Here is a 57,671-nt window from a genome sequence, read left to right on the forward strand (position 1 = left end):
ACTTCCCAACCTGTCCCTAAATTCAAAGCTCTATTAAAAATATCGTTTTCCGTCATCCCAGATATCTCCCTTCGGGGTTCTATTACAAGGATTGACGGCTTATTGTCATGCTAAACTGGGAAGAACCTACTTTTTTCTATTCTAAAATGTATTTATTTTTTCAATGTCCTTGTTAATCAGGCTCTGTGTTAGGAGGCGAATGCATAGTCAAGTGACTCGGTAGGAACTCGGCACTTCGCTATTCAACAGGCTGAGGATGTCATACAAATGACATTTCACCACAGGTTAGTTGGAATTGATATCGTCCAGATTTCATTAAAACAGGGTAAGTTAGAGACATTCTTAAATTGTGAATTGATGCGGTAAAGTAAGGGATTAACACTTCTTAATATGAATTTGAAGTAACTCTATGGTTGTTCCCAGTAAACTTTACTTCTGACTAAAAGAAAAGGGAGATATAAAATTGAACTACAAATTGACTAATATTGCTTTGATCATGAGTTTTTTTACAGTATTATGTTTTGGAAATGTTAGTGTTCTCGCAAATTCTACTGGAACTTATAATACTTTTGAAGAATTAGGTAATGTAGATTTAGTTAGTAATAGTATTTCAAACCAAGTATACTCAATCCAACAGACTGACGCTAATAAAGTTAATACTCCTGCTGTAATCAATAATGTTTATGGTGATTTTGGTTACAATTCACATAAAAAAGACTTCAAAGATTTATCTGAAGATGAAATGCACAATATTGAAATGTATCATACTTTAAATGATTTAAAAAACAAGGCAAAAAAGCTTGGGAATCAAGAGCTTTATAATAAGATTACACGGAGACTTCAATCAATTCAAAATAAAAATGAGTTGCAATATAAATTACCTTTAGAACAAGTAAAACAGATTAAGTCTCAAAAAGGTAATACGATACCATCATTTATACATAATTATTTTTCAGGTAGAGAAAAAGCAATGAATCAAGGAATCTCTGATGAGTATAGCCATGCGATAACAGAATTCACAGATCAACTCGAGCGAGCAAAGCAATCCAATATAGTATCTATTTCCTCATCCAGTAGCATTTTAGATTTGGATAGTACATATTCAATAGACTTACCGGCAAAGACACATGGTTGGTATGCATTCACTCCTACTATATCAGGTTCTTATTCATTTGTTACAGGAATAGAATATGGACTTGGGCATGCATATGATACGGTATTATCCATTCGAGATGAGAGAAATACAGTTCTTGGATATAACGATGATGCTTATCCTGGTACAGTAAATTCGGAAGTCACAATAGACTTACTGGCAGGTCATGATTATTCCATTGAAATATACGGCATTAATAATTCGGAAATTCATTCGAATTTATCTGTTTTTCATGGAATAACTCGTACGTCTCCACAAAATATAACGCTAAATAATAAACCCAATTTTGCTGAATATCAAATCGCGTTTGATAGAGCGGGGGATTACACTTTCTCTTGGATGGATAATACAGGAACTAGCAGTATAAAGATCGGAACTGAGCCGGATGCCTCAAACAGTCTTTTCAATACCCTAGATGAAGGTTTTTTTCCTGGGGATGTTTTTACTCTAAATATTAATGCAGGTACGATTTTGTATCTCATGGTATGGGATGATGGCGGAGATAAGTTTACTTTACTTAATACATCCATAAATATTACACCTCCTCTGGAAACTGATACCACTCCACCATCTTTAATGCTTACCGCTTCGACCACAGCACCAACAAATCAAGCTGTGACCATTACCGTCAATGCAACAGATAATGTTGGAATAGTACAAACGAATTGGGCAAGCGGAAATCAGTCCGTAAAATACTTTGAAACGGGTGGTGGAACCTCGCTTACTGGCAGTACCTTTGCGGTAACGGCAAACGGAACGTATACAGTATGGACAAGGGATGCGGCGGGGAACCAGGTGGTGCAGACGATCAGCATTAATAACATCGACACCACTTCACCGACAGCACCATCCAAATTACTGGTAACAAGTAAGACATCCAACTCTTTAAATCTATCTTGGACAGCCTCAACAGATAATGTAGGAGTTACAGCATATAAAGTATATAACGGAAATACACTTGTAGATTCAGCAACCACTACTAGTTATGTAGTTAAGAACATAACAATTAACACTCTTTACGCCCTGAAAGTAACGGCGTTAGATGCAGCTGGGAATGAATCAAAAGCAAGTAATGCAATCTATATTTATACAGGAAACTATCAATATCGTTATGATGCTTCTGGAAGAGTCGATTACATTCAACTCTCGTCAGGACAAAAATTAAAATATACTTACGATGCAAATGGAAATTTACTTAATATCCAACTTCAATAATCAGAATCAGTCAAACTCACTTTCATACATTGGAGGTCAATTTAAATGAAAAAACAAAGAAAACTCATTGCTATCTCGTTATGCTGCGGTTTACTTTTCTCAAGTTTTGCTTCGATTTCTACGGGATTTGCTGCTGATTTGATAAATAAAGTTTCGGGAGGAGCAGCGCAAGATCAAAGTGTAAGTCATGAAAAACAAATCGCCCCTCCTGAAGAGAAAGTCGTAACCACACAAAATGCCTCGGGGGAACTGCCTGCAACAGTTCCATCCACAGACGCGGAGAAATTTCATAAACCAGACAAGTACAATTTTTCTAATGAAGATGTTCAAAAATTGCTGAATGAAGGATATTCTGCCGACGATATTGTAAAAGCAGATGATTTAGGAAATCAATTGGATGTTGATCCCAAAACTATTTTGGAGGACATCAAAAAGAACCCTAGACCATGGAAGCAGTTAGAAAATGAAATGAAGTCTGTGAAGTTTGCACCCTTGATTGAAAAGTTGGAGAAGAAACATCCAGAAGAGGCAAAAAAACTTAAAAGCCAATTTTTTACCGCTGAAGAAAAAGTTTCATTACTGAGCTTGGTCGATCAGCATCAAGTTCCTTCCATGGATGACATCGTTCAAAAATATAAAAAGGATGGCAAACGAGCGATTGATCAGGCCGTAGAAGAAAATAAATTCTATGGTAAGGTATCTAAGGAAAAAATGGAGAAATATCAACTCACAGATGAGGATGTACAGTCCCTTCGCCTAACAGATGAACAATTGGAACAAATTGAAGGTTCAGATAAGCGGGGAAAAAGCAATGTAGAAACATTTTTGAAAAATAAAAAGCAAGCGCACGTACAGCCTGTAGGAGGTAAAACGTCGAAATGATCAGATGGATACTCCCTAAAATCAGAATACTTAGCGCCGTATTATTTGGATTATTATTCTCACAGTCGGCTTTTGCGAGTACTTCACTTGGTCCTATCCAAACTCAGCTTAATGGAATTGATACCCCAAAAGCCATTAATGAAAGCAACAAGCCTTTTTTATCCGATCGGCAAAACCTAAGCGAATCTATTGATCCCCAAAGTGGATCTTTAACCCTGAGTCAGACAGATTTTCAATTGCCGGGTAAAGATGGACTAGATTTGTCGCTAACGCGAATTTACAACTCTTCTCAAGCGCAACTTGGAGCCATGCAATCTAGTTTTGATTTGACAACCAATGCGACAGAAAATTACTTGATACAGCATTATTTTGATTATTACTATTCTGGCTTTACTTCGGAAGGTCGTTGGACGGAGAATCAAGCAGGCGGATTTAAAACACAAGCTCTTGCGATGGCAGCTTGTGAAGCATATAGCAAAGCGCGTCCTGTTTATCAAAATTATCAGTGCCATACGCACATTGAAAATGGAGGTTCATATAGTAGTGATTATATATCCGGGGAAATATTCCAGCTGCCCAATGCAACCTACACGGATTACTTCAATTGGAACAGTGTAGCTTCGTCTACCAGCTATGTAAGATCTAGATATGATTTGGGAGCAGGGTGGTCTTTCGGATTTCCATCTGTAGAAATTGTGAACTCTCAATTTGGGATTACAGGAGAAGAGCACTATTATAACACTATTAATTATTATTATCATGATGGCACAGGGGCAAGTTACCAGGCATTTGCTCCGAAAATGACTGGGTCAACCAACTTAGCCAATTACCCTCAAGATAATGTGAAGTTTGATCGGAATGCGGGAACGTATAGCAATGGACAACTAAGTTCAGCTTATGTGTTCGTCGATGCGACCCAGCGTAAACAGTACTTTTCATCCGACGGTCGTGTTCTCGGCATCGTCGACCGATTCGGTAACGAAATCAAATTTACATATGTTGATCGAACCGTAAACGGAGCGAGTTATCCATATATCTCGCAAATTGTGGATAGTATCGGGCGAAAGCTCACATTTAATTACGATAACGCCATCAATAACGCTACGTTTGCTGGAGATAACATTACGGTGACTGTCTCAGACCCCGATAATACCAAAACGGAGAAAATCGTATATACCAAGTATCGTGATGTTGTGAATGGTCGCTATGAACCGAAATTATGGAGAGTTACGTTAGCCGCTGATACTCCTGACGCCACTAGTATGTACTACGACTACGAGCTCAAGACACAACGTTTTCGGTATGATGTCAAAGATTTATCATCACCAGCCAGTGTTCCACTAGAAGCCCTGACGAAGGCTACCTATCCAAATTCCGCAACTCATTATCAATATGAATCCGTATCGCGCAACTTGGGCAGCAGCGGTTTATTGGATGGGTTTCGCATCACGGCGAGATATGATTCTGAATTACGCTATACTACAAGTACGAGTAACTGGGCAGAGAACGGCGATTTCAACCATGTGAATTATACGTATACTAACGATGAAACCGGTTATCCGTCCTATAGTTCAGAAAGCTCGTTGCCGTCAAGTTATCAATTTAGCTCAACAGCTACGGTAGCAGACAGCGGTTTAAAAACGATCAGCACGTTCAATGGACTAAAGCAAACGATCAAAACAGAAACGGACGCAAGCAACGGGGAAAAGAAAATTACAAGCAACCTGACGTTTCATCCTACATTTACGTTCAACCCAACAAGGACAGAGTATGATGAGTATGCGACGAATGGCACGTCATACAATGCCTTGTACGTGGACAAGTCGTATACCGCTTGGGGAGGACTTGAATCCATCACGCAGCCGATGACGCTTACGGATATCAACACGACTGCAACCAAACAGTTGTATACGACAAGTTATACGTATACGGACACGAATTTTAAATACTTTTTGAGCGGGAAAAGCTGGTATCAAAATGCAGCGACGAAACTAACGGAAAGTAAGACCTATACGTCAACAGGCAGAATTTCAACGGAAACGAATGCTAATAATGAAGTTGCTAATTATGCCTACAGTACGCTTTCGAATGGCAGCTTCCAAGTTGATGTAACAAAAACGCTGGAAAATGGGAAAACGGCAAAAACGACGACCATATATGACCCGACTGCAAAAATGGCGTACCCGACAAAAATTGCAAGCTTCTATACGGATGATACGGGTGCAGTAAAGGAAACGAATATTACTCGCACGTATGATTTATTGTTTGGGCTCATAAAGACAGAGACAGATGCCAACAACCAGATCAAGACCTACAAGTACGATCATTTGGGAAGAAATATATCCACGCAGCTGCCAAACTTCAAAGGGCAGGATGGAATCAGTTATGCGACAGAGCAAAAGACGGAATATGCGTTCAACCAATATGATCCTGCTTTTGATGCGACGAATCAGAACTTAAGTACGGCGAAAGTAAAAACATATACCAATATTACTAACTTTGACGCGGCTCAAAATATGAATGTCACGAGAACCTACAGCCAAGCGATTGTCTTCTATGATGGCTTTGGGAATGCCATTTTACAACAGCAGTATGATGACAGCAAGAATCGATGGATTCCTGGGGCGCAATATCACTATGATAATTTAAAACGCCCCAACTATGTAATTGATGCTATGAACAACGTCAATACAGCAGCTTATGATGCATGGGGCAACTTGGCGGAAAGTACAGATGCATTCGGTAATCTCTACCATGTAGACAGGGATATGTATAACCGCAAACAGACAAGTTTCTTCGTCGCTCAAGGTAATATTGCAGCATATCGTGCGAATCCAGGCAGTGATAGCGTGAAAGAAAATGTGCTGAATGTAAGCTACGATCAGTATGGTAGAACATCCACCCGTTCGGCTTATCCGAATTTCCCAGATCGAACCACCAATCTGGTTTCGGAAACGTATGGATACGACATTTCAGGCAACATGACGAGCTACAAAGACCCGAAAGGCAACCCTACGACCTATGTTTTTGACAAGCTGAATCGCTTGTATCAAGTAAAAGATGCGCTGCAGCAAACGATCACGTACAATTATAATTTATTGGGAAGTCTGAAGAACTTCCAACAAACCGATGGCACGCAAACATGGACGACATCGAAGGATTATGATGAAATGGGACGGTTAACGAAGAAAACCGATCCAGCAGGAGTAGCAGAATCGTATAAATTTAACCAGCTCGGACAAGTCACCCAACATACGGATGCGAACCAAGGGACGTTTGGTTATTCCTACAATGAATTAGGTCGCCAAACGACAGTTAGTGGCGGAAGCTCCAACTTTAAGACCTATTTTGGAAGCAATCCGTTTGGCGCGGCGAAGGTGGAAGAGTACACGGGAAGCGCTTTGCTTCGTACAGCATCTTTTGGTTACACATCAATGGGACAACTGCAAACTAAATCGATCAGTAACGAAGGCTTCTCGAATACATTGACGAACCAGTATGACGCGACAGGCCGCACGGTGAGCGTCCAAGATCCGTTCAGCTACATGACGCAATATACGTATAACAAAACGAGACTGGATAAAGTGCAAACGAACGGAAGCACCGCCGCGTATACGTCGGATGCACAGTATGCGCAGTATAGCTATAATCCAAATGGTTCCTTAAGCTCCATCACCTATCCGAAATTAAGTGACGGCACTTATTTAAAAACGAGTTATACTTACGATAAGATCAATCGTTTACTGAGTGTAACGAATACAAAAGGGACAACGGTTTTGTCTTCATTTAGTTACATGTATGATCCGAACGGTAATATCCAAACGGTGACCGATAGCAGCGGAACGACAACGTATGTTTATGATGAACTCAACAGGTTAAAAGCGATAAATAGACCCGGCGGGAATAAAGTAAATTATACGTATGATGCTCGCGGAAATCGCCAGACTTTGCAGGATAGTACATTTACTGTAGACATGAGTGAGGTCAATTACTCGTACAATGTATGGAATCAATTGACTCAGGCGACAACGGGTTCAGGAACAACCAGCTTCCAGTATGGTCAAGATGGATTACGAATCAAGAAAACATCACCGGCTGATACGACCCGTTATACATATAACTTGACAGGAAAGGTCATTGCGGAATCGGATGCAACCAATGTGGCCAAAGCGAACTACGTATGGGGAACAGATCGTTTGCTTGTGAAAAATGACCGTACAACAAATGCTCAATATTACTATTTATATAACGGACATGGCGACGTTGTGCAAATGGTGGATGCGAGTGGTAATATCCAGAACAGCTATTCGTATGACGAGTGGGGGAACATTCTTAACCAGACAGAAAATGTAAAGAACTCGTTTAAATATGCGGGTGAACAGTATGATGCTGAGACAGGGCTTTACTATCTACGCGCGAGATATTATGATCCAAGTGTAGGACGGTTTATAAATAAAGATACGTATGAGGGGGATATTACGAATCCGCTTAGTTTAAATCTTTATACGTATGTGGAAAATAATCCGTTGAAATATCTTGACCCGACAGGTCATAGAAAAGATTCTGATAGCGATTATGTAGCTGGTTTAGTACAAAGTTATACGGATGAGTACAATAGATTAAATGAGAGGGAATCTATCTTAAAATCTTGTACGGTTGATACTATCTGTAAAGCAAACCAATCCGCCATTGAGGAGATAGAACTGTTAAAGGGTGGATTGGAACAAATGGCAGATGCTGTAAGAGTAGCATACTATAGGCTTCATGGAACGGCTCTTCCGAGTGATATTAAATACAAAGACTTTGCTATCCCAACTCCTAATTTTACTGATAAAATTAATAATATTATGACAACATATGAAAATAAGTATAAGGATTATGCAGGAAGTCATAATGCAACAGATACACTTAGTACATTTATAAATATAGTTCAATCAGGAGGAGAGTTGGATTTAAAACGTCAGCCAGACTTCAAATCAACTTCCTACTTCGTTTATTCAGATGAAATGTACAGAAAAGATGATGCAGGGAATATGGTTTTTGGTTATTTTGGAAAGGTTTTTGGTTACTCCGATAATTTTCTTCGTGGTGGGGCTGGGGCTTATCAAATTTATACTAAGACATCAAATATTAGCTGGTATTCAAGCAATTTTGATGACCCGAGAGACCAATTTATGATTAATGTGGGCATATCAATCTATAATAGTAGGCATTAATTTTCGGGAGGGTTTATGAATTATATTTATAGATTACAGACAATTCCCATCATTCAGCTATTACTAAGCATAATTCTTATCGAATTAATGCTCAATTACTCTGAAGCTTATACTGCAATAGGGATAATTGTAGAAAGTATTTGTTTCACCGCCCTGAATTGTATTCTAAGCTATTTTTTTTCAAATGGTTTGTGGCGTTCGTTTCTCATCGTGTTACTCTGTTTTGTTCTGTATATTGTAATTTATGCTGTGATTCTCATCAGTATTGGTTCTCCTGGGGAACATGAGGATCCAAACTTGGGCGGTGGATTACTGATAATAGTAGCTATTCTTATTAGTTCAGGAAGTCTAGTAATCGGGAATATAATTGGGATTATACTAAACAAGTTATATAAAAAGTCTTAATTCAAAAACACCCCCTTTTTTCAACCACAATGCGAACAAACTTTGCGTTGTGGTTTTTTTCTGCCGCGGCAACACTAAACACAGCAAATAACCGCTCAGAGAGTATGAGCAGCAACAATACTCATAAAAGTAAAATATATAATCTCCATCTCATATCCACAAAAAAGAACCGAGAGCGCATCGCCCAATGTCATTAAGTTAGCTTAATGGCAAGACCGGGAATAAAAAATGGAATGCGAAACGGCATGGGAAAAGCCCCTGTGCCGTTGTGAGTTAGAGCATTTAACAGATCTCTATAATAACACCTCAGACTCTGCTGCAAGAACATCAATTCATCTGGCGGCTGACTACTTACGATTAATAGGGGATAATAACCGAAATTATACAGTTATTAGGATTAATGTGTTTATACCAGTTGCAACAGTCACTTCACCAGACTGCTTTTGCAGACAAGCTGTAGGAGATAATAGAGGTTATGATGAAAATGCAACTTCATCAAGACTATCTCAAGTAATTATTGTGAATACCGATTCAGGCTCCTCAATGACTGCGAACTATGTGGGGACTAGTTATATGACTAGCAATGTATTTGGGGGATCAGCGACTTCGGGTACAGCATCAAATGCTGGAATGAGTGCAAGAGCAGGTAAGGATGGAAGCTCAACTGTCGTAAATGCCGCAGCCAACGTAGCAGATCCCATAACTTATGGATATGCAAAATGGGCTACCCCAAAAATTGACTATAATGCTACAATTACTATTAATGATTCAAGTATGAGTATATCAGGAAGTCATAACAAATTTCCTGCGTATGAAGCGTATGGATCAATAAACGGCGGAAATTTTACCGCATTATCCCAGTATATGCCATCAACCTGGACTATTCCGGGAACAAATGTTAATCCGGGAATTTTAGATTTATACGATGTTTCAGGTATGGTGGGATGGTAAAGAGGGGAATTTTCCCCTCTTCATTTACTAAACGATAGAAAGGGTGTTGAACCTCTTGTATTTGAAAAGGAAATTAGCGGGGGCATCTGCTACTGCTACTATATTTGTGATAGTTGCGGGGATTTATCTCTACTTCAACACTTTTTCATTAATGAATTCTTTTGCAGCTATGGTTACGTTTTTTATTGCTTCTTCTCTCATTATTTATTCTTATGGTATTATTTCATCCCTATTAATTGATTGGATCTTAAATTTATTTAAGTCAAACAATAAGATAGTTTCTGGAGCGCTACATATTATAGTAGGAGTTCTGTTCCCCCCATTCCCCAACTATATTGGTGGTGTTGTAGCAGTAATTTATTTTTTCAGCATGATAAAATTACAAGAGAGATGGCTCGGCAAAATTGCTTTAATCCCGCCATTAATTATTGCAGGAATGTTATGCATATTGATAGTCATTATCTGGATGCATCATTGATAGATAAGTTTAATACAATCCATACTATTCCTTCCTCACCTCAAGCGAGCAAACAACTCTCTTGGGGCTTCTTTTTGTCTGCCGCGGCATGACATTTTGCAAATTCAATAATGCATGGTATTATAAAAATAAAATATGTTAAAAGAGTTGATATTCATGGCAAATGTTATCTATGAAGATCGAATGTTCAATGAAGAAATAAAACGAAAATTCATGATCCAGTATAACGAGGGTAGTCAGAAAGTCATACATCGTTTGTTTAAGGTAGCAGCTTCAATCGAATATACACTCAATCAGGATTTATACTCGTTCAATGAGAAGCAACTTATCCATTATTTCTCTCTGCTTATGCCAAGTACCGAGCATTCGTCTAAGAACAATGTCCGATGGATTGATTTGTATATACGGTGGTCAATTGCCATGGGGTACTGGAAAGAAAACAATCCGCTTGATGGAGTTTCCACAGAATGGAAAGAACAATTTATTCGTCGACGTAACAAAACGCTGTGGACTGAGGATGAAATTGTTTCAATTATGAATCGATGTGTCAATGCACAGGATGCGGTCGTTGTCTCTCTGATTTTCAACGGTGTATACGGGAAACAATACAGCGAAATATTAAATCTTACCAAGGACGATATCGATACGGAGAATAGTCAGTTACATGTAGTAGACGACGCTGGAAACGAGTCTAGAATCGTGACGGTTTCTGAAAGTTGTATCCGCTTATGTGACAAGGCGCTTCATGAAACTTATTACGTAAAGAAAAACGGTAAAGCTGTCAATAGTAAGGCTCCTACAGCGCAATTAACCGAAAGTAATTATGTTATAAGACCCGCGATTACGCAAACTAAAAATATGGATCGAGCGGATAAGCACACGGTTCATCGGAGAATTGCCATGCTTGCGGAAGACATTGGTGAGATGGATCTCATTCCACGAAATGTTGCTTATTCGGGCATGCTGGCTATGCTGCACAAGTTTTATTTACAGGAAGGCGCGATTACGAAAAAAGCCTATCCTCGTATTTTGAAGCAATTCGGCATTGCTGGAAAAGCTGGAGAAAATCAAACTCTGTTCCGACTCCGGCATGAATTTTTGAATGAAGAGAAGATGAAGGAGATGTACCCCAAGTCTTGATTCTTCTCCGAAACAATAAAATAAAAAAAGTTAAAAAAATATCTTGACTTGAACATGCACAATTTGTTAGGATAAACTTACCAGCAAGGGGAAAGTAAGAGAGGATGATAGGGAGATTTTGCCGAAGGTTACTCTTAATATTAAACGTAAAATATGTTAAATTAAAAAAAGTTAATTAAATTGAGGCGATCTTCGATCATGTTTATTTCCTCCTAAAAAGTTCAGAACTATTATTCAGACTAATCGGTCTGAAAAGATGAAAAAATAAACGCCTAAGCGTTCATTTCGCAAGTCCAACCAGAGAACCGTGATCATGTGATGCCATTAATCCATAATTTTTAATGTCGTACGCACTAGCTCTTGCAGCACTTCCGCGCTGGCACCGCTCTTAGCCGTGAAGGTCAGTGACAGGCGAGAATAATTCAGAAAACGGGCCAAGCCGGGTAATTCCTCTTCGGCATGCCGAAATTCACCATTATTGCGTCCGCGTACGAGCACTTCGTGAAAAGCGTCCTCCATTTGCTTGGTGCTGGCCTTTATAAATGCTGCAATTTCATGATTTTGTGGTGCCTGCTCGATTGCGCTATTGATAATAAAGCATTCATTGCGGCGTTCCTCGTCTGTTAGTACCTGAACGGCTTCTCCGAAAAGTTGTTCCAAGCCCTGCCGCACACTGGTGCATTCATTCAACAGTTTGATGCCAGCCTCTGTTTTCTGTTGAACATAAAATTTCAGCGCTGAGACGAATAAATCATGTTTGGTTCCATAGGTATCATATAAACTTTGCCGCGCTATATTTAGCTCGTTTAACAGTAAGGTTAATGAGGTGCCTTCATAACCGTAGGACCCGAATACAGCTGTTGCTTTTCGGAGAACACTTTCGGGATCAAACTCCTTGGCTCTTCCCAATTTCAGACCTAGCCTCCTTTCGTATGATATACATCATACACATTCTAGACTGATCAGTCAATAAAACGGTGCGTTGATTTTTGGCTAATTCTCATCTATGTCACGCTCACAACTTAGCAGGATATGGAAATGGCATTGGCGAATATAGAGTGGTGAAATCATTCAACTAACCCGGAGGTTAGCATGAAGGCTTGTCCAACTTGTAACAGTGACAAAATAAAACAAACAGATTCTATTTTAACCAGAATATTATTATCTATTTACATATTTTTAACCTTCCTATTTTTTATCGGAGGGATTAATTATGAAGCATTATTTGCTTTGATTCCTTTAGTTTTTCCCTATGTGAGCACCTGCCTCAATTGTAACAATACTTTTCTTAGAATATTACCTGAATGGAATAAAACAAGTAGTGTAGATATGTACCTATTAGCAATCTTACCTTCAATACTTATGATTACATTATTAATCGCGTATTTTCCTAACACTGGTCTTGGTAGAATTATTTACTTACCGTTTATATTTCTTTTAAACAGCACAGTATTAGTTATTAGTTTTATAAAAACAAGATATTTGAATCGCGCTGCTTTTGTTTCTGGGGCAATACTGTTAACATTACTTTTTACAATAATATTTTATCCTCAAGAGAGCAGTCCACATGTTTTAAAGCAAATTTGGGATGCTATCTTTGGCTAGTTCCTGCTAGGGCTAATGAGGAAAATGCGCGGCAGGTTTTGCTGGAACAATTTGACGATGATCTATTGGAAAAGTGATGGTGAAATTGAATGAACGAATTTCAAACAAGACTACGTAAAACAACAGATCGTTCGGCTGCTAGTCAATCTAATGTTGATTCTCTTCGTAGTTTAATTTCAAATACCCACCTCTTACATAAGACAATTGGCAATCAAGCTGTACAGCGAATGGTTAAAAATGTTGTCTCTGGTGCTGGTAGTGAAGTTTATGTTCAACGCTTGATGACGAATGTAGAGTTTGATGATGTTACAGATCCTTTGAATCCTACTATTAGCAAAGTAAGTATTGAAAGAGGTGAAGGAACAACAGGAGGTGCTCATAGTACGGCATTTGTCGTTTTTGAAGATGCTGCGATTCATGCTGTGCACGGGAAAAGTTTTCAGACAGCGATCATTGCACTTCTTGATCTTTGTGATGCGATTAAAGAGCTTCCAAATTATACAAAGGCAGGTGCAATAGAACAAGGACAACTAGACGCGGCAATTGCTAACATAAATAACAACAACGATTATTCAAACCCTGCTACTGTTTCCGACCTTCGTAAAGGATCGGTTGTTCAAAATCTAATTAAGGAGTATATATTGCTTAGAAATAGCTTGCCAAATACACTGATTCCCAAGATTAGCGGCACGAAAGCGAAAGGTTCTTCAAAAAACGAAAAAACCGGTGCAAACGATATGAGTTCAGCAAATGATTCATTTGGGCGGGCAGAAAAAAACACTGGTGGAAAATTCACAAAACAATTTCAATCAGGTTTATGGCAGACTTTCGATGAGAGGATCTTGCCTGAATATGATACTAAGTCGACAAAAGGTGAATATCTAAATAAAGTAGCTCAACAATTAGCCAATCATCTTATGTCTTGTATTCAAGCCTATCCTGAAATACCTGATGATGTTCGTGAAAAATCATCGCAGTTCCTGGCTACTAAGGCTATTTTGCATTTAAGTAGGATTTATAGTAAGTTCTCTTTGAGCACCCATGCGGAGAAAGCATTATTTGATAAGATTCAAGCTTACTTTAAGTGATGCTTTTTGTGGATGTACGAATATCATGATAGGGTCAAGAAAGCTATAGCATGGGCTAAGAAAGGTGAAAATTCATATGATAATCATGATTAGGTTCAAGCATGAATAATCAACAGATCTCTATCCAAGCAATGAAATACGGAAATCGTCTGCATTATAAATGGAATACTCGACTTCTAGAGAAGACAAGCACGTATATGGTTGTACTTGGCGAGCAAGGAAGGCAATTGCACCATTTTACTAAGCAAAAAATTTTTACTATGGAAAACTGGACCATAGAGTTCTTTTCGTCGGAATTGTGGTTTACGGTTAGTGCTGATGTTGTAGATGGGGAAATTAATCAGTACTACTGCAATATCAATCAGCCTGCCCAAATCAACGGAAATGTTGTGTCTTTTGTGGATTTAGACCTTGATCTAGTCCAGAGAAACGGAGAGTGGAAGGTTGTTGACGAAGATGAATTTGAAAGTAATGCAATAAAATTTTCATACCCGGATGAATTGATTCAGAGGGCAAAACAAGAATTGGCTCATTTAAAGGAACGCATCCAAAATAGGGACTTTCCATTCGACGGTACCATTGAACGCTTTATTGAACGAATACCCAAATAAACGAAGTTCCGCCGCTGCGATGTATAATCGGTATTGATGTCGGAATTTTAATATCAATAAGTCGGGATATTACAAGGATTTTATTATAATATAAAATGTAAGCGCTTCAAAGGATATACCATCATAAAATCGGGAGGTGTAGAAACATGTTAAATGAATGGAGCAAAAATTACAAAGCTGCAATAACAAGTATTTTAGCAATTTGTATGGCGTTTTCATTTGGCATGAATGCGATGGCTAAGCAACAGACACAATCAAACTCTTATCGGACTGTTACGGAAATCGAAGATTGGGGCCCGGCAATTACGAAGTTGATTATTGATGTAGGCAAACCGATACCCAAGGGTTCGGTAACACCGGATACTTTCAAAGTGCATGTAGTAAGAAGCGACAGCAGGTTGACAAATCCTTTTATCGAGGAAGGCGACCGGGTAGTCACTAAAGCTTACGTTGCTGATAAAAAGGGAAATCCTGCATTCAAAATGGGGAGCTATGTCGTTCTGGAAATGCAGATTGGTCCGAGTATAACTTTAGGTTCAGGTATTAACTATGATTTGGCCGGAACAAGATTTAATGCATGGATTACGAACGAGTATACGATTACTCAACAGAAAGACATTCATACACTATCGGGAAAAATTTCAGGGTTAGTTGTCAATACGTTTGCAGGTGGAACCAGGAAACTTGTAGATGAGTTTACAACCGGTAAAGCAACCAACGATAATATCACTTTGACGTATGCAAGCTATGTGCCGGCAAAAGACAACAAAAAAAATCCGTTAATCATTTGGTTGCATGGCGCCGGAGAAGGAGGAACGGATCCAACCATTGCTATTGCCGGAAACAAGGCGGTCAATTTCGCCTCAAAAGAGATGCAATCCTATTTTAATGGAGCTTATGTGCTAGCGCCTCAGACACCGACTTTTTGGATGGACGGTTTAACGGGGTTTGGGGATGGCACCTCAAAATATGAGAAATCGCTGATGGCTTTGATTCAAAATTATGTTGCCGAACATAAAGATATTGATACTGATCGCATGTATATCGGCGGCGACTCCAACGGCGGGTATATGACCATGCTGATGATTCGCGATTATCCCAACTACTTTGCGGCTGCGTTCCCAACCTGTGAAGCATTAAAAGATACACTCATCAGTGATGCGGATATTCAGACAATGAAAAACCTTCCGATCTGGTTTGCGGCTGCAAAAACAGATTCGATCGTGCCTCCGGCTAACTTCGTCATTCCAACGTATGACCGGTTAATCCAAGCGGGAGCCAAAAATGTTCAAATTTCCTTGTTTGAGAATGTACATGATACTACGGGCTTGTACAAGAAAGCGGATGGCACGCCATACGAATACAATGGTCATTGGTCTTGGATTTATGTGTATAACAACGAATGCATAGCTGCAATAAACGGGAAAAAGACAACGATTATGGAATGGCTGGCTGCTCAATCATTAAAAAAATAGCGAAAGACTTTGACCCTTCTGCGATTTATGCAGATGGTATTATAGGAAAGCATCAAAAGGAGCTGTCTCGGCGCAGCTCCTTTTGTTTTGTTTTTACATGGGGAGCCACAATTGTCATACAAAAAACATGTATTATTTTTACTTCTTGTGTTATTCTAGATTAATATAATTTTTGAGGTGAAGACTATGCAATCAACAGATGTCTCAAAGGGCCCTGCAACATTTTCAAGGACAAATCCGTTTCAAGCGAAAGTTCTCAAAAATGTAAATTTAAATGGAGCCGGTTCGAGTAAAGAAACTCGACATATCGAGTTGTCGTTAAAAGGATCTGACCTTTCCTATATCCCAGGCTATGCTCTTGGTATTATCCCTCAAAACGATCCGGAATTAGTGGCTTCCCTTCTTGAGGAAATGAAGTGGGATGAAGAAACGCCAGTTATAATTAATAAGGAAGGCGATACACTTCCGCTGAAGGAAGCGTTAACCGCTCATTTTGAAATTACGCTGTTGACGAAAAAGATTTTGCAGCAGGCTGTGGAATTCACAGAAAACGAAGAGCTGCGAAAGCTTTTGTTAGCTGAAAATGCCGACCAACTGAAAGAATATACCAACGGGCGTGATTTGCTCGATATGTTGCGCGATTTCGGCCCATGGAAAGCTTCGGCCGGGGAAATGGTCGCTCTTTTAAGAAAAATGACACCGCGGCTCTATTCGATTGCAAGCAGCATTGCCGCTCATCCTGAGGAAGTGCATCTAACGATCGGCGCTGTCCGCTATATGGCTCACGGACGCGAACGAAAAGGGGTTTGTTCTGTATTAGTTGCAGAACGCATTCAAGAAGGCGATACGCTTCCGGTATTCGTTCAGCCCAATAAACACTTTCATCTGCCGGAGTCTTCGGATAAAGATATTATTATGGTTGGTCCTGGGACAGGCATTGCGCCATTCCGTTCCTTTATCGAGGAACGTGCGGTGAATAAAGGAACAGGCAGATCGTGGCTATTTTTTGGAGACCAGCGTTCAGCGACGGATTTCCTTTACCAGGACGAGTTGGAAGAGTATCAAAAAGACGGGGTATTGACAAGAATAGAGGCTGCGTTCTCCCGCGATGCCGCGCAAAAAGTATATGTACAACATAAAATGCTTGAGAACAGCAAAGAATTATTTGAATGGCTGGAAAAAGGAGCATACTTCTACGTTTGCGGAGATAAGCAAAACATGGCGAAAGATGTCCACAACGCGCTTATTGATGTAATTGAAAAAGAAGGTATGATGAACCGTGAAGCAGCCGAAGCGTATCTAAATGATATGCAAGAGCAAAAACGTTACCAACGTGACGTGTATTAAAATCTAAAGCTGTTAGCGGCGCTGCCGCATAATGTCAAAAAGAGTGACTTTATACCGCAATTAGCGGTCATTTGAAGTCACTCTTTTTTTGTATCCAAATAACTTTACAAAGGAAATCGAAGGATTGTCATATGTCATTAAAAATGAAAGCGTTTTATATTTGGAATTGAAATAAAAATAATCAAGAAAGGAGCGAAGGCGGCAGTTTTGATTTTATGAATAAAGCATCCAATAATTCAAGTGAAGGGAAGGTTATCATGAAAAGAAGCATGAAATGGGTCTCCGTTATTCAAAGCTATCTTCTTATCATGCTCGCTTCAGTTTTGATCGGAGCGGCAACCGTCAGTGCATCCAGTCAAACCTTAAACAACGATGAATTCTGGAAGGACACCTCGAACAATCCGATATACTCCCAGGGAGGCAACGTCCTTAAAGTTGGCAGTACGTATTATTGGTATGGGGTGAAATACAACGGCGCGGTCACTTATTACAGTAATCCGACGAAAAAGAACAGCGATACGAAGTTCAGCGCGGTGACTTGTTATTCCTCTACGGATTTGGTTCATTGGACCTTCTGTGGAAACGTCATCACGGGCGCGACGGACGGCTCGACTTGGGATGCCAGCTGGTTAGGCAGACTTGGCGTCGTGTACAACACGAATACGCAAAAATACGTCCTCATTACGCAATATGTAGGTCCGGCCGGAAGCGGAATCGCCTTTGCTACAAGCGACACGCCTACGGGTACATTTACTTTCGATCATGTTCAGACTTCTATCGGCAATGTCGTCAATAATATGTCGGGGGATCAGTCGACGTTTGTCGATGACGATGGCAAGGCTTATCTGATTTTCAGCAACACAAACGGCAGAACCCATCTTTATGTCTCTGAGCTGCGGGCTTCCGATTATTTGAACGTCGAGCCGGCAACGAATGTGTTCAACAGCTCTTCAGGCGGACGCGAAGGAAATGCTATGTTCAAATATAACGGAGTCTATTATTTGTGCTCTTCAGACCTGCATGGCTGGAACGCTTCCCATACCTATTACATTACAGCCACGAATATAAAGGGGCCGTATTCGAGTGAATCCGTCATGAACGGCACCGATGCCGATTTCTCCCATGTTTCGCAAACCTCCATGTTCATCAAGGTTCAAGGGACATCCGGCACGACTGTGCTGTTCGGCGGAGACCGCTGGAGCGATTTCGCGGGCAACGGAATCGGATACAACGAGTGGCTGCCGCTTTCCTTCAACGGTACGACGCCAACCCTCAACTCGTTGAGTCAGGTTAACCTGGATGCGGCGGCCGGTACATGGAGTGTTGGAAGCGGTAACAACTACGTCATGAATCCAAGTTACGAGGCGGATCGCGTCTCGCAGAATGCATTGGCCGGTTGGCTGACCTGGAGTAATGTGTCGACGGACCCGAATTCCAATGTTTCCGGCGGACATACCGGAAACTGGGCCGCGACACAGTCGGCATCGAGTGCCTACAGCGCAAGCCGCTATCAAAATCTTTCCAATCTGCCCAATGGCACGTATACCTTGAAAGTATGGGTTAGAAGCAGCGGCGGTCAGTCAACAGCCCAGATTTTTGTGAAAAATTACGGGGGCGCCGAAATTGATTATCCGATCAATTCTGCAATCAGTTCCTGGACGCAGGTGACCATACCGAACGTTGCGGTTACAAACGGATCGGCGCAAATCGGCGTTTTCTCGGTAGCGGGCGCCAACAACTGGGTGAGGGTGGATGATTGGTCCTTCGTCAAGAATTGATTGATTGAGGCTTGAGAGATTCGAAGCACAGACTATTGAAGAACGACAAAGTCCCAAAAGACGCCTCCAAAACCACTATACAAGTGGGATTGGAAGCGTCTTTTTGCATGCATATTCATGCCAGAGCAGGGGCACTCGGAGAGGGTGCTGAAGAATAAAAAGAAAATCCAAAGTTTATCCTCTTTGATCATCCGGTGTCATCAACTATTATTATATTGATACCCTGTTAGTCCTTTGCCGGAATGAAGCATAAAGGAGATAACCATCATGAAATTGTTGATTGTAGACGATGAGAACCGTACGCGGGACCTGCTGCAGCATTATATACCTTGGGAGGAGATCGGAATTTCCGAAGTGGAGACCGCCAAAAACGGTCAAGTCGCGATCGATGTGGCCAAGGTGCAGCGGCCGGATGTTATTCTGTGCGACGTGCGCATGCCCAAAATGAACGGCATTGATTTCGCCGCAGCTTATCGGCAAGAAGATCCGGCCTGCAAAATTATTTTCCTAAGCGGTTTTTCCGACAAGGAATATCTCAAATCGGCGATTCATTTGAAAGCGTTGTCATATTTGGAGAAGCCGATCAATCTGGAAGAGGTGCGCCGAACTGTGGAGGAGGCGGTGCAGCTGCGCCGCGAGGAGATCAAGAAGGCCGAGACATACGGATTGCTGCAGGCGGATTTGGACCGCAGCCTGCCGATTTTGCGGCAAGAGATGGTCAGAAGGCTGGTTTCCAGTCCCTCGGCCGGGCATACGCTGCAGGCTTTGCAAAATCGGGAAACCTTTCTCCTTCCCCTCAGCGGCCCCTACACGGTGGCTGTTGCCACGCTATTCTGGAGCCCAACGGATCATCCCGAGAACCCGGTTATGGTGCAAGAGCGCATACTGGTCACGATTGGCCGGCATCCGTCGTTTCGGTCGCATCAGGTATTGACCGGCTTTGACGCCTCTCATGCCCTTGTCCTCATATTGCCCGGATGTTATGGAAGTTCCTATCAGGCCGGGCGGGAGTGGATCGAAGACATGCAGGCTGAGCTCAAAAGGATGGCAGGTCCGATGATCGAACTGCGGCTGGGGGTAGGGGGAGCAGCCGCGGAGCTTATGGACATCCCGCATGCGTACCGCCAGGCTGTTCATGCTGTCAGTTTTCAATTTTATACGAACGGCCAGGCCCCCGTGTTTGCCGACAAGCTGAGTCCGAGCGTTCCGCTTCATACGGATTGGGACGAAATACGCCGTCTGCGCAGCGAACTTCGCAAAGGCGACATCGATCTGGTGAAGGAGACGATCCGCCGCTGGACAGCCCGCGTCAAAGATGTGCAGGATCTTGATATCCCTCGGGTCAAGGATACCTATTTCCAAATGCTGCTCGCGATCATGGAGACCGCGGCTCAGCTTGGCGTAACCGAGCGTTCCGATAATGCCGAGCGGCGGTATATCTGGAAAGAAATCGACCGCCTCCCCAGCCTGGATTTGCTGGCAGCTTACCTGCTGTCCTCTGTCGAGTCTTTTGACATGAGCGCGGATGACGGCGCTGCGGGCACGGGAAAGCTGAGGGAGATTATCCGTTTTACACTTGCCCACTTTCATGAGAAAGGCTTTGGCATTCATGCGATTTCACAGCATGTCAAGCTTAGCGAGACGTATCTATGCTCTTATTTTAAGAAGCAGCGCGGTCAGACCATTAAGGAATTCATAACCGAAACACGCCTGGATAAGGCGAAGGAGCTGCTTCGCGATCCAGACATGAAGCTCCTGGAGGTGGCTTCCCGGTTAGGCTTTGCAGACGCGAACTATTTCACGACCTTCTTCAAACGATATGCGGGCGTGACGCCAAGCGAATACAGGGAGAAGCTGTCGAAAATGACAGGGAAAGTGTGACTCATGAAGAGACGGCTATCTTTCAGAAATCTGGGCATTCGTTACAAGTTGTTCTCCTCCTATGTGCTGGTCATCATGGTTCCTTTTTTGATACTCCTGTTTATCAATATCCAAACAAACCGGCAGGAAAGCAAGGATAATGCGCTGTATTTGGCGCGCAAGATGCTGGATGAAACCAATTCCTACCTTCAATACAAAAGCCAGGCCATTACGGAAGTGCTCAACTTTGTCGCTTTCAACAACCTGGTGCAGGAAAATGTGATCGCGGATTCCACGCCTTATCTCGACGTGAATTTGTGGCATATGAATGCGCTCCAATTGTCCCGGTTGGTGAATCAGTTTCGATACAATGAGGATATCGAAACGATTCAGCTCTATATGAAACAAGGACTGGCCGGAGCGACGGAAAATCCTGACTTTCTCAGTATCAAGAAGTTGGAGAATGAGCCATGGTTCCAACATTTTGCAAACGAGAATGCCGTGATTACCTGGCTGCCTTCTTCCGTGTTGGATGGCGACGCCGATCCCCAGGAGCTAAGCGTGATCCGCAAAATCCCTAATTCGCATAACCTTCAGCAATTCGACGGTTTGGTTCGTGCGCGCGTCACGAAAAGCGGCATTCAGAATGTTTTGGATCATGCTGTGCTAACCCAAAATACCTTCTCTCTGTTGTTTAACAAGCGCGGGGAAGTGCTCAGCGCCTCCAAGCATTTTCCCCTTACGTCCGGACAATCGGATGCGATCATTAATAAGTATAAGAGCTCCCCGAACGCGAACGATTGGAACGACCGCTATTCAATTGGCGGTCAGCGCTATTTGCTCGGTGTGCAGGAAATTCCCCGCACGGATATGGTGGTGGCGATGATTGTTCCCTATTCGGATATTTTGGCCTCCAGCAATAAGGCCCGGAATCGGACGATATGGATTTTTCTTCTCATTGTGCCTTTAATGCTGCCGTTGTCCTATTTGGTTACCAACCGGGCGACCAAGCGCATTCTCCGGCTGATCGCGCATATCCGCATGGTGAAGAACGGAAGATTCCCTCTGGCGCATCTGCCGGTCAGTGAGGATGAAATCGGCGAGTTGACCCGCAATTTCAATGAAATGGCCAATAATATATCCAATCTTATGGATGAAACGTTTTTGCTCGGGAGGGAAGTCAAGAACAAGGAGCTGCAGGCGCTGCAAGCTCAGATCAATCCGCATTTTCTATATAATACGCTGGATTTGATTAATGTCATGGCGATTGAATCGGGCGCCTCCGATATTTCGCGGGTTGTGGACGAGCTCGCGGTCTTTTACAAACTGAGTCTTTCCAGCGGAAAGGAATACGTCACACTGGGGAATGAGCTCAAGCATATGGAGGCGTACGTCCGCATTCAAAATATGCGCTTTGGCGGCGGTATTCGCCTGCAGATGGAAGTATCCAGAAATTTGTATGATTACCGGGTTCCGAAAATACTGCTGCAACCGCTTGCGGAAAATGCCATTCTCCACGGCATTATGGAGAAGGAGCCTGAGGAGGGAGCCATATGCATCTCCTCCTGGCTGGAGGACGGCGATCTTCTCATTGAAGTCGCGGATGACGGCGTCGGGATGGATGCCGAGCAGATGAACCATATCTTTAAAGAGAGAAGCAGCGGGAGCAAAGGAGGCGGCTATGGCGTCCGCAATATCCAGGAGCGGCTGCGGATCGCATACGGTGCGGTGTACGGTTTGAAATTTCAAAGCGAACCCGGCAAAGGGACCCGAGTCCTGATTCGGCTGCCCGCTCAGATCGAAGCTTAGAAATTCAAAGGTTTTCATAGGTTTAACCGCTACTTGCGAAGCTGCCGTCCCTTTACAATAAAGACATAGATAAAAGTTGTTTTGAGAAAAGGGATGGAGGGTGATGGACTTGGGCGTAATCCGCGAGCTTCGGGTGAGATGGCCGTTATATTTGATGTTTCTCCCGATCGCCATTTATTTTATCGTCTTTGCCTATGTGCCGATGGCCGGCATTGTGATGGCTTTCAAGGAGTTTAACTACAAAGACGGGATTTTTCTGAGTCCCTGGAACGGACTGGAGAACTTTCATTACTTTTTTTCTTCAGGCAAAGCGTGGCTCGTGACGAAAAATACGATTGTTTACAATGCCGTGTTTCTTGGCGTCTATACCGTATTCTCGATTTTGTCCGCTGTGCTTATTTCCGAAATTTACACGAATTGGTTTAAAAGAATAGCGCAAACTTTTATGTTTCTCCCCTACTTCATTTCCTGGGTCACGGTTTCCGCGTTCGTCTACAACTTTCTGAATTACGAATACGGCATTGTCAACCGGATACTTGGTTTTTTCCACATGGAGCCGATCGACATTTACTCCACGAGCTCGTACTGGTATTTGCTCCTGCCGATCCTGTATGTCTGGAAATGGGTTGGATTCGGCAGTGTGCTGTACCTGGCGGCGATCGTCGGTATCGATCAGGAGATTTATGAAGCGGCGACGATCGATGGCGCAACGCGGTTCCAGAAAATTTTCAAAATCACGCTGCCTCTTCTCAAGCCGACCATGATTATTCTGCTTCTGCTCGGACTGGGGCGGATTATGCGCGGCGAGTTCGATATGTTCTTCCAGTTGATCGGCAACAACGGGTCGCTGATGGACGCAACCGATATTATTGACACGCTGGTGTTCCGCTCGCTGGTAGGATCTCTGGACTTCGGCATGGCATCTTCCGTGGGCTTCTATCAATCGGTGCTGACCTTGATCATCATCCTGACCGCCAATTATCTGGTCAAGCGTTATGAGCCTGAGCAAGCCCTGTTCTAGGAGTCTGTCCGATGAAGTCCGTGGAAGGTATGCACAAAAGCAGCTCCGTCGGACAGACTCCTAGGCCTATCCTGCAGAAAGCGAGTGAACGTACATGGAAGCCAATGTTAAGTCCTATGAAGCGGCGGTTCCTGCCGCGAACCGGCCAACCTTGAAAAAGGGCGGGCCGCAGCAGGACCGGTTGTTTCAATCGATTTCCTACACGCTGGTCAGTCTGATTGCTCTATTTTGCTTGATTCCTTTTATCGTCATGCTGGCGGGCTCCTTTTCCTCCGAGGCTTCGGTGCTGAAGGACGGATACTGGTTCTGGCCCCGCTCTTTCTCCGTTGAAGCATACAGGCTCATCTTCCGTTATCCGGAAGACGTGCTGAACGCATTCAAGGTGACGCTGCTCACGACAGTCATCGGCACAGCGATTTCCCTTTTCATATCGACGATGGCAGCTTATGTGCTGTACCGCAAAGAAGTGAAGTACCGCAACGGTTTGGCGTTCTTTCTGTTCTTCACGACGCTGTTCAACGGGGGACTGGCCCCTTATTATTTGTGGATCAGCAGCGATCTTCATTTGAAAAACACTTATCTCGTGCTGCTGCTCGTTCCGATGTTTAACGTGATGTATGTGCTGATTCTCAGAAGTTTCATCAGCAGCAGTATACCCGAGCCGCTTGTCGAGTCGGCGCGCATTGACGGGGCGGGGGACTTCCGGATTTTTTTCCAAATGGTGCTTCCGCTTAGTAAACCGGCTTTGGCTTCCATCGGTTTGTTCACGGCACTCGCCTACTGGAACGATTGGTGGACAGCGATGATGTTTACAGACAAACCGCAGTATGTCACCCTGCAGTATTTGCTCTACAAAATGCTGTCTTCGATCAATCTCTCGTCTGCGATGGCCCAGCACGTAACGACCAACGATCCGAAGGAAACATTCAAGCTGGCCCTTACCGTCATTACGACGGTGCCGATTGCGATTGTCTTCCCGTTTGTCCAAAAATATTTTGTCAAAGGTGTCACGATCGGCGCTGTCAAAGGCTAAACGGCACGGCATTATGGCAAATCTCCCGTTAGGGGATTTATATAAATTTTATCAAAAAAGGGAGGTCTTTATTTTGAAAAGTCTCAAAAAGTTTACACTGCTCTCTGTGCCGTTGGTGCTGACGTCTGCGATGTTCTTGTCGGCCTGTTCCTCGAGCAACAATGCTTCGAGCAGTCCGGCAAAGTCGGAGGCTCCCGGTCAAACCGCCGCCGCCGGTGCGTCGACGAGCAAGATCGATCATTCCAAAGAAGTGAAGATCGTCGGTTACTTGCTCGGCGAAGCGCCCAAGGGGATGCCGGAGGTGCTCAGCGCGATCAACGCCAAGCTTAAGAAGGATATCAACGCTACGCTGGAAATCAATTATATCGGTTGGGGAGACGTAGCGTCCAAATATCCGCTGATGCTTGCTTCCGGCGCCGATGTGGATTTTGTTTTTGCCGCCGATTGGAACTTCTATGTGTCTGAAGCGACCAAAAACGCATTCCTGAAGCTGGATGAGAACATGTTGAAAACCTATATGCCGAAGCATATGGCCAAACTGCCGCCGGAAGCGATTACGGCCGCCAAGGTGAACCGCAATGTGTTCATGGTGCCGACCTCGACGCCGGACCGCAAGGTCAATGTGGCGCTGTTCCGCAAAGACATTATGGACAAAGCCGGCATAAAGGAATTTAAAAAGTTCTCGGACATTGAACCGTATTTGGCGGAAGTGAAAAAAGATTACCCGGACATGATTCCTCTGAATCTCGAGTCGCAATACGATTTGCCGACACCGTATCAAACCTTGCTGCAAGAGAAGGTCGGTTGGGCCGGGGCGCCTTTCGATTCCGGCGATCCGATGGCCCAAGGGATCACCTCCGATTTTGACGATTCGACCGGCAAGATCGTCGGCATGACGGAAGAGCCGTTCCTGAGCGCTCAGAAATATGCGGCGACTGTCATGAAGGACTGGTATGACAAAGGCTACATTAACAAGAACCCTTACGCCAACAAGGTGCGCTCCAAGGATAATTTTGTAGCGGGAAAAACGGGCGTTGCCTTCGGCAACTCCATCGATGTCGCTGCCGTCATGACGAGCGCGAAGGAGAAGGGCATCGACGTCTACGTCAAGCCAATGCTGTATCCGTCGGGCAAAGTTTCGCAAACGAGCTGGATTAACAACGGGATTGCGGTTGCGGCCAACTCGAAAAATCCGGAACGCACGCTGGAAGCGCTTGATTTATTGATGGAAGACCCTGCCTATGTATATCTGGCTTATTTCGGCGTTGAAGGCAAGAACTATATGATTACAAGCGACGGCAAAATCGGCCTGCCTGCCGGCGTGACCAGCGAATCCAATACGTATCCTCCGGATGCAGCGGGCTTCTGGTTCGTGAACAAAGATTTGTTTAAGCCGATGGCGACCTGGACGGACAGCTATATTGCACTGAACAGCAAAATCAAAGATTATTTGAAGCCTGTGCCATACCTGGGATTCACCTTTAACTCGGAAAGCATCAAAACCGAAGTCGCCAATTTGAAAAACGTGTCCACTCAATATGCCCAGCCGATTTATTTCGGAGCCGTGAAAAATGTGGACGAGGCGTTTGACACGCTCGACAAAAAGCTGAAAGCAGCCGGCATTGACAAGGTCAAAGCCGAGGTCGAGAAACAGGCCGCCGCGTTCTTGGCCAACAAGAAGTAGCCGGCGCTGCAATTGGATAAAGACTCTCTCTCAGTTCGGGAGAGTCTATTCTTTTGCCTTTTTTTCAGGATAGCGACAAGCGAGGAGGGAAATTTTAAATGGCAGCGTACCGTATTGACGCCAGTCAGGATTTTAAAGCGATTGATGTGGATAAAAACTACATGCAGGGAAGCAGCCTGACCGGCGAGCACATTCGCTTTAACAACTATTTCATGGAAAAAAACGGCCATCCTTTTTTTGGCATCTGTGGCGAATTTCATTACAGCCGGTATGACGAGCATGCATGGGAAGACGAGATTGTCAAAATAAAAATGGGCGGCGTGAACATCGTCTGCACCTATATTTTTTGGAACGTGCATGAGGAAATTCAAGGCGTATTCGAATGGGGCGGACGCCGAAATCTGCGGCGGTTCGTCGAGCTCTGCGGCAAGCACGGCCTGTACGTCATCATCCGCATCGGGCCTTTCGATCATGGGGAAATCCGCAACGGCGGCTTGCCGGATTGGCTGTTCGGCCGGCCCTTCGATGTGCGCTCCAATGACGAAGGTTATTTATCCTTTGCCAAGCGGCTTTATGAGCAAATCAGCTCGCAGGTGCAGGGGTTGCTGTTCAAGCAGGGTGGGCCGATTATCGGCACGCAGATTGAGAACGAGCACGGCCACTCTGCCGCGCAATGGGCTCTGACGACAGGCATCAGCAATGAGTGGCTGACGCGCGGGGAGGACGGCGAAGCCCATATGCTGAAGCTGAAAGAAATGGCGATTGAAGCCGGCATCGACACGCCGTTGTACACTTGTACGGCATGGGGAGGCGCTAACGCTCCGGCCGCCGAGATGCTGCCGCTGTGGGGCGGATATTCCCACTGGCCCTGGATTTATTACGAGCATGACCGTTTCGGCGATATGCGCGAGCATCCGGCGACGCCGGAATATATATTCCAGGACAAACATAACAATCACATTCCGGTCAGCTACAACTTCGAGCCGGGATACACGCCCGAGGATTATCCGTATGCCTGCTGCGAGATGGGCGGCGGGATGACGCCGTTTTATAAATACCGTTTCGATTTTCCTTATGTCAGTGTATCGGCGATGACCGGCATCAAGGTGGCGGAAGGCTGCAATTTGATCGGGTACTATATGTACCATGGCGGCTCGAACCCCACCGGGAAGCGCGATGTGTTTCTCAACGATCTGGCAACGCCGAAAATTTCCTACGACTTTAACGCCTGCATCGGGGAATTCGGCCAAGTGCGCGAATCGTATCACCGTACGCGGCTGCAGCATTATTTTTTCCGGACTTTTGAGAAATGGCTGTGCCGGACCAAGACGATACTGCCCGGCGATACGTCGAAGATGGATCCGGCCGATACGGATACGCTGCGCTGCGCGGTTCGGGCGTCTGAGGGCTCGGGACTCCTGTTCCTGAACAACTATCAGGACCATGTACTGACGCACGCTCTGAGCGTGGCGGACGGCGTGACCGTTGTCACCAAGGATAGGGAGATTCGTTTTCCCGCTGAAGGAGCTCTGACGTTGGACCCGGATAGCTATGCGATGCTGCCCTATCGGTTTGACCTGGAAGGCATAGTGCTGGAACATGCCATGGCGCAACTGATCACCCGGCTGGAAGTTGACGGGGCTTCCTATTATTTCTTCGCTTCGCCGAAGGGGATGCTGCCGGAATATGCCTTTGAAACTTCCTCGCTGGCAGGTTTTGAAGCCGGATCGGCGGAGATTTTCGAGCGTAATGGGTTGACGGTTGTACGCCCCGCCGTGGGGAATGCCGCGCCTATCTTGCTAACGTCCGCTGCCGGACGCAGTGTGCGCCTGATTACGCTCACCGACGAGGAGAGCCTCGGCTTCTGGCAGGCAGCAATCTGGGGAAGCGAACGCGTTATTTTTACGGATTGCAATCTGCTCGTCAGCGGCGATCAGGTGAAGCTGGAAGCGACCGGAGCGGAAGAAATTACGCTTCGCGTATTTCCCGATTTTGACGGGCTCGACCTTATCAACGGGGGCGAACTGCTGGAGCGAAAGCAGGAAGGGCTCTTTACGGCGTACCGGTTCCGGGTGCCTCGCCGGGAAATCGGTTTTGAGCTCAAGCGGGTGAAGGATGACAAGGCCGTGCTTTCGTTTTCGCCGGATGCCTTCGACGGAATCAAGGAGGCGCTGCTGCGGATCGACTACACGGGAGATATCGGCTACGCCTTTATCGACGGCGATTTGATTAACGATAACTTTAGCAATGGAAAAACGTGGGAAATCGGACTGAAGCCATTCAGCGAGAGGCTGCTTCAGAAAGGAATGTACCTCTATATCTCGCCGATCCGCAAGGGCAGCACCGTCGCTAGCCATACGACGATGGCTGGCTGGAGCGAGAACGCGGAGGAGTCGATCGCGGAATTGAAAGGCATCGCCGCCGTGCCTGTATACGAACTTACGCTGCAGAAAGGTTGACCCTCATGAAGGATAAAAGCCAAAATGTCCGGGTATGGACGTCCGCCTACCGAGGCTGGCTGTCGCTTGTGCTGGAAACGAAAGTAATCCGCGTTGAACTGATTCCCGGGCTGGGGGCAAAAATCGTCTCGCTGCGCTATAAACCGGCGGACAGGGAATGGCTGGTGGACGCCGGCAGCCGCGAGCTGCTCCGGCCGGCCTACGGCTCTCCCTTTGGCGAAGCGGATATGAGCGGGTGGGACGAATGCTTCCCGACGATCAATCCCTGCTTCGCGGATGCGGAGGGGCGCTGTCCGCTGCCCGACCATGGCGAAGTGTGGGCGCTGCCCTGGGATTACTCGTACACCGGAGAACAGGTCTCCTGCTCGGTGGAAGGCTTGGCGAAGCCTTATCGGCTTACGCGAAAGCTATCTTTTGCCGCCGCCGATACACTGCGGATGGACTACAGCGTTGCGAATCAGGGCAGCGATCCGCTGCCGTTTCTCTGGGTGCCGCATCCGCAGTTCGCCGTTTCGGAGCCGACGAATCTCGTATTGCCTCCTTCCGTCCAAGAGGTGCTTTGCGTCTTCGGAGGCTTGAACCAAACCGCCGGCCGGTCCTATCCGTGGGCGGAGCAATCGCTGGTAACGGAACGGCAGACGGGGAACGGCCGCAAGTATTATGTGCCCGGCATTCATGAGCAGGGCTGGTGCGGTCTGACCGGTGCAATAAGCGGGAACTGGCTCCGCATGGAATGCGATCCGGCCCGCGTTCCCTATCTCGGCATCTGGATCGACGAGGGAATGGGCAACGACCGCAATGCGATTGCATTGGAGCCGTCGATCGGCTTCTACGACAGTCTTGACCGGGCGAGAGACAATGGCACGGCGCAGGTCGTTCAGCCCGGCGAAGCTTGGGACTGGTCGATATCGGTCCGGCTCGGAACCGGCGGGATCGGCGAAGGGTTCGTCGCGGAAGCTTGATCGGGACCGCCGGACTCACCGGGAGCAAGTCCCTTGCGGACCTCCCAGGAGTCTGTCCGATGAACTCCGTCGGACAGACTCCCATGCGCCGATACACTGCCATCGGTAATTGCAAACGGTCTATTGGCGAATGAAGGCGGCTGCCGTACACATATACGATCAATTGAAGGAGGGTTTATTTTGACGCTATACGCACAACCTGAGCAATCGTTCCAAGGGGTCCGAATATGGGAAGAGGATGTCGTCATCCCGACTTACGGCGTCGGAGAGCCTGACCGCAATCCGATGTTTCTGGAAAAGCGGGTTTATCAGGGAAGCTCCGGAAAAGTTTATCCGCACCCGGTCATTGACCGGATTGAAGATGAGAAACGGCCCCAAAGCTACCGCATGGCCATTTTGGAGAATGAGTATGTTCGTATTGAGATTATGCCCGAACTGGGCGGGCGCATTTACCGGGCGCTGGACAAGACCAATCAATACGACTTTGTCTATTACAACCGGGTCATCAAGCCTGCCTTAGTCGGATTGGCCGGACCCTGGATTTCAGGCGGGATCGAATTCAATTGGCCGCAGCACCACCGTCCGAATACGTACGGTCCGGTCGAGTACAAGCTTGAGGAGAACAAGAACGGCAGCGCAACGGTGTGGGTAAGCGAAATCGACCGCATGTACGGCACGAAAATGACGGCCGGCTTTACCCTGTATCCGGGCAAGGCATATCTGGAAATATCGGCCCGTCTGTACAACCGGACAGCGGAGCCGCAAACTTTCCTCTGGTGGGCCAACCCTGCGGTGGCGGTTAACGATCATACGCAGTCCGTTTTTCCACCCGATGTTACCGCTGTATTCGATCACGGCAAACGTGACGTATCCCGATTTCCGATTGCTACGGGCACGTATTACAAAATGGATTATTCCGCAGGCGTCGATATTTCCCGCTATCGCAATATTCCGGTGCCGACCTCCTATATGGCTTACAAGTCCGATTATAACTTTGTAGGCGGGTACGATCACGGCGTTCGGGCCGGTCTCCTGCATGTGGCCAATCATCACGTATCTCCGGGCAAAAAGCAGTGGACCTGGGGCAATGGCGAGTTCGGCCAAGCCTGGGACCGCAATCTGACGGACGAAGACGGTCCGTATATTGAACTGATGACCGGCGTCTTCACGGACAATCAGCCCGATTTCACCTGGCTTGCGCCTTACGAGGAGAAATCGTTCACCCAATATTTTATGCCTTACAAGAACATCGGTGTTGTCAAAAACGCGACCATTGAAGCGGCAGTCAATCTGGAGGTCGACGACCGGACGCGCAAAGCGCTCGCTCAGGCCTATGCGACTTCGCTCTACGAAGGAGCGGTCATTGAGCTGAAAGGGAAGCGGCGGTCCTACTTCAAAGAAACGGCGGCGCTATCCCCGTTATCCACCTTTGAATTGGCTGTTCCCCTGGAGGATGACGACCAAGCGCATGAGTTAACCATTACTGTTCATAGCGCCGATGGACGGCTGTTGGTTTCCTACCGGCCCGCAGCGCCGTCCATCGAAGAAGTGCCGGAAGCCGCCAAACCTTTGCCGGAGCCGCATGAACTGCGCACGAATGAACAGCTTTACCTGGCAGGTCTGCATCTTGAGCAGTACCGTCACGCGACGTTCGAGCCGGAAGCTTACTATTTGGAAGGCTTGAAGCGGGATGAGAGCGATATTCGGATCAATATCGCATACGGCACGCTGCTGCTGCGGCGAGGGCAGTTTTCCCAGGCCGAAAAGCATTTTCGCACGGCAGTAAAATCGCTGAACTGGCGCAACGCGAATCCGTATGACGGCGAGGCTTACTACCAGCTTGGCCTGTCGCTAAAGCTGCAGGGGCGAAACCGCGAGGCGTTTGCCGCTTTGTACAAGGCGACGTGGTCGGGAGCCTGGCAGGACGCCGGCTTCTTTACGCTCGCCCAGATTGCCGCATCCCAGGGGGGGATCGAGGAGGCTTTCGAGCTTGTCGGCAAGTCTCTGGTCCGAAACGCCCATAATTTCAAGGCACGCCATCTCAAGGCGGCGCTGCTGCGGAGACGGGGATGCCGGACAGAAGCTGCCGATTTTGCGAGAGAAACGCTGCAGAGCGATATCGCCGACTTCGGCGCCGGAAACGAGCTTATGCTGGCGTTGCAAGAAGCCGGGGATGAGGCCGGGTCGTTGGAGGCCGGCGAGGAATTGCGGCGTTTGCTGCGCGGCAGTGCGCACAATTATTTGAACTTGGCGTCCGATTATGCGTTCGCCGGGCTGTTGAAAGAAGCGATTGAGGTGCTGAACCGAATCGCGCCGAGCGCCTCGGCAGCAGCCTATCCGACGGTTCACTACGCGCTTGCCTATTTGCACGAGCTTTCCGGCCATCCGGAGTTGGCTTCGCAGCATCGGGCGGCCGGGCAGACGGCGGCGCCGGGCCTTTGCTTTCCCAACACGCTGTTCGAGCTGCTGGCGCTGGAAAGCGCGGTTTCCGCCAATGCTGCGGATGACAAGGCGAACTATTATTTGGGGAACTGGTACTACGACAAGAAACGGCATTACGATGCCGTCCGGGCTTGGAAGGCCTCGCGCGAAGCTAACGGCGCTTTCGCGACCGTTCACCGCAATTTGGCGCTCGCGTTTTATAACAAGCTGGGCGATTCGGAACGCGCCCTGCAATCGCTGGAGCGCGCATTTGCCCTCGGGCAGGACGATGCCCGCGTATTCTACGAGCTGGATCAGCTTTATAAGAGGCTGGGCCATCCGGCTGAGACGCGTTTATGTGCCCTCCAGGCGCATATGCCGCTTGTTGAGAAACGCGACGATTTGTATGTTGAGTATGTAACGCTTCTCAACCAATTAGGGCGGCACCGGGAAGCTCTGCAGGCGCTGGACGTTCGGAACTTCCACCCGTGGGAGGGAGGCGAAGGCAAGGTCACCGGCCAGCATGTGCTGGGACATGTGGAAGCCGCTAAGCAGAACTTGGCGGAGGGTCGGTTTGCGGAAGCGCTTGACCGTTTGCAAACGGCGCTTGTGTATCCGGATAACCTGGGCGAAGGCAAGCTGGAGGGCGCGCAGGAGAATCATGTGTACTACTTCATGGGGCTTGCTCTCGAGGGCATGTCTAAGACGGCCGAAGCGGAAGCGTGCTTCCGCCGAGCGTCTCAGGGCTTGGAGGAACCGACGAGCGCGATGTATTACAACGATCAGCCGCCGGAGATGATTTTTTATCAGGGACTCGCCTGGAACAAGCTGGGCATAGAAAAGGAAGCGAAGCGCAGGTTCAACAAGCTGATCGACTATGCGGAAAAGCATCTGCATGATGACGTGAAATTTGACTATTTCGCGGTTTCTTTGCCGGATTTCCTAGTGTTCGAGGACGATTTGGACAAGCGCAACACAATTCATTGCCGATTTATGAGAGGCCTCGGCCTGCTTGGTCTCGGCAAAATGGAAGAAGCGAAAGCGGAGCTGGAAACGGTTCTGGCGATGGATGTCAATCATGGCGGAGCGCGGATACACAGGGCTATGACGAAGTCATGACCTGTTGTAACTGCTTGTCATGAGACGGCCTATTGCAGTCCCTTTTGCGCTTTTCTGTATGATTTTTCGCATACAAAGTCATTTTTACCGCTGTAGGCACGATTCTGTTCGATTTTTCATACCTATTTCTCGATTTTACGAAATCAGTGCAATTTCTGTATGAAATTTCGAACAGATTTCCACGATTCGCAAGTGGCAGCGGTTGGCAGATGGGCTCATAAGCTTTCCTGAACCCCAGTCGAGAACCTGAGGGGTTCGTATACAAGAAAACCGGGACTCTAATGGGGTCCCGGTTTTTGGCAAGCGAAGACTCGAGGAACATCGGCGGCCCGGCGTCATGAAGGAGGTATTCGCACAATTTTCCGGCGCTATCAGGACGTTTGTGCACGACATGGCCATGTGGTCGACCGCCGTCATGCAGCGCAACACCGTGCGCTGGGAACTGCGCGCGCGGTGCGGTTGTACCGGCTGGCGTCGGCACAGCGGCTCTTTCCTGATGCGCGCCTCTCCCCGGCACGGGTTACAGCGCTGCACGGCGGGTGGCCATGAGGCCGCTTGCCAGGCCGGTCCGGGAGAAAGCCTGCGAAAGTCAGGCTGTCGAGCCACAAAGCGCCTGGCTGCGCGAAGAAAACCTGCAAAAGTACATCTTTTTGCACCTGAAAGCGCTTGCTGGGAAAAATTCCTGCAAATCTGCAGTTTTTTTCGCTCATATTCAAGCTCAACCCCATCGGGAGCGGAAATTCCTGCACAATTGCAGGCTTTTCCTCCAAACGAACCGTTTCCAGCGCAAAAACCTGCACTTTTGCAGGTTTTCTCTCTACCAAGCTGCTTCCCACCCAGTTGCGCAGTTCCACGACCTGCACCGGGAGAGGCGCCGCTGGGAAAGTGGCTGTCCCCCTAAGCCTAACAAAGTGTCGCGACTTTCTCGGGCAGCCTGCACTTTTGCAGGTTTTCTCTCTACCAAGCTGCTTCCCACCCAATTGCGCAGTTCCACGACCTGCACCGGGAGAGGCGCCGCTGGGAAAGTGGCTGTCCCCCTAAGCCTAACAAAGTGTCGCGACTTTCTCGGGCGGCTTGCACGTTTGCATGCGTCTCAACGAGCAAAACCTGCACTTTATACGAAAATAGAACGTAGTAGTCCTGATTATTTTCATTCTGTGGGGTGACGTCCACGACGTCATGGGGTTTTTCGCAGGCTTTCTCCGTGCAGCCAGGCAGCCAGGCAGCCGAGCGGTCCGGCTCGGCGCGCGAGCTTCTCAACTGCCTGACTTTCGCCGATTTTCCGTGCACGGCTGTGCTGATATGGGCAAGTTTTTACAAAGTCTGCGAATGGCCGGTGATGTTGGCGATGACGGGCATCCATGTTCCCGGGGGGAATTCGTCAGTCACCCGCAGGGTGATTTTTTTTGATGCAGGATGATCCATTTGCGTCAAAAAGCTTCCATGCAACTCCTCTTGTTTGCAATTTGCCGATCGGATTTCATATTGTAGATTCCGTTTGTTGCGAAATTGTCGATCCAATTCCAAAATGGTTTCATTGAATTGACCGCATGATCCGATATAATGAAATACAAAATGGTTCTAAGCTGTGTGTTTATTATGAGGAGCGTCGGATATGCGGACCTTTTTAAAATTCAGCAATAGTGTAGCGTTTAAGTGGATCATTTCCTACGCCGTGATTATGATTATTCCTCTGATCGTCAGTGCGGTCGTCTATTTGCAAACGAAACAAATTGTCGAATATGAAATTCGCCGGGCCAGCAATGCGATGCTGAATCAAGTTAAATTTATTGTTGATAATGAGCTGAAACAAACGGAGAAGCTGGCCGCTCAGCTTTCGATTCATCCGGATATCAAAAAATATCTGGAGCTCGATGACGATGCGGAGCCTGAGCATGCTTTTCAAATCTACAAAACCGGACAGGAACTCAGCAAATACAAATCCATTAACGATTTCATTAACGGAATTTACATTTATTCGGTCAAGCTGGATAAGGTGTTGACGAACGAAACGTATGCGGAAGCCAAGTTGTTCTACGATGTGAACCACCGGTCCCCGCAATTGACCTATGACAATTGGCTGGCTGGCGTAAGGGAACCTGACCGCAAGAAATACCGGTTGATGCCGGTCAACGAGTCGGACAAGCCGGGAGAAACGGTCGTCTTTATGGAAGCGTTAACGAATAAAGCCGAGAGAAGGCAAGACGGGACGTTAATGATGCCGATCAACAGAAACAATATACAGCATTTGCTGGAGAACGTGGATTGGGTGAACAGGGGCAGAATTTTTATTATCGATCAAAATGATGAAATTTTGTTCCAGAACCGCAATGGCGAAACCGTGCCGAAAACGTATTTTCAATCTTTGCGCAGCTCCGACAGCATGGTTACGTTTGTGGACTCGGATACTACGGCATGGCGGTATGTAAGCGTATTTCCTTCCGATGTATTTTGGGAGCGTGCCAGAGAAATCCGCAACCTGAACCTGTTGGGGCTGTTGATTTGCTGTCTTATCGGAGCCGGAGTGATTTCCTATTTTGCCCGGAAAAATTATGGTCCCGTCCGCGAGCTGGTCCATGTATTTTCCCGCTTCAAGAAGGTGAGCGAGGGGGACGGTAAGGACGAGTATGCCTTTATCCGCGAGAGCGTGCTGGCGACTTTGCGGGAGCGGGACGATATGAACAATCAGCAGTACCAGCAAGTTCGAGTGCTTCAGGGCTACTATTTGTCGCGACTGTTAAAGGGGCATGCGGAAGAATCGCTGTCCATAGAGGAAGCGGCGGGAATTTACCGTCTGCAGTGGACGTCGGCGCAGTTTTCCGTACTGTTGTTTCATATGGAGTTGGGCCAAGTTGGCAAAAGAATGTCACTGGAGTTGTCGCATTTTATTGTCTCCAATATTGTGATGGATCTGATTCGGCCCCGGCACGGCATCCATTTTGCGGATTTGGACGGTATGCTGGGAGCCATTGTGAATGTGAATCCGGAGCATGCAGGATGTTGGAAAGAGGATGTCGAGGCAGCGCTCTCGGAGGCGCTTGAATTCATCGAGCAGCGTTACCGTCTGTCCTTCGTCGTCGCAGGGAGCGAATTGCAAAACGGGCTTAAAGGGATCCATCAAGGTTTCCTTCAGGCGCTAGAAGCTCGGGAATACAGCTTGCTGCTTCATGAGGACGGAGTTATCTGGTACGGGGATATTAAACAAGAGGACACGGATTATTATTATTCCATGAATGATGAGATCATCTTGATCAATGTGATCAAGAGCGGTGATGTGCACAAAGCCATCGAGCTGATGGACGATCTGATCGAGGGTATATTTTGCCATCAATCTTCGATTGAAATGATCAAATGCGCTATGATTGACTTGGCCAGTACGATGATGAAGACCATTCCTTTGGATACGTGCAAATCGGCCATGTGGGAAGAGCGGCGTCCGGTCAAGCGTCTGCTGGGCTGCTCCACCCGCGCCGAATTCAGGCAGGAGCTTCTGGAGATCGTATCTCTAGTCTGCGAGCGTGCCCATGCAAAAATGTCCCAAATGAGCAATATGGGCATAGGCAGTCAGGTGGAAGAGTACGTGAAAGCCAGCTTCTCCGATGACAATCTAAGCGTCTCCATGATCGGGGCGCACTTCGGCATTACTCCCCAATATGTGTCCAAAGTATTTAAGGCGCATGCCGGTCAAGGGCTGCATGATTATATTAGCCAGGTCAGAATCAGTAAGGCGAAGCTGCTGCTGGACGAAGGGGCCTCGATCGACGAGACGGCGCTTAAGGTCGGATTTGCCAGCAGCAGCGCCTTTATCCGGGTGTTCAAAAAGTATGAAGGCATAACGCCGGGCCGATATAAAAGTTTGCCATGATCAGCAAAAACCGGCATTAACCAAAAAGACGATAGAAGTCAAATTGACAATCGTCTTTTTTTGCATTTCGTCAACCGAGTTGCGAAATTGAACATTGCCGGCATCGGGCGCTTGGATTACATTGAGAAAGCGGTTAATCAAGGCACAAATCAAATGATCAGGGGGATTGGCTCATCATGAAATCAATAAGCAAAGGCAAGCTCCTTAGTTCCGCAGCTCTCATTGCAAGTTTCGCGCTGATGGCGGCGGGATGCACCGGAGGCCAAAGCAATGAAGGGGCGCCGGCGGCAAATACGAGCGGCAAGAACGCAAACTTTACGTATCCGATGCAGGGAAATATCGAACTAACTTATATGACGGAATCGCTTGGCGGCATCCCCGAGAAAGTACAGATTGATGAAGAATACCAAAAGCGTACCGGAATCGCCATTAAGCATCTAGGCGGCACACCGATGAAAGACCAAAAGTTCAGCCTGCTGCTGGCAGCCGGGGAGCTGCCGGACATATTCCTGAATACTTGGCTTCAATATCCGGGGGGACCGGAGAAGGCGGTGGAGCAAGGTTATATTTTGAAGCTTAACGATTACATCGATCAATACGCGCCCAACCTGAAGAAAGCGCTGCAGGATAATCCGGAGATCGATAAAATGATCAAAACGGACAACGGCACGTATTATGCATTCCCGTTTATTCGTTCGGAAGCCGGTCGCGTATACGGCGGGCCCATTATCCGCAAGGATTGGCTGGATGAGCTGGGGCTGGGTGTTCCTGAAACGATCGATGAGTGGTATACCGTGCTGAAGGCGTTTAAGGAGAAAAAGAACGCTGCGGCGCCGGTTACTTTCCGCACCATGTTCTTGGGCGAGCGTACCGGAGGCTTTGCGGGCGCCTATGGAGTGATGGGCAACTACTATGTCAAGAATGGCAAAGTCGTCTACGGCTACTTGGAACCGGAATATAAGGAATATCTTCGAACGATGAATAAGTGGTATAAGGAAGGCTTGATCGATAAAGATTTTGCATCGATCGATGCGGCGACGGTCGACAAGAAAATGACGTCCCAGGTGAGCGGAGCGACGTTCGGTTGGCAGTTTTATATCGAAAAGTACAATTCGACCGCGCAAGCCGCCGACCCGAAGGCAAACTATGTCGCCGCGCCGTATCCGACACTCGTAAAGGGCACCAAGCCGGAATTCGGCCAGCTTGATAATGCGTATGCGGGCACAAGCTCCGCAGCGATCTCGGCGAAAACCAAAAACATTGAAGCAGCGATGCGCTGGCTGGATTATGCTTACTCCAAGGAAGGCAGCATGCTGAATACGTTCGGCATCGAGGGCACTACATACGAGATGAAGGACGGAAAGCCTGTTTATACGGATCTGGTCGTTAAAAATCCGAAAGGACTCGGCAGCGACCAAGTCATGATGCAGTACGCTCATGGCACGAACTTCCCGATGATCCAGAAGGATAACAACCTGCCGACGAAGTACAAGCAGACGACCGATGCGATTGATATTTGGAAAAATACGAATCATGCGAGCCATTTGCTGCCGCCGGTGACGCCGACTGCGGCGGAATCGGACGAAATGGCCAGCATCATGAACGATATTAATGCGCTGGTGAAAGAGGCGGAGCTGAAAATTATTTTGGGCGCCGAGCCGGTCGACAACTATGATAAATACGTTCAGCAAATGAAGAGTTTGGGCATCGAACGCGCGCTGAAGATTCAACAGGATGCGTATGAAAGATATTTAAAGCGGTAATGAAAGCCGAGGCTGGGGACCGCCGCTCGCTAGACGCAAGCAGCGGTCCTTTGTTCTGAGCGGATTTGGGACTGTGCAAAAGGAAGGTGGAGCAATGACCAGCTTATTAAGGAAAGATCTCATACGCAACAAGTGGCTGTACGTCATGATGATCCCTGTCATCGTCTACTACATTGCCTTTCATTATGCGCCGATGTATGGCGCGATCATCGCCTTTAAGCAGTTTGTGCCCGCCAAGGGGATACTTGGAAGCGAGTGGGTGGGCTTTAAGCATTTTAAAGAATTCTTTTCCAGCATTTATTTTTTTCGTGTGATCAAAAATACGATCTTGCTCAGCATGAGCAATCTGCTTTTCGGATTTCCGGCGCCTATTATTCTTGCTTTGCTGTTGAATGAATTAAAGAGTCCGCTGTTCCGCCGCATTACGCAAACGATTACGTACATGCCGCATTTCATTACGCTGGTAGTGGTCGCCGGCATTATCCGGTATTTTACCCTGTCGGATGGTTTGATCAATGATGTGATCGCCTTCTTTGGTGGGGAGCGGGCATCGTTCCTGCAGCAGCCGGAGTCGTTCCGGTCCATCTATGTGATCAGTGAGATCTGGCAGCAGATAGGCTGGGGAACGATCATCTATCTTGCCGCGATATCCGGCATTGACCAGCAGCAGTATGAAGCCGCCAAGATCGACGGCGCCACGAAGTTCCGCCAAATCTGGCATATTACGCTGCCGGGCATCCTGCCTACCGTCATGATCATGCTCATTCTGGCGCTGGGCAACTTGATGAACGTCGGCTTTGAGAAGATCATTCTTTTATACAGCGCAAGCATTTACGAAACCGCGGATGTCATTTCCACTTTCGTGTACCGCAAGGGGATTTTGGAATTTAACTATGGATACAGCACTGCGGTAGGGTTATTCAATTCCGTGATCAATTTCATCATTCTTCTGATGGCCAATCAGTTCAGCAAGCGGGTCAGTCAGAACAGCTTATGGTAAGGAGGGGGACCCGCGATGAACCGACCGACATTCGGAGAACGGATATTTGATGCAGCCAACTGTTTAATTATGGTAATATTGATTTTAGCGACGGTATACCCTTTGCTGTATATTTTGTTCTCGTCTTTAAGCGATGGCAGCAGGCTGATCTCATTCGACGGCATTTTGCTCTGGCCGCAAGGATTTTCGCTGGATGGCTACAAAGCCGTTTTTAGCAATGCCACCTTTCTTCAAGCTTTTAAAAATACGTTCTTCGTCCTGTTCGTTGGCGTGGCGATCAATCTGACATTAACGTCGCTCGGCGCTTATTTTCTTTCGAGGGACGATGTGTTATTAAGCAGGCCCATTATGTTCTTCATCGTATTCACGATGTTTTTTCAGGGCGGACTTATTCCTTTCTATTTGATCGTGAAGTCCTACGGGCTTACGAATACGTTATGGGCGTTAATTCTTCCGTCAGCCATCAGTACTTTTAATTTAATCATTATGCGAACGTATTTTCTGGCTATTCCCAAAGAACTTGAAGAATCGGCCTTCTTGGATGGAGCGGGGCATTTCACCATTTTGTTTCGCATTTTCATCCCTCTATCCATGCCTGTAATAGCCGTTATGATTTTGTACTATGGGGTAGGGCATTGGAACAGCTGGTTCAACGCGATGATCTTCCTGCGCGATCAACATTTATTTCCCGTTCAATTGGTGGTCAGGAACATTTTATTGGAGAACGACAATGCGAATATGATCGGGACGACAACACTGATGCAGAGTCAGAGCGTTGCCGAGACACTCAAGTATGCGGCGATTATCGTTACGACGGCTCCGATCTTATTGTTGTATCCGTTTCTGCAAAAATACTTTGTGAAAGGAGTCATGGTCGGTGCATTGAAAGGCTGATGTGCCTGGAAGCGGCACGGACATGAATGACTTGAGGGCAGACGATGAGTGTAAAAATAAAAACGGTTATCGACGCGTTAATAGCTCCGGTCGGCAAGCTTGAGCAAACCGTCGATACGCTGAAGTTCGGCCATCCCGACACAGAGGTGACGGGGATTGTGACCGCCTTCATGCCTACGCAATTGGTCATCGAGCAAGCGATACGGCGGGGAGCGAATTTGATTATTGCTCACGAAGGGCCGTTCTTCTCGCATCATGATAGCGCAGCTCATAAGGAAGACCCGGTGTACGAGGAGAAAAGGAAGCTTTTGGAATCCTCGGGCATCGCGCTATTCCGGTTCCACGATTACTGGCATCGCTATACGCCGGATGGTGTCATGGAGGGCTTGATTCAGGCGCTCGATTGGACCCCGTACATTCGGAAGCATGATGCTGCGGCCTCCGTCCTGCATATTCCCGCGGATACGGCAGGCGCAATCGCGGAATATGTGAAGAAAAAGCTGGGAATTGCTTTTGTAAGAACGCAAGGCGACCTCGGGATGAATTGTTCGAGGATCGGCTTGCTTGCGGGATACCGAGGCGGAGGTCAGCATACGCTTCCTTTATTTTACAAAGAGTCTCTGGATCTTATTTTATACGGGGAAGGGCCGGAATGGGAAACGCCCGAGTATGTGAGGGATGCGGTCTATCAAGGAAGACGCAAGGCGTTGATCGTCCTCGGTCATGCTGAAAGTGAAGAGCCGGGGATGAAGCTTCTGGCCGACAAGCTGACAAGCATGTATCCGGATATTCCCGTTCACTATATCAAAGAACGTCCGGTTTTCCAGATTGTGTAAGGTGGGAGAAACCGAGTGAGTCTAATAATGGGAATGGTGGGAGAGGACGGCAGCAGGTTATGAATAAGAAAATACTTTTTAACGATGGATGGGAATTTGCAAAAAGCGGCTTGGAAGCGACAGATTGTGCCGGTCTAACGTTCGAGCCCATTGATATTCCCCATGATTGGCTTATTTACGATACGCTTAATCTTTATGAAAACAGTATTGGCTGGTATCGCAAGACATTTATTTGCGCCAAAGAAGATAGGCAGCTTTTGCTATGCTTTGACGGTGTTTATATGGATTCTTCCGTCTATGTGAACGGGTGGTTTGCAGGAGAATGGAAATACGGGTACTCCTCATTCGAGCATGACATCACAGCTGCCGTCGTCGAAGGGGCGAATGAAATTATCGTAAAAGTCGTGCATCAAAGCCCGAGCAGCAGATGGTATTCGGGGGCGGGCATCTACCGCAATGTATGGCTCAAAACAAGAGATAACAATCATATTGCAACGGATGGCGTTTACATAACGACGAAAAAGACGGACGACGGCTGGCAGGTCGAAGTCGATACCGAAATGTGCGTGCATGAAGCTGTGCAAATTTCGCACACAATCCTGTACAAGGATCAAAAGATTGCCGCCGTATCAGAGAAGGTCGATGCAGGAAACGATATTCGAACAATGAGCCGACTAAGTCTGTTTGTTGAGAATCCTTTGCTATGGAGCACGGATGAGCCCAATCTCTATCGGCTGATTACCAGATTAGAGCTGGCGGCATCGAATAGTGAAATTGAAAACATATCCCACAATATCGGGTTTCGGAGCATTGAGATGTCCCCCAGCCAAGGACTTCATCTGAACGGTAAAAAGATGAAGCTGAACGGAGTTTGCGAACATCACGATTTAGGTGCCTTAGGAACGGCGTTTAACAAAACGGCGATGAAAAGAAGGCTTGATATTTTGAAAGAAATGGGTGTCAACGCAATACGGACGACCCATAATATGCCGGCCCCGGAATTGATGGATTTGACGGATGAGATGGGAATACTTGTCGTCTCGGAAGCTTTTGATATATGGGAAAGACCTAAAACTAAATTTGATTACTCAAGATTTTTTAAGGACTGGGCTTCTGCCGATGTGAAGAGCTGGGTGATGCGGGACCGGAATCATCCGAGCCTGCTGATGTGGAGTATCGGAAATGAGATTTACGATACTTATGCGGATGAGAGAGGGCAAGAAATAACCAGGATGCTAATGGACGAGGTCGGGATTTATGACCCGAAAGGGAATGCAAGGGTCACGATCGGCTCGAATTATATGCCTTGGGAAAATGCTCAAAAATGCGCTGATATCGTTAAGGTCGCAGGATACAATTATGCGGAAAAATATTATCATAAGCATCATGAAGAGCATGAAGACTGGATTATTTATGGCAGTGAGACATCCTCTGTCGTGCAAAGCCGCGGCATCTATCGTTTCCCGTTCGAAAGATCCATTCTTGCCGATGACGACGAACAATGCTCCGCACTTGGAAATAGCCCGACGAGCTGGGGGGCCAAATCGGCGGAAGCATGCATGATCGCAGAAAGGGATACGCCGTTCTCCCTCGGTCAATTTATATGGACCGGATTTGATTATATTGGTGAACCGACTCCGTATCATACGAAGAACTCTTATTTTGGACAGATCGATACGGCTACATTTAAGAAAGATTCCTATTACATCTATCAGGCGGCATGGACGGATTACAAGACCAGTCCGATGGTCCATATTTTTCCGTATTGGGATTTTAATGACGGCCAGATGATTGACGTTCGCGTCTGCTCGAATGCGCCCAGAATCGAATTGCAGCTGAATGGCGTTCGGGTAGGAACGCATGATATCGATCATCAACATGGTACGCAGCTTGTCGGCTGGTGGAAGATTCCTTATCAAGACGGCGAGTTAACTGCAATAGCCTATGATGAAGCTGGCCGTATTCTTGCTGCCGACAGCCAAAAATCGTTTGGCGATGCGAAGAAGATCCGTTTGGCCGCGGATAAAGAACGGCTTCTGGCCGATGGCACAGATCTTATTTTCGTAGAAATTACAATGGAAGATGAGAACGGGCATACCGTAGAAAATGCGAATAATCGAGTGCATGTTGAAGTGACTGGGGCAGGCCGGCTGCTTGGTTTGGACAACGGGGACAGTACGGATTACGATCCGTATAAAGGATTGAGCAGAAGGTTGTTCAGCGGTAAGTTGATGGCTATTATCGGATCGACGCTTACGCCCGGAAACATTCAGATCAAAGTATCTTCGGCAGGAATGAACAGCCGGACAGCGGAATTCGAGTCTCTCCCGGTTGAGGCTCGGACAGTTGCGGGTATTTCCGCGAATACCCGGAATCATGAGCTGCCGTGCGTCATGGGCATGGGAAGCGGCGAAGAAATACCGGTTCGCAAGATTGAAATCATTAGCGATTCCGGGCAAAGGTTCGATGAAACGGCCAAAGAAATGAAGGTAAGGGCAAAACTGCACCCCGCTGACACCACTTATCAGGAAGTCGAGTGGAGCGTGGTAGATGCTGCAGGGATTGTGTCCAATATCGCAAAGGTGGATGCGGCCGGCTGCGAAGCAAAGGTCACCGCGCTGGGGGACGGCGAGTTCCGTCTTCGCTGTACAAGCAGAAATGGCAGCGACAAGACCAGGATCATATCGCAATTGGAATTTACGGTTGTCGGGCTGGGCACAGCTTACCTGGATCCTTATGGTTTTATATCCGCAGGCCTTTACGATTACAGTAAGGGGGATGTCGGCAACGGGAATGAAAGAGGTGTAGCCACCAGCAGGGAGGGCGAAACTCAAGTCGGCTTTCATCAAATAGACTTCGGCCCCTATGGTTCCGACACGATCACCATCCCCATTTTTGCTTTGACGAGCGAAGAGTACCCCCTGCAAATTTGGGAAGGAGTGCCAGGGGAGGACGGAAGCTCACTCTTGGCGGATGTCGTCTACCAAAAACCAACGAAGTGGAATACGTATCAAGAAGAAACCTATCATCTGTCCAAGAGACTTCGCGGCATTTCTTCGATTTGCTTCGTCCTTCGTCAGAAGGTGCATATTAAAGGATTTTCCTTCCGGCAAGGGAGCAGAGCTTTCGAGCTTAATCACGCGGCGGAATGCGACCGCATATATGGGGATACATTTGAAATTACAGGAACAAGTGTAGAGGGGATAGGCAACAACGTTTCCCTGGAATTTGAACATTTCGATTTTACCAGTGATGGCGCAACAAGGCTTGTTGTGTTCGGCAAATCGCCTATCGATAAAAATACGATTCATATCCGCTTCGCGAATCATGAAGGTGAAAGCAACCGGATTGTTGATTTTACTCAGTCCGACGGGTATGAAGAGCAAGTTTTCGACTTGGAAAAGATTACAGGCGTTCAAAAAGTAACTTTTATTTTCCTGCCGGGATCCAATTTCGATTTTGGCTGGTTCCGTTTTGAGAAATAAGGCTGATAATGGTTCTTGAATCCACAGATGGAAAGGCGCGGTGATCTCCAATGAGTCATGTCGAAATACTTTCGATCAATATAGGTAAACCCCAACAGATAAGCTTTAATCATAAAGAAATTTCAACCGGAATATTCAAACGGCCTGCGAACAGATCCCTATTTTTATCGAGTCTGAATTTCGAGGGGGACGGGCAAGCGGATCTGGTTCATCATGGCGGCAAGGAGAAGGCCGTATGCGTCTATCCTTACGAACACTATCCGTATTGGGAGAAGGAATTACAAAGAACTTTGGAATACGGCGCATTCGGAGAAAATTTAACGATCCGGGGACTACTCGAAGCGGATGTCTGCATTGGCGATATATTTGAGCTGGGCGAATCGATCGTGCAGGTCAGTCAACCACGGCAGCCTTGTTATAAATTGTCCGTAACATACAACTTGCCCGATATGCCGCTAAAAGTGCAGGAAACCGGTTATACAGGCTTTTATTTTCGCGTTTTGCAAGAAGGAGTCGTACCCGCATCCGCCTGTTTAAGAAGAATTGCCCGCCATCCCAAAGCAATTTCGGTTTCCTATGCGAACCGTATCATGCATCGTGAGAAAGATCATATCGCAGGTATTAGAAAAATACTCGAAGTGGAAGAGCTGTCGGTAAACTGGAGAGCAACGTTTTTAAAACGTTTGGAAGGGAATGAAGCGGATTCCCGGGAACGATTAACCGGCAATAAATGAACAGCCGCTTCATTTATTTTCCTCCCTAAAAACGTCAAATATCGCACAGAAGCAAACAATATTAGAACATCAACCAAGATAATCGGCTTATCATTTGGCCGTCCTGGGGATTCGGATTCCGATTACAGTGCCTCTGCCCGGAAAGGAATGAATCGAGACTCCGTAAGCGGGGCCATATTTTAGCTGTATGCGCTTTTGGACATTGGGCAGGCCCAGCGATTCGTGCTGACTTGCTTCGTCATGTGCATTTCCGGACTTAAATGCGTGCTCGAAGCTTTTTTGCTTATGTTCGTCGATTCCTGGTCCGTTGTCCGCAATTTCGATGATAAGGTCTTGCTCCTCGGCGTAGGCGGTTACGATGATAGCTCCGTTCCCTCCGCGAGGCTCGATTCCGTATTTCACGGCATTCTCTACGATGGGCTGCAGAGTCAGCTTCATGATTCGGGAATCCAAAAATTTTTCATTGATGACTACTTTGCTTTCAAAGCTTTTGGGGAATCGAATGTGAATAATTTCCAAGTATTTCATAAGAATCGAGAGCTCGTCTTTCAGCGTGACTTCCATATTGGCGAAACTGGCCGCGTAACGGTATACATCGGCTAAATTTTGCGCAAGCTTTTCCGTTAACGGATTATTTTCCAAACACGCAATGCCGCTGATAATGCCGAGCGTATTGTAGAGAAGGTGCGGATTAATCTGATTTTGCAGCGCTTGAATGGCGGCTTCCTGTTGATGCAATTGCAGCTTCATCTCTTTCATTTCCAGTTCGGCTACCATTCTTAACGAATCGTTCAATTGTTCCACCATCTTATTGAAGCTGTAGCTCAGAATTTGAAATTCGTTGATTTCGGAGTTTAGCTCAACTCGAACATTCAAACCGCCTCTGGCCACCGCCTCCATGGCGGATTTCATTTTTTTTACCGGTCCGACAAAACTTTTCAACACTAGGGGGATGACCGCCACGAGACAGAGAATGATAATAACGACCGTGATCAGTGAAGATTTGATGGCCGTATTCAATCCGCTCGCGATTTCTTGGTAGGGGACAATGGCCACGATGTTCCATCCTGTTTGCCCGGATTTTGTAACATCCACCAAGGATTTTTTGCCGTTCCATTCCTGGATGCTCGATTGCCCGTCCAATTGCAGAGACAGCGTGTTGAGGCCCGTATCGCTTCGAGCCTTCCCTACCCATCTTTCATCCGGATAATAGATCACATTCCCTTCCGGCGACAGCAAAAAGAAAAACCCGCTCTTGCCCAGATTGGACTTTTGGAACGTGGCGTTAATTTCGGCAAGGGAAAATTCAATGACCAGGTTCCCTATTAAAGAAACATTTTGAGAACTGTACACGGGAATCAGCATGCTCATAACCGGCAGATTATTCGTCGAATTTCTGTACGTTGGCAATGTTTTGGTTTGCGCCGTCGGCGTTTCCAGGTACCAAGGTTTATTGGCGTACATCGTTTCACCTTTATTGAGGGCAATGATACGCTTATCGGAAGAAACCAAGTAGAGATTGACGATCTCCGGATAGTTAAAAGAGATATAGACTTCCATTTCCTTCTGCAAATCCGTAACTTCTTGCGGAGTTAGTGGGGCGCCGCTTTCCAGCCACTTCTGAACCAACTGTGTAGTGATCAAGGTTCTCGTCGATTGGGCCATTTGCTTTAAATAAAATTCAAGGTGATAGCTAAGACGTTCGGAGGCCTCTCCAGTAATGGTTTTGAAATCCTGCTTTACCGCTTTGTTATAAAATAAGTAAGAAAAACTGGCCATCAGCAGGACGACCAGGATGGAAAGGCACATGAAAAGGGTATACATTTTTACAGCTATGGAAGAATTACGAAAGAAGCCCTGTCTCATACTCCCAGGCTCCTCTTATACTCGTTGGGCGAAAGCCCCGTTACCGTCTTAAACAACCGGTTGAAGTAAGGCAGCGTCGAAAAGCCCACCATATCGGCGACTTCGTAGATTTTCAAATCCGTCTCAAGCAGCAGCTGCTTCGCCTTATCGATCCGGTATTGGTTCAAATAGTTGACGAAGGAATCGCCGGTATTTTTTTTGAAAATGACGCAAAACCGGGAGACGCTTAAATCAGCGATTTCGGCAATTTGCGACAGTGTAATTTCTTTCATATAATTTTTTTGCACATATTCTTGAACTCTTTTCATAACCAGATTCGGATTTTGGCTGGGAGCGGTTTCAAGATGCCGAAACCAATTTTCCAATAAGGAATAAAAGTATTTAAGAATCGCTTCCTTGTCTTGTCCGTTGATGGAGGCCCATTCCGCTCGCTCCCCCGTATGGCCGGTCTGTTCATACAGCTTGTCCGACAAGATACGCAGCATGCCCATTTTCTCGCCATGTGCCGCATGTTTGACGGTTAAGACGGATTTAATCAGCTCGGATAATTCACGCCAAGCTTTTGGCCGGTCAAAGGAATCCAGCTTATGAATAAATTCATGGATGAGCAGCCATTGTTCCCGGTGCCGGTGAGAGCGCTGCATAAATTCCACGGAATGTGTAAGGGCTTTCTTTATTTTCTCTTCTGAAATCGGCTTAAGGACATACTCGGCAACCCCATACCTCATCGCCTCTTGCGCATAGGAAAAATTATCATACCCGCTAATAATGATCGGCGCGACAGACACTTGATATTCATACACTCTTTGCAGCAGTGCCAGCCCATCCATCCCCGGCATCATAATGTCGGTGATCAGCACGTCCGGCCACAATTCATTCATCAACTTCCACGCTTCTTCGCCGTCTCTTGCTTCACCGATAACTTTAAATCCTTCGATTCTTTCAATCAATTCAATGACCTGATTCCGGATCCAGAATTCATCTTCCGCAACAAGCACCTGATACATAGGAGCACCTCATTTGCTGATCGAACTTTAAGAAGAGTCGGTACGTCCCGATTGACCGAATCTATATTCATTTTATCCGCTCGACTTTCGTTTGCATACCCTATTTTCGAAGGCCAGAACGCATGGACACGTCTCAATCGTCGTGTGAGAAAAAAATAAGTCAATAAACAAAAAAATAGGGTAACGTAAATACAAGCCGAGAACTGTATAGTAAGTAGTGTGAGATTTATCACATCCATATATCCAAGGGGGAAAAAAAGTGAAAAAACTTGCCGCATTAGCCGTATCTTCTTTGATTATCGTCAGTACTACCGGATGCGGGAAAGCAAGCGATACACAAAAGCCGGATGGAACCGGCAGCGGTTCGACCGATAAGAAAATGACCGTCACTTTAATGACGTCAAGCTTTTCCGGAGGGGGATGGGCGGACAATAGCCCGGTGGTGCAGAAGCTGAATGAAAAATTAAATATCGACCTGCAAATTCAGTGGGTTCCTTTCGACACATTGGCTCAAAAGGAAAACGTTATGGCGGCTTCCAACAGTTTTCCCGATGTGTTCTGGGTTCAGCAAAACGAGTTTGTCAAATGGCGGGATAAAAATGTATTCATGGATGTCAAACCGTACTTGAACCAATATCCGAACCTGAGCAAACAAATACCGGAAGATGGATTGCAAATCGAAAATCCGAAGGGAAAATACTTCGGCATTCCTTACTATATTCAGGATACGCGGGATTCGTTTATCATCCGGCAAGATTGGCTGGACAAGCTTGGATTGAAAATGCCGACAACAGTGGACGAATTCGCGCAAGTGGCCAAGGCGTTCGCTGCGCAAGACCCGGATGGCAATGGCCAACAAGATACGACCGGTTTCTCGTTCGGCATTCAAAACAATAAATTTTACGGTATTGCTCCGATCATGGCGGCATTCGGCCTGGGCAACGAGTGGAGCAAATCCGGCGATCAGTTGGTCAACTTTAAGACGCAAACCAAGGAACTGAAACAATTTGTTACCTTTATGAACAAGCTTTATCAAGAAGGGGCTCTGGACAAAGATTTCGCCACCAATAAAACGAACGATCAAGCGGACAAGTTCACATCCGGCAAAGTGGGGATTGCCGAAGTCGTCCCGGTGGAATTTCTTCAAAACCGCTTGCCTACTTTGAAAAAAGCGCAGTCAAGCGCAGTAGTGAGCCAGCTTCTTCCGCCGAAAGGCCCGGATGGGAAACAAGGAACCTCCACCTTGTCGATGACATCTAAGATTGTGATCAACAATTCCATCGACAAAGACAAGCAGCAGCGCATTTTGAAAATGCTGGATTATATGCTGTCCGACGAAGGGTATGACCTGATCAAAAACGGCGTTGAAAATGTGCATTACAAATCGGATAACGGCAAGTTCGTCAAATTGGAAGCTTATGACAAAGATCGTCCGTTTCTGCTTTCTACATGGTTCATGCGCCGATTTGATCCGTTAGTGCAAATTCATAAGTGGGATGACGGAAATCTGGCCAAACAGCTTCAAGCCTTTGGCGACAATAACGCAAAATACAAATGGCCGAATGCGGCGGCTGCGGTTGTATCGGACGTTCAAACCAAGCTTGCGCCGAATCTGGACCAGAAATGGCTCGCGAGCATGATTAAAATTATTATGGGGCAAGCTCCTGTGGATACGGTCGATCAGGCGGCGGAAGAATGGTTGAAAAATGGCGGGGACCAAATCACGAAGGATATCAATGCCGAGTACCAAAAGCTTCAATAACTAATTACTGGAGTTGAACGATCCCCATGATGAAACTTGGAAGTCGCAGCGTGCCGTTATATTTGATGATTTTGCCCGGTTTGTTATTCTTTATCCTGTTTCGTTATATTCCGATGGGGGGTCTAGTCCTTGCTTTCAAGGACTACGACCCGATCGGCGGATTTGCCAGCAGCCCTTGGGTCGGCTTGGACAATTTTCGCAAGCTGTTCGCCGACCATGATTTCTGGATATTGCTGCGCAATACGTTTGTGTTAAGCGGAATTAATTTACTTTTCTTTTTCCCTGTACCCATCATAATCGCGTTGTTATTGAACGAAGTTAGATTGCCGTGGGTTAAGAAAATCGTGCAAACGACCATCTATATTCCCCACTTTGTTTCGTGGGTCGTCGTGGCCGGCATTACCGTTGTTTTATTTGCCACACAGGACGGCGGGATTAACAAGCTATTGGTGCAGTACGGATTTCCGCGATTTGAGCTGTTGACAGATCCCGCTTACTTCCGAGGGTTGTTCTTGTTCCAGAATATATGGAAGGAAATGGGATGGAGCGCGATTGTGTTTCTTGCCGCATTGGCCTCAGTGGACCCGGGGCTTTATGAGGCTGCCTACGTCGATGGCGCAGGACGCTGGAGACAAATGTGGCATATTACTTTGCCGAGCTTGCGTTCCATTGCGGTCATTTTGTTTGTACTGCGCTTGGGTTCGGTCATGGATGTAGGCTTTGAGCAAATATTGTTGATCCAAAATTCGGTAAATATTAGCGTGTCCGACGTCTTTGACACTTATGTGTACCGCAACGGCATTCAACAAGGCGAGTACAGCTTTACGACCGCAGTAGGCCTTTTTAAATCCGTTGTCGCTTTCGTTCTTGTCATGACGGTGAATCATTTGGCCAAGAGGTTCGGCGAGGAGGGAGTTTACTAGTATGAAAAAAGCAAATATCCTCTTCGACGCCTTTATTTATGCGGTGCTGCTGGTCTGCTTTCTGTTTGTAGCCTTTCCGTTCGTCTATATCCTGTTCAGTTCATTCTCTACAAAAAGCGAATTTATGACGCGCGGATTTTTTATCTTCCCGCATGAATGGACGCTGAACTCGTACGGCTATTTGCTGCAAAATCGAAATTTCACGCATGCTTACGGCAATACGTTTCTGATCACGATTTGCGGGACGGCGATAAGCCTCTTGTTCACCGTATTTATGGCTTACGGATTATCCAAGAGCTGGCTTAAGGGGCGGAGAGTGCTGAATCTGCTTGTCTTGTTTACGATGATTTTCAACGGCGGAATTATTCCCACTTATCTCGTCGTGCGGCAATTGCACCTGTTGAACAGTTATTGGGCGCTATTTTTGACCGCTGCTATTTTCCCGTTCCTGCTGATTATTATGCGCAGCTTTTTTGCCAGCGTTCCGTTGGAACTGGAGGAGGCGGCCAGAATTGACGGGTGCGGCGAATGGCGGTTGCTGTTCCGCATTATTTTGCCGCTGTCTTTACCTTCGCTCGTTACAATCGGGCTTATGTATGGAGTAGCTCATTGGAACAATTATTTCCAAGCGATTTTGTATTTAAACGATGCTGACAAATGGCCTGTTCAAGCTTTCCTGCGTCAATTTTTACTTGAATCCGACACTGGAATGGCGACAGACATCGGGGGATTCGAATACGGGCCGCCGGTCAAAATGGCCGCCGTCGTGGCTACAGCCTTGCCGCTTATCCTTTGTTACCCTTTCCTGCAAAAATACTTTAATAAGGGTATGATGGTAGGTTCAGTCAAAGGTTAAGCCGAAGGAGGAGACATGCAGCAATGCGCAATATTGTCATGATTACGACAGACCAACAGCAAATGCGGGCGATGAGCTGCGCCGATTCGAGCTATCGCACGCCCAACCTGGATCGGCTGGCGCAGATGGGCGCACGGTTTACAGGGGCTATCAGCACGTCAGCCCAATGTTCGCCTTCAAGAGCTACCTGGATGACAGGGAAATACCCCCATCAGGTGGGTGTCAATAATATCGGCCATATGCTGGATCCCGGCGACTGGGGAATCGCCAAGGAATTCAATAGCTGCGGTTATGAAACCGTGTATTTCGGCAAATGGCATCTCGGCAATACTCCAGCCGATTACGGGTTTCAAATCACCGATTACCGGACGGACGGCTTGCAGCTTGACGGAGCCAACGGCGATCCCCGGTTTCACAGCTGCAAGGACGCCGAGACAACGGCGAAGGCGCTCAATTACTTGGGGGACCGCGATGGCGGGAAAGCGTTCTTTTTAACGGTATCGTGGTATATGCCGCATCCGAATTCCCCGGAGGACGGTCCCTTCGAGCTTCTTGAAGGCGATGCCGCCGCATTTCCGAGGGAGCGGATGCCCGTGCCGGCCAGCTTTTATGCCGACGATTTATCCACGAAGCCTGCTTTTCAAAAAGAGCGGGCTTCGAAAGCCGAGTCGGCGCTGACTGAGGACATCGTGAAGCGCGACGCGCAGCGCTATCGGGCCATGCTGAGCCTGATGGACCGGAATTTGGGCCGCTTGCTGGAGCAGCTCGAAAGGAAGGAACTGCTGGACAATACCGCCATTCTTTTCACCAGCGATCATGGAGATATGCAGGGGGCGCACAAACTGCGCTTAAAGGGCGTTATTCCGTACAAGGAGCTGTATAACGTGCCGATGATCCTCTATGTTCCCGGCCTCGATCCGGCGAGGAAAGTCATTCCCGATCTTGTTTCAAGCGCTGCGGTTCCGGGGACTTTGCTCGAAGCGGCAGGGCTTCCGGTACGGGAGCGCTTTGAAGGCGGCTCGTTTTTGAACGCGATGGTGCGGAAGGAACGGCCTTCGGAGGAAAAAGTATTTTTCGAGCACTACAAGGCGTACTGGGGATTCCATCCGTTCCGGGGCGTGCAGACGGCGAGATGGAAATATGTGTTTTATTACGAAGAGGGCTACGAAGAAATGTATGACCTGGAAGAGGACCCGGATGAGAATGTAAATGTTGCCAACTGGCCGAAATTCGAGGGGATCCGCCGGCTGCTCAAGGAAGAAGTGGATTGCTGGTGGGAATCAACGGGAGCACTTACTCGAGAGCCGATTATCGATCAGAACAATCCATGGGGCAAAGATATTTAGCGATGAATGGAGAGGTTGAGGTAGATGAGAATATTATTTTTGGATTTGGATTCGACGAGCCCGGATCATCTGGGATGCTACGGTTATCATCGGAATACTTCGCCGAATATTGATAAAATCGCAGCCGAAGGCGTGCGGTTTAACAATTATTATACATCCGACGCGCCATGCGCGCCTTCCCGGACGGCGCTGATGAGCGGCAAGTTCGGGATCATCAACGGTCTTGTAGGCCACGGCGGTACAGCCGGCGATATGAAGCTGGAAGGGACGGAACGCGAGCTGATGGGCAAGCTGACGCGCGGAGGTGCGCTCCCGTCTTATTTGGGACTGGCTGCCGACTTGAACACGGTGTTAATTAGTCCTTTTGCCCAAAGACATTCGACTTTTCATTTTTATGCCGGATTCAACGAAATCCTTAATACAGGCAAATATGGCAACGAATCGGCCGAACATGTAACGCCGGTCGCTCTGGATTGGATCGGGCGCAACGCAGGCAAAGATGACTGGTTCCTGTATATCAATTACTGGGATCCTCATACGCCTTACCGCGCACCGATGGAATTCGGCAATCCGTTCGCCAATGAGCCGCTGCCGGCATGGTTGACGGAGGAAGTGCTGGAAAGGCATAAGCAAATGGTCGGTTCCCATAGCGCGAATGAGCTGAATATCGATTTTCGGAACAAGACCTACAATAATGAAACGAGTCCGAACTTCCCACGGCACCCCGGGGAAATTCAAAACATGGACGACATGAGAACGATGATTGACGGTTACGATTGCGGCATCCGTTATATGGATGAGCATCTTGGCCGGTTATTTGCCGCTTTGGAAGAGCAGGGCGTCATGGATGACCTGATCATCATCATTTCTGCGGATCACGGCGAGAATATGGGGCAATTGGGCATTTACGGCGAACATGCGACCGCCGATCAGGGTACATGCCGCATTCCTATGATTATTCGTTGGCCGGGCATGAAGCAGGGAATCGCAGATGACGGCCTGCATTACCATCTGGACCTGCTGCCGACACTGGCTGACATGCTGGGGACGCCGGCCGTGCCCGACTGGAGCGGTGTCAGCTACGCCCCTGTTCTGAAAGAAGGAACCGACTGCGGTCGCGATTATTTGGTCGTTTCGCAATGTGCCCATGTCGTCCAGCGAAGCGTTCGTTTTCGGGATTGGATCTACATCCGGTCTTATCATGACGGCTTCCATCTGTTTGACGAAGAGATGCTGTTCAATCTTGCCGAAGACCCTAAAGAACAGCTCAATGTTGCGTCCGAGCACCGGGACGTTTGCATGGAAGCGGTCTATTATTTGAACCAGTGGCATGACGAAGCGATGTGCCGGAACAGCGACGCGGTCGACCCGTTGTGGATGGTAATGAAAGAGGGCGGACCGTTCCATGCCAGGGGGTATCTCAAAGGGTATATCAAGCGGCTGGAAGAGACGGGCCGAGGGCATCTCGTGCCGGAACTCGTCCGTAGGCATCCCGGTGAGTTCCCGCAAGAACCGAATGCCGTCATGGGGCATTTTCAAGCGAAGATTGGCGCCAGAATGGCGGGGAAATAGGGGAGCCGACAACCGCCTGTCCGCCGGAGGGGACGAGCCGTATCATGCGCGGTAGAGCTTACTTATGCCGCAAATCCCGCCGCAACCGTTGCCGTGTGTCGTCACGCAGCCGGGATGCACCGGACGGTTCAGCGAGCGGGCCGCCTGATAGGCGCTTCCGTCCAAAAGCCTGCGAGAGTGCAGGGATTTCTGGCGCCGAGGGGGGCTGCGTCCATGTGAGCGGTGAAAAGCCTGCACAATTCAGACTGTTGAAAAACCCCCACGCTAGAGGAGATAGCTGCAATCTGCCTGGCCGCACGAAGAAAACCTGCAAAAATCAAGCTACCCAAAAACCCCCGTGTCAGAGGCGATAACTACAATCTGCCCGGCTGAACGAAGAAAACCTGCAAAAATACATGAATTTGCGTCTTTGATCGCTGTCCACGAACAATTCCTGCAAAAGTGCAGGCTTTTCAGCGGGGACATGGGCTCAGGTGCACATTCAGCGAAAATTCCTGCACTTTTGCAGGTTTTTCGCCAAAATAGTCCGATTTCAAAGAAAAAGCCTGCACATTCGCAGGTTTTTTCCCTATCAAGCTGCTTTTTGCCCATTTGCGCAGTTCCGCGACCTATACCGGGAGAGGCACTGGCGGGGAAAAGCAGTTCCCCCCAAATCAGGGTCCCTCTGGTTCCCCTAATCCTAACAAAGTGTCGCGACTTTCTCGGGCAGCCTGCACAATTGCAGGAATAGTTTCTTTTCAAGCATATGTTTGCAGGTTTTCTTCACGAACGCGCAAGGCGGATTGTGCTATCGGCTCTGGCGCGGGTTTCTTGGTCAGCCTGAGTTACGATGGCGAGGTTCCATAATCAAGCAAAACTGCGGCTCCAGACGTTGGGGCAGCAGTTTTTTTTGCGTTGATTTTGCGGAGGTTTGCCGCTTACAGTATTGCCGGGCCTGAGAGACCGACGATTGAAATCGTAAAAAATTATAATTTTCGAAGAAGAAATTATATCGTGAATGGGTTAGGTTTCAGCTATAATGAGCTATAAATTATCTTGAATAAAGGTGATTTCCGGAATTAGCCGGATTGTGGTTTTCAAGCGCTGCTGGTTCTTATACACACCTGAAGGAGGAAAAAGATGTTTAAACGCACCCTGGCGCTGGTCACTTCCGCACTCGTAGCTGCCAGTCCTATTGCACCGACAGTTACACATGCCGCAGATGTCAGCAGAACTTTAGTGAGCATCGATGCAAGTTCAACTTTTCAAACCATTGACAACTTTGGCGCATCAGACGCGTGGTCCATGGATCCGATCGGAAAGGAATGGTCTGACAGCAACAAGGAGAAGATTGCCGATTTATTATTTTCGCAGGACAAAGGGATCGGTTTATCAAGCTGGCGGTTTAATATCGGAGCAGGCTCCAATGATACGGATGAAAGTATTATTACGATTCCATGGAGAAGGGTGGAAAGCTTCAAGAAAGATGACAATAGCGCTTACGATTGGTCGAAGCAGGGCGGACAGCAATGGTTTTTGAAAGCTGCGAATGACAGAGGCGTTAAGGATCTTATTGCATTTGTGAACAGCCCGCCGGTATGGATGACCAAGAACGGGCACGCACAGCCGGACGCTTCCGTCGGCTCGACGAATCTGAAACCGGGTTACGAGGGCAAGTTCGCCGGTTTTTTGGCGGATGTTGTGGACCATTTCGATAAGTCAGGCATTCATTTTAATTATGTCAGCCCCATCAACGAGCCTACGTGGGATTGGAACGGAGCCGGACAAGAGGCGAACCGCTATAACAACACGGATTTTATCAATGTCATTAATAGTCTTTATGCGGAGCTCAAGAATAGAAATATCAATACCAAAATCACTGCTCCTGAAGGCGTCGAAATCCTGGCCCTGCTTGATGACGCCAAATATGCGCAATTTATGGCCTCCTCCCAAAATCCTAACGATAACAAACAGCAATATCAGGGCGGAAGCAACAAATTAAATGTTGGCAAGTACCGGGAATATATCAAGGATCTTTTGGGTAATCCTGAAATCGCTTCCAAAATCGACA

37 protein-coding genes (1 of these 37 running past the window's edge) are annotated in these 57,671 nt (G+C 47.1%); 33 read left to right on the forward strand and 4 right to left on the reverse strand.

The annotated features are described in order from the left end of the window. The first annotated feature begins 463 nt into the window (after positions 1-463). From AC3G2T_RS17200 to AC3G2T_RS17225, 6 genes are all read left to right on the forward strand, one after another. Positions 464-2,368 (forward strand): fibronectin type III domain-containing protein, encoded by a 1,905-nt coding sequence (locus AC3G2T_RS17200; RefSeq protein WP_488436294.1) that lies wholly within the window; start codon positions 464-466, stop codon positions 2,366-2,368. A 45-nt stretch (positions 2,369-2,413) separates the two neighbouring features. Next, positions 2,414-3,250, forward strand: a complete 837-nt coding sequence (locus tag AC3G2T_RS17205) for a hypothetical protein (protein ID WP_488436295.1) — start codon at positions 2,414-2,416, stop codon at positions 3,248-3,250. Further along, the gene (locus AC3G2T_RS17210; RefSeq protein ID WP_488436296.1) at positions 3,247-8,466 is read left to right on the forward strand and encodes an RHS repeat-associated core domain-containing protein; all 5,220 of its coding nucleotides are present in this window, start codon (positions 3,247-3,249) and stop codon (positions 8,464-8,466) included. The genes AC3G2T_RS17205 and AC3G2T_RS17210 overlap by 4 nt, the downstream gene beginning before the upstream one ends. A gap of 633 nt (positions 8,467-9,099) precedes the next feature. Beyond that, on the forward strand, positions 9,100-9,822 hold the full coding sequence (locus AC3G2T_RS17215; protein WP_488436297.1) for a DUF3238 domain-containing protein: 723 nt from the start codon (positions 9,100-9,102) through the stop codon (positions 9,820-9,822). A 55-nt stretch (positions 9,823-9,877) separates the two neighbouring features. Further along, the gene (locus AC3G2T_RS17220) at positions 9,878-10,300 is read left to right on the forward strand and encodes a hypothetical protein (RefSeq protein WP_488436298.1); all 423 of its coding nucleotides are present in this window, start codon (positions 9,878-9,880) and stop codon (positions 10,298-10,300) included. A 156-nt stretch (positions 10,301-10,456) separates the two neighbouring features. Continuing rightward, positions 10,457-11,440: a phage lytic cycle repressor MrpR family protein gene (locus tag AC3G2T_RS17225; RefSeq protein ID WP_488436299.1), complete on the forward strand. Its 984-nt coding sequence runs from the start codon at positions 10,457-10,459 to the stop codon at positions 11,438-11,440. A gap of 324 nt (positions 11,441-11,764) precedes the next feature. Here the strand turns inward: AC3G2T_RS17225 and AC3G2T_RS17230 are convergent, their stop codons facing one another. Continuing rightward, positions 11,765-12,349, reverse strand: a complete 585-nt coding sequence (locus tag AC3G2T_RS17230) for a TetR/AcrR family transcriptional regulator (RefSeq protein WP_488436300.1) — start codon at positions 12,347-12,349, stop codon at positions 11,765-11,767. Between the two features lie 183 nt (positions 12,350-12,532). Here AC3G2T_RS17230 and AC3G2T_RS17235 point away from each other — a divergent pair, with 183 nt between their 5' ends. From AC3G2T_RS17235 to AC3G2T_RS17300, 14 genes are all read left to right on the forward strand, one after another. Further along, positions 12,533-13,045, forward strand: a complete 513-nt coding sequence (locus tag AC3G2T_RS17235; RefSeq protein ID WP_488436301.1) for a hypothetical protein — start codon at positions 12,533-12,535, stop codon at positions 13,043-13,045. Between the two features lie 89 nt (positions 13,046-13,134). Then, positions 13,135-14,133 (forward strand): hypothetical protein, encoded by a 999-nt coding sequence (locus AC3G2T_RS17240; protein ID WP_488436302.1) that lies wholly within the window; start codon positions 13,135-13,137, stop codon positions 14,131-14,133. A 101-nt stretch (positions 14,134-14,234) separates the two neighbouring features. Continuing rightward, positions 14,235-14,744, forward strand: a complete 510-nt coding sequence (locus AC3G2T_RS17245; protein WP_488436303.1) for a DUF402 domain-containing protein — start codon at positions 14,235-14,237, stop codon at positions 14,742-14,744. Between the two features lie 206 nt (positions 14,745-14,950). Beyond that, positions 14,951-16,219 carry a prolyl oligopeptidase family serine peptidase gene (locus AC3G2T_RS17250; protein ID WP_488436412.1) on the forward strand — a complete coding sequence of 423 codons (1,269 nt, stop codon included), beginning with the start codon at positions 14,951-14,953 and terminating at the stop codon, positions 16,217-16,219. A gap of 186 nt (positions 16,220-16,405) precedes the next feature. Then, positions 16,406-17,566, forward strand: a complete 1,161-nt coding sequence (locus tag AC3G2T_RS17255) for a sulfite reductase subunit alpha (RefSeq protein ID WP_488436304.1) — start codon at positions 16,406-16,408, stop codon at positions 17,564-17,566. Positions 17,567-17,823: 257 nt separating this feature from the next. Continuing rightward, on the forward strand, positions 17,824-19,344 hold the full coding sequence (locus tag AC3G2T_RS17260; protein WP_488436305.1) for a family 43 glycosylhydrolase: 1,521 nt from the start codon (positions 17,824-17,826) through the stop codon (positions 19,342-19,344). A gap of 267 nt (positions 19,345-19,611) precedes the next feature. Continuing rightward, on the forward strand, positions 19,612-21,225 hold the full coding sequence (locus AC3G2T_RS17265; protein ID WP_488436306.1) for a response regulator: 1,614 nt from the start codon (positions 19,612-19,614) through the stop codon (positions 21,223-21,225). Positions 21,226-21,228: 3 nt separating this feature from the next. Then, positions 21,229-23,013, forward strand: a complete 1,785-nt coding sequence (locus AC3G2T_RS17270) for a cache domain-containing sensor histidine kinase (RefSeq protein WP_488436307.1) — start codon at positions 21,229-21,231, stop codon at positions 23,011-23,013. A gap of 103 nt (positions 23,014-23,116) precedes the next feature. Then, complete coding sequence (locus AC3G2T_RS17275) at positions 23,117-24,034, forward strand: ABC transporter permease (RefSeq protein ID WP_474681278.1); 918 nt, start codon at positions 23,117-23,119, stop codon at positions 24,032-24,034. Between the two features lie 94 nt (positions 24,035-24,128). Beyond that, on the forward strand, positions 24,129-25,067 hold the full coding sequence (locus AC3G2T_RS17280) for a carbohydrate ABC transporter permease (protein ID WP_488436308.1): 939 nt from the start codon (positions 24,129-24,131) through the stop codon (positions 25,065-25,067). A gap of 73 nt (positions 25,068-25,140) precedes the next feature. After that, positions 25,141-26,751 carry an ABC transporter substrate-binding protein gene (locus AC3G2T_RS17285; RefSeq protein WP_488436309.1) on the forward strand — a complete coding sequence of 537 codons (1,611 nt, stop codon included), beginning with the start codon at positions 25,141-25,143 and terminating at the stop codon, positions 26,749-26,751. A 98-nt stretch (positions 26,752-26,849) separates the two neighbouring features. Then, the gene (locus tag AC3G2T_RS17290) at positions 26,850-29,210 is read left to right on the forward strand and encodes a beta-galactosidase (protein WP_488436310.1); all 2,361 of its coding nucleotides are present in this window, start codon (positions 26,850-26,852) and stop codon (positions 29,208-29,210) included. A gap of 5 nt (positions 29,211-29,215) precedes the next feature. Beyond that, on the forward strand, positions 29,216-30,172 hold the full coding sequence (locus AC3G2T_RS17295) for an aldose epimerase family protein (protein ID WP_474681274.1): 957 nt from the start codon (positions 29,216-29,218) through the stop codon (positions 30,170-30,172). A gap of 180 nt (positions 30,173-30,352) precedes the next feature. Further along, positions 30,353-33,712 carry a DUF5107 domain-containing protein gene (locus AC3G2T_RS17300; RefSeq protein WP_488436311.1) on the forward strand — a complete coding sequence of 1,120 codons (3,360 nt, stop codon included), beginning with the start codon at positions 30,353-30,355 and terminating at the stop codon, positions 33,710-33,712. Between the two features lie 413 nt (positions 33,713-34,125). On the opposite strand, the gene AC3G2T_RS17305 is transcribed toward AC3G2T_RS17300, so the two are convergent. Next, a complete protein-coding gene (locus AC3G2T_RS17305; protein ID WP_488436312.1) occupies positions 34,126-34,536 on the reverse strand; it encodes a hypothetical protein in 411 nt (136 codons plus the stop codon). 791 nt (positions 34,537-35,327) lie between these two features. On the opposite strand from AC3G2T_RS17305, the gene AC3G2T_RS17310 reads away from it, so the two are divergent. From AC3G2T_RS17310 to AC3G2T_RS17340, 7 genes are all read left to right on the forward strand, one after another. Further along, complete coding sequence (locus AC3G2T_RS17310; protein ID WP_488436313.1) at positions 35,328-37,577, forward strand: helix-turn-helix domain-containing protein; 2,250 nt, start codon at positions 35,328-35,330, stop codon at positions 37,575-37,577. A gap of 176 nt (positions 37,578-37,753) precedes the next feature. After that, positions 37,754-39,340 carry an extracellular solute-binding protein gene (locus AC3G2T_RS17315; protein WP_474681270.1) on the forward strand — a complete coding sequence of 529 codons (1,587 nt, stop codon included), beginning with the start codon at positions 37,754-37,756 and terminating at the stop codon, positions 39,338-39,340. A 94-nt stretch (positions 39,341-39,434) separates the two neighbouring features. Then, positions 39,435-40,340: an ABC transporter permease gene (locus tag AC3G2T_RS17320; protein WP_488436314.1), complete on the forward strand. Its 906-nt coding sequence runs from the start codon at positions 39,435-39,437 to the stop codon at positions 40,338-40,340. A 15-nt stretch (positions 40,341-40,355) separates the two neighbouring features. Continuing rightward, a complete protein-coding gene (locus tag AC3G2T_RS17325) occupies positions 40,356-41,234 on the forward strand; it encodes a carbohydrate ABC transporter permease (RefSeq protein WP_488436315.1) in 879 nt (292 codons plus the stop codon). 44 nt (positions 41,235-41,278) lie between these two features. After that, on the forward strand, positions 41,279-42,070 hold the full coding sequence (locus AC3G2T_RS17330; protein ID WP_488436316.1) for a Nif3-like dinuclear metal center hexameric protein: 792 nt from the start codon (positions 41,279-41,281) through the stop codon (positions 42,068-42,070). Positions 42,071-42,129: 59 nt separating this feature from the next. Next, entirely contained in the window at positions 42,130-45,555 is a 3,426-nt protein-coding gene (locus tag AC3G2T_RS17335) for a glycoside hydrolase family 2 TIM barrel-domain containing protein (RefSeq protein ID WP_488436317.1), read from the forward strand. A gap of 50 nt (positions 45,556-45,605) precedes the next feature. Continuing rightward, positions 45,606-46,289 carry an MOSC domain-containing protein gene (locus AC3G2T_RS17340; protein ID WP_488436318.1) on the forward strand — a complete coding sequence of 228 codons (684 nt, stop codon included), beginning with the start codon at positions 45,606-45,608 and terminating at the stop codon, positions 46,287-46,289. Positions 46,290-46,379: 90 nt separating this feature from the next. Here AC3G2T_RS17340 and AC3G2T_RS17345 read toward each other — a convergent pair whose 3' ends face one another. Then, entirely contained in the window at positions 46,380-48,155 is a 1,776-nt protein-coding gene (locus AC3G2T_RS17345; protein WP_488436319.1) for a cache domain-containing sensor histidine kinase, read from the reverse strand. Beyond that, entirely contained in the window at positions 48,152-49,162 is a 1,011-nt protein-coding gene (locus AC3G2T_RS17350; RefSeq protein ID WP_488436320.1) for a response regulator transcription factor, read from the reverse strand. The genes AC3G2T_RS17345 and AC3G2T_RS17350 overlap by 4 nt, the downstream gene beginning before the upstream one ends. Before the next feature lie 259 nt (positions 49,163-49,421). Here AC3G2T_RS17350 and AC3G2T_RS17355 point away from each other — a divergent pair, with 259 nt between their 5' ends. The 6 genes from AC3G2T_RS17355 to AC3G2T_RS17380 all read left to right on the forward strand — a co-directional run. Further along, positions 49,422-50,924, forward strand: a complete 1,503-nt coding sequence (locus tag AC3G2T_RS17355) for an extracellular solute-binding protein (RefSeq protein ID WP_488436321.1) — start codon at positions 49,422-49,424, stop codon at positions 50,922-50,924. A gap of 26 nt (positions 50,925-50,950) precedes the next feature. Continuing rightward, on the forward strand, positions 50,951-51,847 hold the full coding sequence (locus AC3G2T_RS17360; protein WP_474681261.1) for an ABC transporter permease: 897 nt from the start codon (positions 50,951-50,953) through the stop codon (positions 51,845-51,847). Position 51,848: 1 nt separating this feature from the next. Continuing rightward, positions 51,849-52,703, forward strand: a complete 855-nt coding sequence (locus AC3G2T_RS17365) for a carbohydrate ABC transporter permease (RefSeq protein ID WP_474681260.1) — start codon at positions 51,849-51,851, stop codon at positions 52,701-52,703. A gap of 23 nt (positions 52,704-52,726) precedes the next feature. Continuing rightward, positions 52,727-54,049 carry a sulfatase family protein gene (locus AC3G2T_RS17370; protein ID WP_488436322.1) on the forward strand — a complete coding sequence of 441 codons (1,323 nt, stop codon included), beginning with the start codon at positions 52,727-52,729 and terminating at the stop codon, positions 54,047-54,049. Positions 54,050-54,073: 24 nt separating this feature from the next. After that, the gene (locus AC3G2T_RS17375) at positions 54,074-55,621 is read left to right on the forward strand and encodes a sulfatase family protein (protein WP_488436323.1); all 1,548 of its coding nucleotides are present in this window, start codon (positions 54,074-54,076) and stop codon (positions 55,619-55,621) included. A gap of 1,119 nt (positions 55,622-56,740) precedes the next feature. Further along, positions 56,741-57,671, forward strand: the 5' portion of a protein-coding gene (locus tag AC3G2T_RS17380) for a glycoside hydrolase (RefSeq protein ID WP_488436324.1). 8,639 nt of this gene lie beyond the right edge of the window; 931 of the gene's 9,570 nt are visible here — the first part of the coding sequence; the start codon lies at positions 56,741-56,743; its stop codon lies off the right edge, out of view.

The organism is Paenibacillus sp. sgz302191 (assembly GCF_057749925.1).

Bases quoted from the DNA above. Each gene is read 5' to 3' on its own strand.
- AC3G2T_RS17260 (WP_488436305.1), top strand. From the start codon at position 17,824: ATGAAAAGAAGCATGAAATGGGTCTCCGTTATTCAAAGCTATCTTCTT.
- AC3G2T_RS17265 (WP_488436306.1), top strand. From the start codon at position 19,612: ATGAAATTGTTGATTGTAGACGATGAGAACCGTACGCGGGACCTGCTG.
- AC3G2T_RS17290 (WP_488436310.1), top strand. From the start codon at position 26,850: ATGGCAGCGTACCGTATTGACGCCAGTCAGGATTTTAAAGCGATTGAT.
- AC3G2T_RS17310 (WP_488436313.1), top strand. From the start codon at position 35,328: ATGCGGACCTTTTTAAAATTCAGCAATAGTGTAGCGTTTAAGTGGATC.
- AC3G2T_RS17240 (WP_488436302.1), top strand. From the start codon at position 13,135: ATGAACGAATTTCAAACAAGACTACGTAAAACAACAGATCGTTCGGCT.
- AC3G2T_RS17375 (WP_488436323.1), top strand. From the start codon at position 54,074: ATGAGAATATTATTTTTGGATTTGGATTCGACGAGCCCGGATCATCTG.
- AC3G2T_RS17345 (WP_488436319.1), bottom strand. From the start codon at position 48,155: ATGAGACAGGGCTTCTTTCGTAATTCTTCCATAGCTGTAAAAATGTAT.
- AC3G2T_RS17275 (WP_474681278.1), top strand. From the start codon at position 23,117: ATGGACTTGGGCGTAATCCGCGAGCTTCGGGTGAGATGGCCGTTATAT.
- AC3G2T_RS17365 (WP_474681260.1), top strand. From the start codon at position 51,849: ATGAAAAAAGCAAATATCCTCTTCGACGCCTTTATTTATGCGGTGCTG.
- AC3G2T_RS17370 (WP_488436322.1), top strand. From the start codon at position 52,727: ATGCGCAATATTGTCATGATTACGACAGACCAACAGCAAATGCGGGCG.
- AC3G2T_RS17295 (WP_474681274.1), top strand. From the start codon at position 29,216: ATGAAGGATAAAAGCCAAAATGTCCGGGTATGGACGTCCGCCTACCGA.
- AC3G2T_RS17280 (WP_488436308.1), top strand. From the start codon at position 24,129: ATGGAAGCCAATGTTAAGTCCTATGAAGCGGCGGTTCCTGCCGCGAAC.
- AC3G2T_RS17335 (WP_488436317.1), top strand. From the start codon at position 42,130: ATGAATAAGAAAATACTTTTTAACGATGGATGGGAATTTGCAAAAAGC.
- AC3G2T_RS17215 (WP_488436297.1), top strand. From the start codon at position 9,100: ATGGAATGCGAAACGGCATGGGAAAAGCCCCTGTGCCGTTGTGAGTTA.
- AC3G2T_RS17205 (WP_488436295.1), top strand. From the start codon at position 2,414: ATGAAAAAACAAAGAAAACTCATTGCTATCTCGTTATGCTGCGGTTTA.
- AC3G2T_RS17325 (WP_488436315.1), top strand. From the start codon at position 40,356: ATGAACCGACCGACATTCGGAGAACGGATATTTGATGCAGCCAACTGT.
- AC3G2T_RS17225 (WP_488436299.1), top strand. From the start codon at position 10,457: ATGGCAAATGTTATCTATGAAGATCGAATGTTCAATGAAGAAATAAAA.
- AC3G2T_RS17235 (WP_488436301.1), top strand. From the start codon at position 12,533: ATGAAGGCTTGTCCAACTTGTAACAGTGACAAAATAAAACAAACAGAT.
- AC3G2T_RS17315 (WP_474681270.1), top strand. From the start codon at position 37,754: ATGAAATCAATAAGCAAAGGCAAGCTCCTTAGTTCCGCAGCTCTCATT.
- AC3G2T_RS17350 (WP_488436320.1), bottom strand. From the start codon at position 49,162: ATGTATCAGGTGCTTGTTGCGGAAGATGAATTCTGGATCCGGAATCAG.
- AC3G2T_RS17270 (WP_488436307.1), top strand. From the start codon at position 21,229: ATGAAGAGACGGCTATCTTTCAGAAATCTGGGCATTCGTTACAAGTTG.
- AC3G2T_RS17245 (WP_488436303.1), top strand. From the start codon at position 14,235: ATGAATAATCAACAGATCTCTATCCAAGCAATGAAATACGGAAATCGT.
- AC3G2T_RS17360 (WP_474681261.1), top strand. From the start codon at position 50,951: ATGATGAAACTTGGAAGTCGCAGCGTGCCGTTATATTTGATGATTTTG.
- AC3G2T_RS17330 (WP_488436316.1), top strand. From the start codon at position 41,279: ATGAGTGTAAAAATAAAAACGGTTATCGACGCGTTAATAGCTCCGGTC.
- AC3G2T_RS17250 (WP_488436412.1), top strand. From the start codon at position 14,951: ATGGCGTTTTCATTTGGCATGAATGCGATGGCTAAGCAACAGACACAA.
- AC3G2T_RS17210 (WP_488436296.1), top strand. From the start codon at position 3,247: ATGATCAGATGGATACTCCCTAAAATCAGAATACTTAGCGCCGTATTA.
- AC3G2T_RS17340 (WP_488436318.1), top strand. From the start codon at position 45,606: ATGAGTCATGTCGAAATACTTTCGATCAATATAGGTAAACCCCAACAG.
- AC3G2T_RS17320 (WP_488436314.1), top strand. From the start codon at position 39,435: ATGACCAGCTTATTAAGGAAAGATCTCATACGCAACAAGTGGCTGTAC.
- AC3G2T_RS17255 (WP_488436304.1), top strand. From the start codon at position 16,406: ATGCAATCAACAGATGTCTCAAAGGGCCCTGCAACATTTTCAAGGACA.